The organism is uncultured Rossellomorea sp., assembly GCF_947488365.1.
Classification (GTDB): Bacteria; Bacillota; Bacilli; order Bacillales; family Bacillaceae_B; genus Rossellomorea.
The window spans coordinates 1,094,577-1,152,247 of the sequence record NZ_CANKZT010000001.1 but is presented as its reverse complement, the minus strand read 5'-3'; the positions used below and the strand labels follow the sequence as shown (position 1 = coordinate 1,152,247).

The 57,671-nt window shown below is 41.0% G+C and carries 56 protein-coding genes, 1 riboswitch and 1 other annotated feature (2 of these 58 cut by a window edge); of the genes, 50 read left to right on the top strand and 6 right to left on the bottom strand.

Annotated features, from left to right (window positions below; all coding sequences use genetic code 11):
- From Q1B03_RS06055 to Q1B03_RS06040, 4 genes are all read left to right on the top strand, one after another.
- Nucleotides 1–736, top strand: partial view of a YafY family protein gene (locus tag Q1B03_RS06055; protein ID WP_299739230.1) — the 3' portion only. It extends 173 nt beyond the left edge of the window; the window shows 736 of its 909 coding nt (coding positions 174–909); its start codon lies off the left edge, out of view; its stop codon occupies nucleotides 734–736.
- 79 nt (nucleotides 737–815) lie between these two features.
- The gene (locus tag Q1B03_RS06050; RefSeq protein WP_299739228.1) at nucleotides 816–1,442 is read left to right on the top strand and encodes a hypothetical protein; all 627 of its coding nucleotides are present in this window, start codon (nucleotides 816–818) and stop codon (nucleotides 1,440–1,442) included.
- Nucleotides 1,443–1,467: 25 nt separating this feature from the next.
- Complete coding sequence (locus Q1B03_RS06045) at nucleotides 1,468–1,722, top strand: zinc ribbon domain-containing protein (RefSeq protein WP_299739226.1); 255 nt, start codon at nucleotides 1,468–1,470, stop codon at nucleotides 1,720–1,722.
- Nucleotides 1,723–1,915: 193 nt separating this feature from the next.
- On the top strand, nucleotides 1,916–2,647 hold the full coding sequence (locus Q1B03_RS06040) for a class I SAM-dependent methyltransferase (protein WP_299739224.1): 732 nt from the start codon (nucleotides 1,916–1,918) through the stop codon (nucleotides 2,645–2,647).
- Between the two features lie 220 nt (nucleotides 2,648–2,867).
- On the opposite strand, the gene Q1B03_RS06035 is transcribed toward Q1B03_RS06040, so the two are convergent.
- A complete protein-coding gene (locus Q1B03_RS06035; protein ID WP_299739223.1) occupies nucleotides 2,868–3,809 on the bottom strand; it encodes a DMT family transporter in 942 nt (313 codons plus the stop codon).
- 211 nt (nucleotides 3,810–4,020) lie between these two features.
- On the opposite strand from Q1B03_RS06035, the gene Q1B03_RS06030 reads away from it, so the two are divergent.
- Together Q1B03_RS06030 and ileS are read left to right on the top strand one after the other, a co-directional pair.
- Complete coding sequence (locus tag Q1B03_RS06030) at nucleotides 4,021–4,497, top strand: Lrp/AsnC family transcriptional regulator (RefSeq protein ID WP_299739221.1); 477 nt, start codon at nucleotides 4,021–4,023, stop codon at nucleotides 4,495–4,497.
- 181 nt (nucleotides 4,498–4,678) lie between these two features.
- Nucleotides 4,679–4,934: a binding site (T-box leader), on the top strand.
- 51 nt (nucleotides 4,935–4,985) lie between these two features.
- Nucleotides 4,986–8,078, top strand: coding sequence for an isoleucine--tRNA ligase (ileS, locus tag Q1B03_RS06025; protein WP_299739220.1), 3,093 nt, complete (start codon nucleotides 4,986–4,988; stop codon nucleotides 8,076–8,078).
- 115 nt (nucleotides 8,079–8,193) lie between these two features.
- Here the strand turns inward: ileS and Q1B03_RS06020 are convergent, their stop codons facing one another.
- Nucleotides 8,194–8,544 (bottom strand): GIY-YIG nuclease family protein, encoded by a 351-nt coding sequence (locus tag Q1B03_RS06020; protein WP_299739218.1) that lies wholly within the window; start codon nucleotides 8,542–8,544, stop codon nucleotides 8,194–8,196.
- A gap of 22 nt (nucleotides 8,545–8,566) precedes the next feature.
- Nucleotides 8,567–9,313 (bottom strand): DUF2087 domain-containing protein, encoded by a 747-nt coding sequence (locus tag Q1B03_RS06015; protein ID WP_299739215.1) that lies wholly within the window; start codon nucleotides 9,311–9,313, stop codon nucleotides 8,567–8,569.
- A 286-nt stretch (nucleotides 9,314–9,599) separates the two neighbouring features.
- Here Q1B03_RS06015 and Q1B03_RS06010 point away from each other — a divergent pair, with 286 nt between their 5' ends.
- The 20 genes from Q1B03_RS06010 to Q1B03_RS05915 all read left to right on the top strand — a co-directional run bounded on the left by Q1B03_RS06010 (nucleotide 9,600) and on the right by Q1B03_RS05915 (nucleotide 29,082).
- A complete protein-coding gene (locus tag Q1B03_RS06010) occupies nucleotides 9,600–10,178 on the top strand; it encodes an N-acetyltransferase (protein WP_299739213.1) in 579 nt (192 codons plus the stop codon).
- Between the two features lie 273 nt (nucleotides 10,179–10,451).
- Nucleotides 10,452–10,970: an MgtC/SapB family protein gene (locus tag Q1B03_RS06005; RefSeq protein WP_299739212.1), complete on the top strand. Its 519-nt coding sequence runs from the start codon at nucleotides 10,452–10,454 to the stop codon at nucleotides 10,968–10,970.
- 309 nt (nucleotides 10,971–11,279) lie between these two features.
- Nucleotides 11,280–12,725, top strand: coding sequence for a spore germination protein (locus tag Q1B03_RS06000; protein ID WP_299739210.1), 1,446 nt, complete (start codon nucleotides 11,280–11,282; stop codon nucleotides 12,723–12,725).
- A gap of 388 nt (nucleotides 12,726–13,113) precedes the next feature.
- A complete protein-coding gene (locus Q1B03_RS05995) occupies nucleotides 13,114–14,391 on the top strand; it encodes an ABC transporter substrate-binding protein (RefSeq protein ID WP_299739208.1) in 1,278 nt (425 codons plus the stop codon).
- An 89-nt stretch (nucleotides 14,392–14,480) separates the two neighbouring features.
- The gene (locus tag Q1B03_RS05990) at nucleotides 14,481–15,371 is read left to right on the top strand and encodes a carbohydrate ABC transporter permease (protein WP_299739207.1); all 891 of its coding nucleotides are present in this window, start codon (nucleotides 14,481–14,483) and stop codon (nucleotides 15,369–15,371) included.
- A 15-nt stretch (nucleotides 15,372–15,386) separates the two neighbouring features.
- Entirely contained in the window at nucleotides 15,387–16,196 is an 810-nt protein-coding gene (locus tag Q1B03_RS05985; RefSeq protein ID WP_299739206.1) for a carbohydrate ABC transporter permease, read from the top strand.
- 11 nt (nucleotides 16,197–16,207) lie between these two features.
- Nucleotides 16,208–16,948: an MBL fold metallo-hydrolase gene (locus Q1B03_RS05980; RefSeq protein WP_299739204.1), complete on the top strand. Its 741-nt coding sequence runs from the start codon at nucleotides 16,208–16,210 to the stop codon at nucleotides 16,946–16,948.
- A 117-nt stretch (nucleotides 16,949–17,065) separates the two neighbouring features.
- A complete protein-coding gene (locus Q1B03_RS05975; protein WP_299739202.1) occupies nucleotides 17,066–17,851 on the top strand; it encodes an HAD-IIA family hydrolase in 786 nt (261 codons plus the stop codon).
- A 245-nt stretch (nucleotides 17,852–18,096) separates the two neighbouring features.
- Nucleotides 18,097–19,014 carry a proline dehydrogenase gene (locus Q1B03_RS05970; protein WP_299739200.1) on the top strand — a complete coding sequence of 306 codons (918 nt, stop codon included), beginning with the start codon at nucleotides 18,097–18,099 and terminating at the stop codon, nucleotides 19,012–19,014.
- 39 nt (nucleotides 19,015–19,053) lie between these two features.
- Nucleotides 19,054–20,685, top strand: a complete 1,632-nt coding sequence (gene pruA, locus Q1B03_RS05965; protein WP_044339391.1) for an L-glutamate gamma-semialdehyde dehydrogenase — start codon at nucleotides 19,054–19,056, stop codon at nucleotides 20,683–20,685.
- A 106-nt stretch (nucleotides 20,686–20,791) separates the two neighbouring features.
- On the top strand, nucleotides 20,792–22,063 hold the full coding sequence (locus Q1B03_RS05960; RefSeq protein ID WP_299739193.1) for a CdaR family transcriptional regulator: 1,272 nt from the start codon (nucleotides 20,792–20,794) through the stop codon (nucleotides 22,061–22,063).
- Between the two features lie 43 nt (nucleotides 22,064–22,106).
- A complete protein-coding gene (locus Q1B03_RS05955) occupies nucleotides 22,107–22,409 on the top strand; it encodes a hypothetical protein (RefSeq protein ID WP_299739191.1) in 303 nt (100 codons plus the stop codon).
- A 266-nt stretch (nucleotides 22,410–22,675) separates the two neighbouring features.
- Nucleotides 22,676–23,350 (top strand): UPF0489 family protein, encoded by a 675-nt coding sequence (locus Q1B03_RS05950; RefSeq protein ID WP_299739189.1) that lies wholly within the window; start codon nucleotides 22,676–22,678, stop codon nucleotides 23,348–23,350.
- Nucleotides 23,351–23,447: 97 nt separating this feature from the next.
- Nucleotides 23,448–24,377: a zinc-binding alcohol dehydrogenase gene (locus Q1B03_RS05945; RefSeq protein ID WP_299739187.1), complete on the top strand. Its 930-nt coding sequence runs from the start codon at nucleotides 23,448–23,450 to the stop codon at nucleotides 24,375–24,377.
- Nucleotides 24,378–24,740: 363 nt separating this feature from the next.
- Nucleotides 24,741–25,259: a DUF4367 domain-containing protein gene (locus tag Q1B03_RS05940; RefSeq protein ID WP_299739185.1), complete on the top strand. Its 519-nt coding sequence runs from the start codon at nucleotides 24,741–24,743 to the stop codon at nucleotides 25,257–25,259.
- Between the two features lie 143 nt (nucleotides 25,260–25,402).
- A complete protein-coding gene (locus tag Q1B03_RS05935; protein ID WP_299739183.1) occupies nucleotides 25,403–25,576 on the top strand; it encodes a DUF3221 domain-containing protein in 174 nt (57 codons plus the stop codon).
- 16 nt (nucleotides 25,577–25,592) lie between these two features.
- Nucleotides 25,593–25,742, top strand: coding sequence for a hypothetical protein (locus Q1B03_RS05930; protein WP_299739181.1), 150 nt, complete (start codon nucleotides 25,593–25,595; stop codon nucleotides 25,740–25,742).
- A 1-nt stretch (nucleotide 25,743) separates the two neighbouring features.
- Nucleotides 25,744–26,421, top strand: coding sequence for a hypothetical protein (locus Q1B03_RS05925; protein WP_299739179.1), 678 nt, complete (start codon nucleotides 25,744–25,746; stop codon nucleotides 26,419–26,421).
- 204 nt (nucleotides 26,422–26,625) lie between these two features.
- Nucleotides 26,626–27,909: an MFS transporter gene (locus Q1B03_RS05920; RefSeq protein ID WP_366141278.1), complete on the top strand. Its 1,284-nt coding sequence runs from the start codon at nucleotides 26,626–26,628 to the stop codon at nucleotides 27,907–27,909.
- Nucleotides 27,910–28,059: 150 nt separating this feature from the next.
- On the top strand, nucleotides 28,060–29,082 hold the full coding sequence (locus tag Q1B03_RS05915) for a serine hydrolase (protein WP_299739177.1): 1,023 nt from the start codon (nucleotides 28,060–28,062) through the stop codon (nucleotides 29,080–29,082).
- 235 nt (nucleotides 29,083–29,317) lie between these two features.
- On the opposite strand, the gene Q1B03_RS05910 is transcribed toward Q1B03_RS05915, so the two are convergent.
- A complete protein-coding gene (locus Q1B03_RS05910; protein WP_299739175.1) occupies nucleotides 29,318–32,302 on the bottom strand; it encodes a lamin tail domain-containing protein in 2,985 nt (994 codons plus the stop codon).
- Between the two features lie 382 nt (nucleotides 32,303–32,684).
- Here Q1B03_RS05910 and Q1B03_RS05905 point away from each other — a divergent pair, with 382 nt between their 5' ends.
- Nucleotides 32,685–33,218 carry an MgtC/SapB family protein gene (locus tag Q1B03_RS05905; protein ID WP_299739173.1) on the top strand — a complete coding sequence of 178 codons (534 nt, stop codon included), beginning with the start codon at nucleotides 32,685–32,687 and terminating at the stop codon, nucleotides 33,216–33,218.
- Nucleotides 33,219–33,263: 45 nt separating this feature from the next.
- On the opposite strand, the gene Q1B03_RS05900 is transcribed toward Q1B03_RS05905, so the two are convergent.
- On the bottom strand, nucleotides 33,264–33,833 hold the full coding sequence (locus Q1B03_RS05900; RefSeq protein ID WP_299739171.1) for a glycerol-3-phosphate responsive antiterminator: 570 nt from the start codon (nucleotides 33,831–33,833) through the stop codon (nucleotides 33,264–33,266).
- A 310-nt stretch (nucleotides 33,834–34,143) separates the two neighbouring features.
- Nucleotides 34,144–34,248, top strand: a riboswitch (SAM riboswitch).
- A 112-nt stretch (nucleotides 34,249–34,360) separates the two neighbouring features.
- Here Q1B03_RS05900 and Q1B03_RS05895 point away from each other — a divergent pair.
- The 23 genes from Q1B03_RS05895 to Q1B03_RS05785 all read left to right on the top strand — a co-directional run bounded on the left by Q1B03_RS05895 (nucleotide 34,361) and on the right by Q1B03_RS05785 (nucleotide 57,108).
- On the top strand, nucleotides 34,361–35,386 hold the full coding sequence (locus tag Q1B03_RS05895; RefSeq protein ID WP_299739169.1) for a methionine ABC transporter ATP-binding protein: 1,026 nt from the start codon (nucleotides 34,361–34,363) through the stop codon (nucleotides 35,384–35,386).
- Nucleotides 35,376–36,038 carry a methionine ABC transporter permease gene (locus Q1B03_RS05890; protein WP_299739167.1) on the top strand — a complete coding sequence of 221 codons (663 nt, stop codon included), beginning with the start codon at nucleotides 35,376–35,378 and terminating at the stop codon, nucleotides 36,036–36,038. The genes Q1B03_RS05895 and Q1B03_RS05890 overlap by 11 nt, the downstream gene beginning before the upstream one ends.
- A gap of 11 nt (nucleotides 36,039–36,049) precedes the next feature.
- The gene (locus tag Q1B03_RS05885) at nucleotides 36,050–36,886 is read left to right on the top strand and encodes a MetQ/NlpA family ABC transporter substrate-binding protein (protein ID WP_299739165.1); all 837 of its coding nucleotides are present in this window, start codon (nucleotides 36,050–36,052) and stop codon (nucleotides 36,884–36,886) included.
- Between the two features lie 12 nt (nucleotides 36,887–36,898).
- Nucleotides 36,899–38,095, top strand: a complete 1,197-nt coding sequence (locus tag Q1B03_RS05880; RefSeq protein ID WP_299739163.1) for a M20 family metallopeptidase — start codon at nucleotides 36,899–36,901, stop codon at nucleotides 38,093–38,095.
- 336 nt (nucleotides 38,096–38,431) lie between these two features.
- On the top strand, nucleotides 38,432–38,800 hold the full coding sequence (locus Q1B03_RS05875; protein ID WP_299739161.1) for a hypothetical protein: 369 nt from the start codon (nucleotides 38,432–38,434) through the stop codon (nucleotides 38,798–38,800).
- Nucleotides 38,801–39,226: 426 nt separating this feature from the next.
- Complete coding sequence (locus Q1B03_RS05870; RefSeq protein ID WP_299739159.1) at nucleotides 39,227–40,207, top strand: LacI family DNA-binding transcriptional regulator; 981 nt, start codon at nucleotides 39,227–39,229, stop codon at nucleotides 40,205–40,207.
- A gap of 6 nt (nucleotides 40,208–40,213) precedes the next feature.
- Nucleotides 40,214–41,104 (top strand): ribokinase, encoded by an 891-nt coding sequence (rbsK, locus tag Q1B03_RS05865; RefSeq protein ID WP_299739157.1) that lies wholly within the window; start codon nucleotides 40,214–40,216, stop codon nucleotides 41,102–41,104.
- The gene (gene rbsD / locus Q1B03_RS05860) at nucleotides 41,101–41,487 is read left to right on the top strand and encodes a D-ribose pyranase (protein WP_299739155.1); all 387 of its coding nucleotides are present in this window, start codon (nucleotides 41,101–41,103) and stop codon (nucleotides 41,485–41,487) included. The genes rbsK and rbsD overlap by 4 nt, the downstream gene beginning before the upstream one ends.
- Before the next feature lie 18 nt (nucleotides 41,488–41,505).
- Nucleotides 41,506–42,996: a sugar ABC transporter ATP-binding protein gene (locus tag Q1B03_RS05855; protein WP_299739153.1), complete on the top strand. Its 1,491-nt coding sequence runs from the start codon at nucleotides 41,506–41,508 to the stop codon at nucleotides 42,994–42,996.
- Complete coding sequence (gene rbsC, locus Q1B03_RS05850; protein ID WP_299739151.1) at nucleotides 42,989–43,942, top strand: ribose ABC transporter permease RbsC; 954 nt, start codon at nucleotides 42,989–42,991, stop codon at nucleotides 43,940–43,942. Before Q1B03_RS05855 ends, rbsC begins: the two co-directional genes overlap by 8 nt.
- Before the next feature lie 10 nt (nucleotides 43,943–43,952).
- On the top strand, nucleotides 43,953–44,891 hold the full coding sequence (gene rbsB / locus Q1B03_RS05845) for a ribose ABC transporter substrate-binding protein RbsB (protein WP_299739149.1): 939 nt from the start codon (nucleotides 43,953–43,955) through the stop codon (nucleotides 44,889–44,891).
- A gap of 324 nt (nucleotides 44,892–45,215) precedes the next feature.
- Nucleotides 45,216–45,605, top strand: a complete 390-nt coding sequence (locus Q1B03_RS05840) for a hypothetical protein (RefSeq protein ID WP_299739147.1) — start codon at nucleotides 45,216–45,218, stop codon at nucleotides 45,603–45,605.
- 565 nt (nucleotides 45,606–46,170) lie between these two features.
- On the top strand, nucleotides 46,171–47,025 hold the full coding sequence (locus Q1B03_RS05835) for a malate synthase (RefSeq protein WP_299739145.1): 855 nt from the start codon (nucleotides 46,171–46,173) through the stop codon (nucleotides 47,023–47,025).
- Nucleotides 47,026–47,295: 270 nt separating this feature from the next.
- Entirely contained in the window at nucleotides 47,296–48,435 is a 1,140-nt protein-coding gene (locus tag Q1B03_RS05830) for a restriction endonuclease (protein WP_299739143.1), read from the top strand.
- A 59-nt stretch (nucleotides 48,436–48,494) separates the two neighbouring features.
- A complete protein-coding gene (locus tag Q1B03_RS05825; RefSeq protein ID WP_299739141.1) occupies nucleotides 48,495–49,151 on the top strand; it encodes an SLATT domain-containing protein in 657 nt (218 codons plus the stop codon).
- 251 nt (nucleotides 49,152–49,402) lie between these two features.
- A complete protein-coding gene (locus Q1B03_RS05820) occupies nucleotides 49,403–50,242 on the top strand; it encodes a hypothetical protein (protein ID WP_299739139.1) in 840 nt (279 codons plus the stop codon).
- 382 nt (nucleotides 50,243–50,624) lie between these two features.
- Nucleotides 50,625–51,002, top strand: coding sequence for a hypothetical protein (locus tag Q1B03_RS05815; protein WP_299739137.1), 378 nt, complete (start codon nucleotides 50,625–50,627; stop codon nucleotides 51,000–51,002).
- Nucleotides 50,999–51,667 (top strand): hypothetical protein, encoded by a 669-nt coding sequence (locus tag Q1B03_RS05810; protein ID WP_299739136.1) that lies wholly within the window; start codon nucleotides 50,999–51,001, stop codon nucleotides 51,665–51,667. Before Q1B03_RS05815 ends, Q1B03_RS05810 begins: the two co-directional genes overlap by 4 nt.
- Before the next feature lie 298 nt (nucleotides 51,668–51,965).
- A complete protein-coding gene (locus tag Q1B03_RS05805) occupies nucleotides 51,966–52,577 on the top strand; it encodes a hypothetical protein (protein WP_299739134.1) in 612 nt (203 codons plus the stop codon).
- Nucleotides 52,578–53,161: 584 nt separating this feature from the next.
- A complete protein-coding gene (locus tag Q1B03_RS05800) occupies nucleotides 53,162–53,848 on the top strand; it encodes a hypothetical protein (RefSeq protein WP_299739131.1) in 687 nt (228 codons plus the stop codon).
- 613 nt (nucleotides 53,849–54,461) lie between these two features.
- On the top strand, nucleotides 54,462–55,253 hold the full coding sequence (locus Q1B03_RS05795) for a hypothetical protein (RefSeq protein ID WP_299739130.1): 792 nt from the start codon (nucleotides 54,462–54,464) through the stop codon (nucleotides 55,251–55,253).
- 3 nt (nucleotides 55,254–55,256) lie between these two features.
- Entirely contained in the window at nucleotides 55,257–55,691 is a 435-nt protein-coding gene (gene dut, locus Q1B03_RS05790) for a dUTP diphosphatase (RefSeq protein ID WP_299739128.1), read from the top strand.
- A 58-nt stretch (nucleotides 55,692–55,749) separates the two neighbouring features.
- On the top strand, nucleotides 55,750–57,108 hold the full coding sequence (locus Q1B03_RS05785) for a PIN-like domain-containing protein (RefSeq protein WP_299739126.1): 1,359 nt from the start codon (nucleotides 55,750–55,752) through the stop codon (nucleotides 57,106–57,108).
- A gap of 322 nt (nucleotides 57,109–57,430) precedes the next feature.
- Here the strand turns inward: Q1B03_RS05785 and Q1B03_RS05780 are convergent, their stop codons facing one another.
- Nucleotides 57,431–57,671, bottom strand: partial view of a cytosine permease gene (locus Q1B03_RS05780; RefSeq protein WP_299739124.1) — the 3' portion only. The gene runs 1,088 nt beyond the window's last position; 241 of the gene's 1,329 nt are visible here — the last part of the coding sequence; the start codon falls outside the window, past its right edge; the stop codon is at nucleotides 57,431–57,433.

The window sequence follows — 57,671 nt, the reverse complement described above, 5'->3', positions numbered from 1 at the left end:
CTATGGAATTCTTGAGGAATACAAAATCAGTACAGGATTATTTAATGATATAGAATATGAATTGCTGCTCACTGCATTAAATGGTGTCTATAAAACCTATGATGATAGACAATTAAAACAAATTATTGAAAAGCTGACATCCATAAAGTCAAATGGGAACGTTCATCAAACTTCACCCGTTTGGTTAGATTTCGGTGGCTGGGGACCGACTGAAAAAAGGAAAGAAAAAATAAATATGATCAAACAATCGATTGAATCCAATAAAGTCATTGCTTTTCAATATATTGATATTAATGGAAGCTATACAGAAAGAGAAATTGAACCTGTTACGTTGATTCTAAAGATCAATAAATGGTATGTGTATGCTTTTTGTAAACTAAGAAATGAATATCGGTTGTTTAAATTAGGAAGAATGCAAAACATGAAACGTACATCTAAACCTATTGAGCAAAGAGAACGAAGCGAACATGAAAGCTTTTACCGGCACAATCGTGAAATGGTTACAATCACACTAAAGTTCACTCAACATGCTTTAAATGAGTTGGAGGATTATTTCGATTTAGATTCTGTAGAATTCGGTGATGACGGGTGGGTTTATCTGACTGAATCATTCCCGGAAGATGAATGGGTCTATCGTATGATCTTAAGTCTCGGCTCCGAAATAGAAGTTCTTGAGCCAGTACATATTAGGGAGATTATGAAAGAAAGAGCAAAGAAAATATATGATAAATATTAAGAAATACGACATAATGGTGTCGGCTTATGTGTGATACGGTATCAATATGAATCAATTCTAATAAATACGAGGGATCAACATGTCAGTAGTGAATCAATTAGCTTCCCAGCTTAATAGAAATGACGAAGAGCCAAATATTGAGCTGGCACACACGTTAGCTAATGAAGAAAATCATGCAGGTATAGAAGAGGTTATTGAAGGTCTGTCTAGCAAAGATAAAAAGGTTCAACATGACTGTATCAAAGTAATGTATGAAATCGGACAGGTTAAACCAGAACTGATAAGTAAGTATGCCCTGACCTTTATAGAGTTGCTGAAAAGCCGTAATAATCGTTTAGTATGGGGTGCGATGACAGCATTATCAACAATTACTGAGGAATCTTCAGAAACGATCATGGCTCACCTTCACACAATAAAGAGTGCCATGAAAATGGGTTCGGTCATTACCATTGATAAAGGTGTTCTAACTCTTGCGAAGCTCGCGGCGGTTAGTAAGGAAAATAATGATGCGATTTTTCCATTCTTACTCCAGCACCTTGAGAATTGTAGAACAAAAGAAGTGCCTCAGCACTCTGAAAGCACAATGGTAGCTGTTACAGGTGAAAATAGAGAGGGATTTCTGAATGTGTTACGAAAAAGAGAACCCTATTTAACGGCCCCTCAACTAAAAAGAGTAAAAAAAATCTATAAAACCTTGGAAGCGTAATGAGGTTAAATAGTGAGGTGATAAAATGAAAGAATATAAGAAATGTCAGAGTTGTGCCATGCCCTTAAAGAAAATGGAAGACCGCGGTACTGAGAAGAATTCAGAAAGAAGTTCGATGTACTGTAAGCATTGTTATCAAGAAGGGGAATTCACCCAAAAAGACATCACAGTAGAAGAAATGAAGCAATTTGTAAAGAAAAAGTGTATTGAAATGGGTTTACCGAAGTTTATGGCAGGGATGTATGTAAAAAACCTTCATAAATTGTACAGGTGGCAATAGTCATTATACACTCATGTAAAGAGGATGTTAGAGGGTGCAGCGTCTCTGATGAGTTTAAATATAACCGGCTGTCTTTTTAGTTGGAGTAACTAAACGAGGTGAAAGAGATGGTTAGAAGAATATAGATTGCCTCCTCAATTTGATTTGTATTAAATTTTGGAGGCTAACTAATTAAGCAGGAGTTGGAAATAGTATGAAGCAAAATAAGTATGATGATGTGAATTTTTTTTCTGAATATAAAAATATGGAACGTTCCGTTAAAGGTCTTGAAAGTGCGGGAGAATGGCACGTATTAAAAGAGCTTTTACCCGAACTCCGAAATAAGAGTGTACTTGATTTGGGATGCGGTTTTGGCTGGCATTGTCGCTATGCTCGGGAACAGCAAGCAAAATCTGTTATCGGAGTGGATATATCTGAAAACATGCTTCAGCAAGCCCGCGAAATGACCAATGATCCTTTCATTTCTTACATTAAGATGCCAATCGAAGACATTGATTTTTCTGATTCCCAATTTGATGTTGTGATCAGTTCATTGGCTTTTCACTATATTGAGTCCTTTGCAGCAATCTGTAAAAAGATCTATGATAGTTTACAGCCGGGAGGTTCTTTTATATTTTCAGTTGAACATCCAATGTTCACTTCCCGAAAGGAACAAGATTGGTATTGTGATGACCAAGGGAATCGTTTACATTGGCCGGTTGACCGTTACCAATTAGAAGGCATACGTGAAACAACGTTCCTGACCGAAAATGTTGTAAAATATCACCGGACATTTTCTACTTATGTCAATGACTTACTAAATGCAGGCTTTAATATAAGGAAAATGAAAGAACCAGTTCCCTCTAACGAAATGTTAGAAACTGTGCCTGAAATGAAAGATGAACTCCGCAGACCTATGTTCTTGATCATCTCAGCAGAAAAGTAATGCGTATCATCACTCTTACAAAATGTAGGGGCAATTTTCGCCTTCCCCTAAAGGATCTTCTAGCGGAAGGGTATGCAAGCTTTCTTCCCTTTAAGCAAAGAAGACTCGTCAATTGACGAGTCTTCTTTGCTTATATTTGCTGTCAAACTCTATAAGTATATCATTATAGCTTTGGAGATCGGTTTAAGCACCTCAAAAAGGACCCCCATACCACTTCTTTCTATGAAGTCTTGACAGATTCACTTGATACCATCTTTGAAGGGACTCTGATCCCGGTTTCTTTGATCATAATGTCAGGCTTGGACTTGAGAAGAGAGAACAATACACATCCTGCTATAACAATGACACTGCCGACAGCTTGTAGCCCATTCATCTTTTCCCCGAGAAAAACAAAGGCCAATAAGGCTGTGAACACAGGGTTGAAGTTCAAGAACAATCCTGAAGTACTCGGCCCCAGGTTATTCACCCCGATATTCCATAAGACCATGCATACAACCGTGGAAATCACGCCGGTATATAAGATGGACTGCACGAAAGAGGCATCAACATTTGTCACCAGGAAAGTAGAAAGGTTAAAAGGAAGAAGGATGAGAAGGCCAAATAGTCCTGAGTATAAAATGGACATCATGGGAGTGACGGTCTTCATTGCCCACTTACTGCAAACGGAATAGATTCCCCACATCACAACCGCAGCCAGCATATAGAGATCCCCTTCATTAAATTGCAAGGAATAGACCATCTCCACTTTCCCTTTGGACAGGACGAGCAACACGCCAAAGAGTGAGATGAACATGGATGACAGTTGAAATGCGTTCATCTTTTCCTTCAGAAAAATAAAAGAGATCCCGGCAATGGAGAACATATTTAACGTAGAGATCAGGCCCACATTGGTGGCAGATGTCTTTTCCAAAGCCATGAATTGCAGTGCCTGAAAAAGGGCTACCCCCGTCAGGCCCATGAAAAATAAGGGCAGGATCGATTGAATGGGTGGAACCAGCTTCTTTTCTTTCCACCAGACAATCGGGAACAGACAGACGATGGCGATTGCCCACCTTAATATGGTCAACGTTCCCGGGGATGCATGTTCCACAAGGGTTTTCCCCACGATGAAATTGCCTCCCCAGAGAAGACTTGTCAGTAACAACAGATAATAATATTTCACGTCATTCAGCCCCTTTTCGAAGAGCCATTGTGCACAATGACATTGTCTATAAGAATAATTTTAACATTTTCCTGATAATACAAAAGAACTTATTGTATAATGATTATTAATCGAAATATATGAAAGTGTAATAGGGTTTTAGGTTATAAAAATTCATATATACATAGTTTTATCAGTGGTTTTTGGAACAATTGAAAAGGGTGGATGGAGCATGGAGACGATTGTAAGCAGGGTTTTGGACCAAATGGATCTCAAGCTGTTGGATTTGCTTCAAAAGGATGGGCAACTCAGTAATCTGGAACTGTCGAAGCGGGTCAATTTATCAGCACCCGCCGTACACGCAAGGATCAAACGGTTGGAAATGGAAGGATATATCAAAAAGCAGGTAGCCATTCTCAACCATGAAAAACTGGGATTTGACTTGTTATGCTTCGTATTTATGAGCACGAATGAACATCGTACAGAAAAACTGGAAGCTGTTGAGGGGACATTGGAATCAATGGAAGAAGTCCTTGAATGTCATTGCTTGACCGGGGAATATGATTACCTCTTAAAAGTGGCATGCAAGGATCGCAAGGGATTGGAACTCTTTATCAGAAGGCTGAATGAAATGGGGATCACCAAGATTCAGACAAGCTTGGCGTTGAGGGAGATCAAGGATTCTACGGTGTTGCCGATACAGGGATAATGAGGGTGACCTTCAGATCTTACGGATTAGTGATGACCATCTCACCTTCGCCATTTACAATCATTTGAGTTGTTAGTGTAGAAGAGCGAATAAATGAATGGCGTATTGCCAAATAATAATAGTAAGGATTGACAAATTTAACCTGTATCATTTACATTTGTTGTAACATATATTGGATCACTTACATTCCATGACGAGAACGAGTAGGTATGGAATCTGTTCTACAGAGAGTTGGCGATTTGGTGGAAGTCAACGTTCAGATCATATTGAATATCCTCTCCGAGAAGCAAAGCTGAAGGTACTTTAAGCTTTGACGGGTTTCCGCCGTTACAAGGAACGCGTATGATTGTACGTTGCATGAGCGCTGTCACGTAAACTTGAAATCGAGTTTATGGATAGAATCAGGGTGGTATCGCGGGTTATAACTCGTCCCTAACATTGGTTAGGGGCGGGTTTTTTTATTTACAAAAAAATAGAGGTGTGATGACATGAAAAAGGTGAATGTAAACGAAAAGTCGGTCGAAAGAGAGCAGCGGATCCAGGATTTCTGGAATTCGAATCATATTTTTGAAAAGTCAGTGACAAACCGTGAAGGGCATAAGTCGTTCGTCTTCTATGAAGGACCTCCGACTGCCAATGGGCTTCCACATGCCGGTCACGTCCTGGGGCGTGTGATCAAAGATTTTGTCGCAAGGTATCAGACCATGCGTGGATATCAAGTCAAACGTAAGGCAGGCTGGGACACACACGGTCTCCCGGTGGAATTGGGCGTCGAAAAGAAAATCGGCGTGTCCGGTAAACAAGAAATCGAGGAATACGGTGTTGAGAAATTCATTGAAGAATGTAAAAAGAGTGTTTTCGATTATGAGAGGCAGTGGCGCACCTTTACGGAGGCAATCGGATACTGGGTGGATATGGATGATCCCTATGTAACCCTTCAAAATGATTATATCGAAAGTGTCTGGCACATCCTTTCGAAGATCCATGAGAAAGGTTTGCTCTATCAAGGGCATCGGGTAACCCCATATTGCCCGAGCTGTCAAACGTCCCTCAGTTCCCATGAGGTAGCTCAAGGATATAAGGATGTAAAAGATTTATCCGCGACAGCTAAATTCAAGGTGGAAGGGAAAGAGCATGAATACTTTCTGGGCTGGACGACAACACCTTGGACGCTACCTGCCAATGTGGCGCTCGCCGTCCATGAAGACGTGGATTACGTGAAAGCCAAACGGGGTGAAGAGACGTATATCCTGGCAAAGTACCTTGTGAACGATGTGTTGGGAGACGACTTCGAGTTGGTCAGTGAGCATAAAGGGTGCGAATTTGTAGGGGTTTCGTATCAGCCGCCGTTCAACAATCTCACGCTCGACCGCGGGCATGAAGTGATTTCGGCATCGTTTGTGACCGATGACAGCGGAACCGGGATTGTTCACCTGGCTCCCGCTCACGGTGAAGATGATTACAATGCCATCAAAGAAAGTGGATTGGATTTTGTCAATATCGTGGATGAGAAGGGTTGTTACACCAGAGATTTCAAGCCTCTAGAAGGAGAATTCACAAAGGACAGCGACGTGAAGATCATCAAAATGCTCGCGGATAGCCACCTTCTCTTTTCCAAGGAGAAGTATGAACACAGCTATCCACACTGCTGGCGCTGTGACTCACCACTTCTCTATTACGCAATGGAAGGCTGGTTCATCAAGACAACGGCCGTAAAAGAGACCATCTTAAAGAACAACCAATCCGTCGAGTGGTATCCGGATCATATGAAAGAAGGAAGGTTTGGGAAATTCCTTGAAAATATGGTGGATTGGAACCTGGGGAGGAACCGTTACTGGGGGACTCCGCTGAACGTCTGGGTTTGCGGGGGCTGTGACTATCAGTTCGTCCCTGGAAGCGTTCAGGAGCTGAAAGAACATGCGAAAAGGGGTTGGAGGGACAATCTTGAACTTCATAAACCATATGTCGATGAAGTCATCGTGGAGTGTCCGTCCTGTTCTCATGAAATGAACAGGACGAAAGAAGTCATCGATGTCTGGTTTGACAGTGGTTCGATGCCGTTTGCACAGTATCATTATCCATTTGAAAACAAAGAGTTATTTCATCAGCAATTTCCTGCAGATGTGATTGCCGAAGGGGTGGACCAGACGAGGGGCTGGTTCTACAGCTTGTTGACGGTTTCCTCCCTCTTCACAGGGAAAGCCCCATATAAGCGCGTATTGTCACTCGGACACATACTGGATGAAGACGGACGTAAAATGTCTAAAAGTAAAGGAAATGTCATCAATCCAATGGATCTCGTTGAGAAATTTGGGGCAGATGCTCTCAGATGGGCATTGCTTGCAGATAGTGCCCCGTGGAATAACAAACGCTTTTCAGAAAACGTCGTCGGCCAGGCTAAATCGAAGCTGGTCGACACGCTGAATAACGTTCATTCCTTTTACACCCTGTATGCAGTGATTGATGGTTTCGAACCTCATAAACACGAGGCTGGAACTCCTTCTCTACTCGATCAGTGGATGTTATCACGACTGAATTCGGTTATCAGAAACGTAACGGACCATTTAGATCAATATGACTTTACCGCAGGAGCAAGAGAATTATCCATCCTGGTTGATCAGGTGAGTAATTGGTATATCCGCAGATCACGTGAACGCTTTTGGAGCGAAGGGTTGAATGAAGATAAACTGGCTGCGTTTCATACATTGAATCGAGTATTAGTCAGTGTAAGCCGATTGCTGGCACCATTCACTCCGTTCATTGCAGAGGATATCCATATAAACTTGACCAATGAAAGCGTCCATCTGGCTGATTTTCCTAAAGTAAATCAGGAAGACATCAATCCAGCATTGGAAACGGAAATGGATCGCGTCTTACAAGTAGTCGAACTTGCCCGATCTGCCCGTAATACGACGAATATTAAAACAAAGCAGCCTCTATCCAGGCTTACGATAGTGGGAGCAAAAAATGATACAGAATTACTTAGGAAGTATGAATACATCATTCAAGATGAAATCAATGTAAAGAATGTACAATTGCAGGACCAGGCAGGAGATTCCGTGCAATATGAATTAAAGCTGAACTTCCCGACTGCAGGTCCGAAACTCGGTAAGCTCGTGGGCCTTGTGCAGAAACATTTACAATCGTTAGATCAGGAAGAAGCAAGCAAGGTTGTAGAACAAGGCTATCTTGACTTTGAGTCTCCAACTGGAGAAAAGGTTTCAGTGGAGAAAGATGATCTCATCGTTCATCAAAAGACACATCAAGGGTTGGAAATGGTTTCAAACTCAACTTTCAGTGTTTTCCTGGATACGACCATCACAGAAGATCTGCGTAAAGAAGGGAAGGCCCGTGAGCTTGTTCGAGCCGTTCAGCAATATAGAAAAGAATTGAACCTGTCTGTAGAACAGCGTGTGCACCTTGTGCTGGATGTCAATGATTCAATGAAAGAGGTAGTGGAGAAATTTGAAGATTTACTGCAGGGCAGTCTCTTGATCAAGAGCATGACGTTTGAGAAATTAGAAAGCATGAAGACAGTCGAGATTGATGGTGACAGCATAGGGATATTTGTAGGAGTGTAATTATTCACATAACCGTTTTAGGGCTTATCCGAATTTGGGTAAGCCCTTATTTTGTCTTGAGATGTGAATGCTCAGAGATAAATAAGTCTGAGGTATTGTATGGTGATCGCCTTATCTACTTCTGATTATACCCTCGTTCTCCATACGGCTGCAGTTTCTCCAACCACTTTTCCTCCAACTCCTCCAGAGCTTCTTTTTCAGTCACAAATGGATCATCATTCTTTTTCAGTTTTTCCAACAGCTCGAATGTAAAAGCGTTTTTCCCGTACTGGTTCCATTCGGTTTGTAACCCTTTGCTGGTGGTGAATCCATTGTTTTCAAGCATGAACTTGATTCCGTTCAGGGTCTTCAAGTTTTTTGTGCTTCCGATATAGATTTTATTGTTTTGCTGATTTACGATTTGAAAGACACCTGCTTCAATCGGTGTTTCTTTATATTGTTGTTTTAACTCTCTTTTACGATCCATGTTAAGACCTCCTGTTCGTTCTTTACTTCTTTAACCAGTACTTGCTTCCGTCGGATTTACGGTCTATAAACCCATATTCAATGAGATATCTTCTGATGAGCACATAATCGTCATAAATGTCTTTTAATACATGATTTAATTCCTTTTCATCATACATATCGTTTTTCTTCAACTGTTTCGAAATCTCACGAAGAATGACCAGCCTTTGCTTTTCCTTTGGGGGGAATTTCGTCAATGCCCCGTCAGAGAAGTACTTTTTCACGATCTGCTCCTGTTCGGTCTGTGTAATATTGTACCGTTCGTCCACCATGGTGGCTGTCTTATGAACAGGGACAAACGTCGGGGCATTATCGTCTTTTTCTTTCAGCAATTCCATCATCGCCAGGAAGGTCTTGGCCTGACGCTCCTTTTCTTTTAATGCAAACCGGTGATGGCGGATAGTGGACGCACTTCCGATATCCAATTCTTCCTTGATTTCTTTGTCATTTTTCCCTTGATAAAAGAGGGTCAATAAACGTTTTTGGTGATCGGTAAGACCCGTGAGCTTTTTATCCATTCCAATTAAATAATCGAATACAGATAGGTGCGTACGTTCAATATGAACGCCCATATATTTTTCAGCGAGGTAAAATTTATCTTCGTAAGGATAGACCATGCCTTTTTCAATGATCTCTCCGCACATAAGACAAATAAAGGAATCTTCTTCTTCTATAAAACCTCTTTTCATTTCTTCCAAAGAGGCACTCCAAAACAAGTTGGAAAGCTCCATTCCTTAACACGCCCCTTTCTTTTTATCTTCAACGAAATTATTACACAAACAAATTTTAAACATGTTTGTTATTTTATAAACATAATATAAAATTGTTTGTTATTTGTCAAATGAAATGGTGATGTTCATCCATTTGAGTATTAGGTGATCACAGTCTCCAAATAGATCAATCAGCAGACTTACCCAAAAATCCAATCACAGTGTGGACCTGATGCAAAGGGCGTGGTATCTTCAGATTATCAAGGTATGAAAATCTCTAAATTGAATGGAACGGAGGCCGAAATGGATGAACGACGTGACGAACATTCAATGTGAAAACATAACAGATGATATCATTCAGGAATACCAACAAAAGGGCTATAAGATGGTATTCCAAGAATATGTGATGGAACACTCCTTAACTGATTTCCCCAAAATCGAAGCACCTTTTCCTTTGATTTTCAAAAGTTGGTCACCATCATTGAAAGAACGATTTTATGAAGTTTACGAGGCTTCATTTAAGCACCGACCCGGTTTTCCCGGATGGCCGAGGGAGAAGTGGGTGGAGTGGATATCGTCCGGTTCTGATTTTCTAGCAGAACGGTCCTATATCGCGACTGTCAATGACCAGGCGGTAGGGTTCATTGCGACCGATCAGGAGACTGATACAACCGGGTATATCATTCAAGTGGGTGTAATTCCGGAGTGGCGGGGAAAAGGGGTCGCTGCTGTATTGATTTGCAAATGCTTAGAAGACCTCCGTCATGATGGAATGAAATCCGCCGCCCTTCACGTGAATCAAAACAATCCCGGAGCCATAAAGCTTTATGAACGTATAGGATTCAAGACTGTGCGGAAAAGAGGCACGTTTGGATTGATATCTTAGGGTATCCAGAATGGAAGGATACGCTTATTTTTGCTGTAGTTTAAGGAGAGAATAATGAGAGTAGAATCTAAGTCTTTCAATTGTGTTAGAAATAAGATTGAAATCAAGAAATAAGTGGTGTACGATAAAAAGAATATTTTAAGGATTGCCACTCGGTAGAAAGAAAAAATGAGATACCCATGCAGCGAACTATATGATTTTTCCACAATAGGTGAAGAAATCCTGCATTCGTTTTGTGGAGAGGTCTTTTTTTCATTTAAGGAGGAGGCCGACATGCTACATTACATAAATGGACTAGCGGACTTTTTCTGGCAGCATGATATTTATTTCCGGATCGTAGTGAGTGCGGTATTGGGATTCGTCATCGGATGGGACCGATCAGCGAAGAACAAGCCCGCTGGATTAAAAACATATACGTATGTGTCAGTGGCATGTACGTTGATCACGATCGTATCGATTGAAGGCGCAGAGATGCTCAGTCAGCCGGATAGCGGAAAAATGATGGATCCCTTCCGTCTGGCTGCCCAGATCGTATCAGGGCTCGGGTTTCTAGGTGCAGGCGTGATCCTGAAAGATGGACTGCGGGTGAAGGGACTCACTTCCGCTGCGATGATCTTCTACGTGGGGGGTGTCGGAATCGGAATTGGAGCAGGGTTTTATTCGATTGTCATCTTCGCCACCCTCGTCACTTTCATCATGACGAGGGTTGGAAATTTCTTTGAAGAACGGGAGATCAAAGCCATGAGCCTGCCGAAGATGCGGAAGAAAAACGAGGAAAAAGATGAGAGATGAAGCTTGCAACTCGAGTGATGAGGTTTCTACTTGGTGGGGGCACGAAAATGGGGTAAGACCCTCAGCGAGGTGAAGTAGATTACTATGATCCAAACGAGCTTTGCGTTAAGGGAGATCAAGGTTTCTACTGTGTTACCAATACAGGGGTAAAACTAAAATCGTGCGGAAAAAAACTACTATGTTATTGAACGAATAAGGCAATAGCCAGGTGTCTCTGGCCATTGCCTTATTTAGCTTGTTATTTTAGGTATTCTCCTTAAAGTATAGTATTTCGACAAATCCTCATACTACCTTTAGGGAGGATGAAGGATGCCTAAAATAGAAATGTGCCTAAAAGAAAATATAGAACATATAAGGAATACCTTTCACGACACATCTGACCTTATCGTAAGAAATTTAAAGTCTGGCTGCGAAGGTTCCCTTGAAATGAATATTGTCTATTTGGACGGAATTATCGATACGGATGTTATTCAGGATTATGTGGTCAAGCCGTTATTAGAACCATTTGAGACTGAAGGTTTGAATGAATCACTCATCGATCAAATCATGGAAAGAATAGTTGAATCGGCAGATGTGAAAACGACTACTCAGTATCAAGAATTGACCAATGGCATCGTACAAGGAAGTACTGTCTTATTAATTGACGGGTTTCCAGAAGGCATCATAATACCATCTCCTAAGTGGGCAGAAAGAAGCGTCGAAGCGTCAATTGGAGAACGTTCAGTAAGAGGTCCACAAATTGGATTAACAGAAAAGATAAAAACAAATATCAATTTGATAAGAGGTTCATTAAAAACGCCGGATTTGTGTGTGGAAACAGTAGAAATTGGCACCAATTCACCAACATCTGTTTCCATCTTATATATAGATGGTACTGTCGATAACGGGATATTAAAAGAAGTCAAAAAGAGGATACATAGCCTTACCGTAAAGTACGTCCTGAGTGAAAGAGTAGTAGAGGAAGTACTAGAAGGAAAGCCAAAAACATTTTTTTCCCGGCTAAGACATTCAGAACGAATTGACGGGGCAGTTTCATCCTTATTTGAAGGAAGAGTGGTAGTGATGGTGGACGGGTACCCTTTCGCCATCATTGCTCCTGCTTTATTTATTGATTTTATTCAGGCACCCGATGATTACCACATATCAATGGGCAGATTCACCAGCCGAATCATCCGTTTTATCGCCTTTCTATTAGGAATATACCTGCCAGCGGTTTACATAGCATTAGCAAATTTTCATAAAGATGACATACCCACCAAGATTTCAAAAGCTATCATTTCTGACGATGAGATATTGCCAACCTTTTGGGAAATCGCCATTCTTTTATTCTTGGTCAGAATATTAGTAGACGTTTCGTTTCGTCTTCCGCAAAGTGCAGTCATATTGGTGTCTTTAATCGGGACCATCGTCATTGGCGAAACGGCGGTCACCGCCAAATTAATCCACCCCGTCAGTCTGATCGTCATAGGGATAACCGCTCTTTCCAGTTTCTTGGGAGCAAACAGAGGACTGGTGGGACCTGATGCCACCTTAAGGATAGTATTTTTATTAACGGCTAACTTTTTTGGTTTTAATGGAATCATCATTGGGACAACCATTCTAATGTTGTATATGGTGAGTCTGAAATCGCTCGGTGTTCCTTATCTTTCTCCTATCATTCCTTTTAAGATGCAGGAATTAAAGGATACGTTTTATCGAGAAGATTTACAGAGGCTTACTAATAGCAAGCATACTTATACTAAGGATGGTGATTGATCAATAGCAATAACCCTTTAATGTGCAAATTGCAATGGAAGGATAGGATCAAGACCATCCTGCGGTCAGTAGAATATCAAGGGTTTTTAAGAGGTACTATTAGGATACGTCCATTCTCAATACAGCTGTCGCAGCTGTATTTTTTTGTAGGGAATTCAATCGTCAAAGGGATATTGGATATGATTGTTTTGTAAAAAAATGAAATCCCATTGCCATCTTTTAGTTAATATTGTACTATTGTGAATAATCAGACATATATATTAGACAGGTTATCGTCTAAGGGTAGAGATGCGGAGAATCCCTGTGACCAATGAATTGCATGACACTTATTTGTGATGCAGTTTATTGTTCATGGGTTTTTTTATGAAAAAAAAGGGGAGGAATTGGCATGAAGTTCAAGGTTTTATCATTCGTTTTAGTGTTGATGGTTGTTCTTGCCGGGTGCAGCAGCAGTGATACCGCCGGGGGTGAAACGACGGAAATCGATTTCTGGTTCCCGGTAGCGGTTGGCGGGGATGTTGCGAAGATCGTTGATGGGTTTGTGGCGGATTTTGAAAAAGAGAATCCTGACATCAAGGTGAATGCGAAATATGGCGGCAGTTATGCTGAAACGATGACCCAAGTCATGGCATCTGCTCAAGCTGGAAATTCACCTGAGCTTGCCGTCTTATTCTCCATCGATTTGTTCACATTGCTTGAGAATGATCTGATTGAAGAATTGACTCCGATGTTTGATCAAGGGTATTTGAATGATTTCTATGATGGATTCATGGCGAACTCTTCCATCGATGATAAGGTGTACAGTTTGCCATTCCAGCGCAGTACCATCGTCCTTTATTATAACAAGGACGCCTTCAAAGAAGCAGGGCTGGATCCGGAAGCTCCACCTGAAAACTGGGATCAGCTGGTGGAATACGGGAAGAAGCTGACGAAAAATGGAGGAAAGGACCAGTGGGGACTTGAAATTCCAAGTACCGGTTACCAGTACTGGATGTTCCAGGCTTTAGCGCTTCAGACTGGAGACAACATCATGTCTCAAGATGGTAAGGAAGTACATTTCAATGCACCATACTCAAAAGAAGCGATGGAATTCTGGTTATCCCTTGGAAAGGAACATAAAATCATGCCGGAGGGTGTCATTGAATGGGCGACGGTTCCTTCTGACTTCCTGAGTGGAAAAACGGCGATGATGTATCATACGACAGGTAACCTGACGAATGTGAAGAACAATGCGGACTTTGATTTCGGTGTGTCCTTCCTGCCGGCGAACAATGAGTATGGTTCCCCTACTGGAGGAGGAAACATCTACTTGTTCAAAGATCTTCCAAAAGAGAATAAGGAAGCTGCAATCAAGTTCATGAAGTTTCTTACAGAGCCTGAGCGTGTTGCTCAGTGGTCGATCGATACAGGATATGTAGCCACAACCGAATCAGCTTATGAAACTGATTTATTGAAAAAGTATGTAGAGGAATTCCCTCCTGCACTGGTTGCCCGCGAGCAGCTTGAGTATGCAGAAAGTGAACTCGCAACCTATCAAAATGGTGAAGTGCAGAAAATCTTCAATGACCATATTCAATCGATCCTGACGGGTCAAAGCCCGGTTGAAGAAGGGTTGGAAAACGCACAAGAGAAAGCAGAAAAAGTGTTGGAGCCTTTCCAGGAATAAGAATGCAGCAGAATAATGAAGTGAGTGAAGCTCAAGTGAGGATTGTGCTGACTTGAGCTCCTGCTCCACAAGAAAGGTGGGTCCGATTCATGACAACAAAGCAAAGAAAACTCAGTTCCCGAACGAGAAATAATCTGTTTGCCTACGGGCTGCTGTTTCCTTCTTTCATATTTTTGAGTTTGTTTACGTTTTACCCGACGCTCAAATCAATCCAGTTAAGCTTCTACAGTGGCCCGATGACCAGGCTGCAATTTTCGGGACTTGAACAATATAAAGGAGTTTTGGAGGATGAGATATTCCGGAAGGTCATTCTTAATAACATCCTCTTCATGATCGGTACAGTGCCGACAAGTTTGTTCCTGGCGATGTATCTTGCCATCTGGCTGAATAAAAAAATGGCCGGAAGCTCTTTGCTTCGTACGTCATTTTTCTACCCGACGATCGTTCCGTTGATTGCGGTGGCAAATATTTGGCTTTTCATCTACACCCCGCAGTATGGATTGCTCGATAACTTTCTGCATATGTTCGGACGGGATGACACGAACTGGCTGGGGGATCCAAACACCGTCATGATCGCGATGATTGTCATGATCATCTGGAAAGATGCCGGTTTCTTCATGATCTTTTATCTGGCAGGTTTGCAAAATCTACCGAGGGACGTGTATGAAGCGGCTGAGATGGAAGGGGCGAAACCGTTCCAGATGTTCCGTCATATCACCTTCCCACTGCTGATGCCTACGACGCTGTTCGTCATGATCGTGGCGATTACGAATTCATTTAAAAACGTCGACCACCTGTACATCATGACCAAGGGTGGACCGGATAATGCCAGCAATCTATTACTCTACCATATCTATGAAGCGGCATTCACGAACTGGGATTTAGGTAAAGCAGCGGTGCTGACCGTGATTTTGATCGTCATCATGCTCGGAATCACAGCATTCAACTATTTGTACCTTGATCGGAAAATCCATTATTAAGTAGGGGAAGATTCGATGAAAAAATTGAACTATGGAATCATTATTTTTTTAGGAATACTTTCATTCATCCCCCTCCTTTGGGTCATCATCACCTCTTTCTCTCCCGGGAATCAAGTGATCAATGGAGGCTTTCCGTTCTGGGTCTCGAATCCAACGGTTGAAAACTATGTCAACGCGTGGAAGACTGCACCATTTTTGCAGTATTACTTCAATACATTCGTCATCGTTTTTGGGGTGTTGATTGTCCAGTTAGTCACCGTTACGCTTGCGGCATATGCGTTTGCACGCGTGAATTTCAGAGGGAAGAATGTACTGTTCATCCTGTTCCTGCTGCAACTGATGATTCAGCCCGAAATCCTTTTATTCCCGAACTATCAGGTCATCAGCCAGCTTGGGCTTGTCAATACAAAACTCGCCGTCATGATGCCATATTGGGCTTCAGCATTCGGGGTATTCCTCATGCGCCAGACGTTCAAGCAGGTCCCGTTCGATCTTGATGAAGCGGCAAGAATGGACGGATGTAAATGGTATCAAACACTGTGGCATGTCTACATCCCATCGGCGAAACCGACCTATATCGCATTTGCCCTGGTATCCGTCAGTCATCATTGGAGCAACTTCATGTGGCCGTTGATCATCACGGATTCCGTGGAGTCCCGCCCATTGACCGTCGGCCTGGCCCTCTTTGCTCAATCATATGAAACGGGAGCACAATGGGGAATGGTCGCAGCCGGTACGGTAATGGTCATCATGCCTTTAGTGCTCGCCTTCTTCCTTTTTCAAAAACAATTCGTATCAAGCTTTATGCACTCAGGAATTAAATAGGAGGGGATCTGATGGACATTCATTTCTTAGGAACGGGGAGTGCCTATCCTGGCTCCGAACGCGACAATACATCAATCTGTTTCTCGAATAATGACTATCATGTGCTGGTAGATGTCAGCGGCAATCCTTGCCGGAAGCTGAAGCAGCTGGAGGTGGATTTAGGGGAGCTCGATGCAGTAGTGTTCACCCATTTTCATATTGATCATATCTACGGATTGCCGTCCTTGCTATGGGGGATGTGGCTGGAAGATAGGAAAAAGCCATTAAGGATCCTTTGTGATGATCGGAATGAGAAAAAACTGCAGGAATGGCTGTCAACGATGGAAGCAGATCAGTGGCCGATTGCTTTTACCATTAAGGTTGAAACCTTTGACGGTGATCGTGAAAATGATCTTCTGTCGGGTGGTGGGATGACGTTTTCCTGCTTTAAGGCCCTTCATTCTGTTCCTACTGTGGGGCTTGAAGTGCGATGTGCCGGCCGGGTCGTCGTATATTCGAGCGATACGGAAATCAACGCACGAATAGGTCAGTATGACCATATAGATATGTTAATCCATGAAGCGACTTCTGCCCGGAATATGGCAGGGAACCACAGCAGTCTCGTTGAAGTTGCAGAGAATTATGATATGGATAAGATCGGGAAAGTCGTTCTCGTCCACTTATCCGACCAAGAACCTTATGAAGAAGAGGTGGCAAAGCTTGACACTCCAAAGGTCATCATCGGTGAAGATCTGATGACACAACGGGTATAAATGAATAGATACAAGGATAAAGATCAGGAGATTCCTTGGGTATGGCGAAAATCCAATTGTTCAATTGGAGAAATCGTCATGCTCAAGGAATTTTTTTAATTTGAAGGAGGGGGACAGATGAAAAATCTGAAAGGATATATTTTTGACTTGGATGGCACCGTATATCTTGGCACGCAATTAATAGAAGGAGCAGACACCATCATCAATTCTCTTCTCGATGAAGGGAAGAAGGTACTGTTCCTCACAAATAAGACGATTGAATCCCGACAGCGTTATGTGGAGAAGTTGAACGGCTTCAATGTCAAGGCTACCCTTGAGAACATTTTGAATCCGACGCTTACGTTGATTGACTATTTACGTGAACATCATCCAGATGCCACATTGTATGTGATTGGTGAGCAGCCGATTAAGGATGAGCTGACACTTGCCGGATTCAGGGAAGGAATGGCGCCATCAGAGGTGGATGTCGTCGTGCTCTCATGGGACCGGGATTTTCATTACGACCATTTGAATTTTGCTTATCAGGCGATCAAGCTTGGTGCGAAGATGATCGCGACCAATCCGGACAGAACCTGTCCAGTAGAGGTTGGTGATGTTCCGGATTGTGCCGGGATGATTGGTGCAGTGGAAGCCGTTGTGGGGAGAAAGATTGATGTCCAGATTGGAAAGCCTTCTAAGCTGACCATTCAGGCAGCTCTAAAATTATTGGAACTAAAGCCGGAAGAGTGCGTGATGATCGGCGACCGTCTTGAGACGGATATCCGGATGGGCATCGAAGCCGGGATGAAAACGGTCCTCGTTCTCAGCGGGGTCACGACCGAGGGGGATTTGAGGGGAACGGTTTGGACGCCGGATTATGTGCTGCCTTCAGTCAAGGGGCTGTTATCGGATAAAATCATATAAGGGAAAGAGAAGCTGTTATGCCGGGCACCCAAGCAAAACATCGAGCTTGAACGTCAAACTCGTTGTTTTTTTATGTAATCAACACCCTTTTTGTGTTTCCACCATAAATCAACCCACAAATATTTGTGGCTCGAGCACGTTGTTTTGGAGCCGTTATTCCCGGTATAATTTTCTTAAGATTTACATTTCTTCGTTTAATCACCTCGCACTTGAGGTAACAGTCACTATAAGGAGGTGTTGTAATCATGGAAGCAATCAGTAAGCGTTTTTTCTTGTTTCTTTCTCACAATAAGGCGATGGATAAGATGGCCAAACGGTGGGGGTCAAGATTTGGGGCTAATAAGCTTGTAGGGGGAGAAACCTTTGCACAAGCGATTCCATTGATTACGCAATTGAACGAGGAGGGATTCCAGGTAACGGTCGATCATCTTGGTGAGTTCGTCGATTCCACATCGGTGGTCCGGGAGAATGTCCAAGGATGTATCCAGAGTATCAGTGCGATTGCCTATCATGGGCTCGAAACTGAGATCTCTGTGAAATTGACTTCCCTGGGATTGGATATCAGTCAAGATCTTGTCATGGAAAACATGGAGTTGATTCTGTCGAAGGCAAAAGAAAGCGGAATCACGGTCACCCTCGATATGGAGGATTCCTCGAGGTGCCATGCCATCCTTGACGTTTACAAGAAGCTCCGTCAAAAGTACGACAATGTGGGGACGGTGATCCAATCCTATCTATATGTCTCAGAGCAGGATGTGGATGATCTCAATCAGTTCTCCCCTTATTTGAGGCTTGTGAAGGGTGCATATAATGAATCGGGTAAAGTGGCGTTCCAGGAGAAGAAGAAGGTGGATGAGAATCTGAAGCATCTCATCAAGAAGCAGCTCTTGAACGGCCATTATACTGCGATCGCAAGCCATGATGAAGCGATCATCGATTACACCATCGGATTAGTAAAAGAACACAATATCCCGAATGACAGATTCGAGTTCCAAATGCTTTACGGCATGCGGAATCAACTGCAGTCCGACTTACTGAAAAAAGGATATACCGTCCGCATTTACCTGCCATATGGCGAGGACTGGTTCGGGTATTTCATGCGACGCCTGGCGGAAAGGCCGGCAAACATCGCATTTGCATTAAAGGGAATCTTCAGCAAGTAACATCCAGACAGAATGAAATCAGAAAGGAATGTGAAGAGAATGAGTAACGGAATTTACAACATCCCAAAACCAACAAATGAGCCTGGCAATACATATGCCCCAGGTACGAAAGAAAGAGAAACGTTAAAAGCTGAATTAGAACGCCAAGCTGGTATCGAGGTTGAAATCCCGGTCATCATCAATGGCGAGAAAATAAAGACCGATACAGTGAAACAAGTGGTTATGCCGCACGATCACAAACATGTATTGGCTACTTATTCACAAGCAGGTGAAAAAGAGCTTCGCGATGCAGTGGAAGCGGCAATGGCTGCGAAAGATTCTTGGTCCAATATGCCATGGCAGCACAGAGCATCGATCTTCTTGAAAGCTGCGGATTTGATCTCTGGTCCATACCGCGACGTCATCAATGCGGCCACAATGTTAGGACAATCCAAAACAGCGTACCAAACGGAAATTGATGCTGCACAAGAATTAGCGGATTTCTTACGCTTTGGCGTTGATTATGCAAACCAAATCTATCAAATGCAGCCAGATAGCATGAAAAACATCTGGAATCGTTTAGAATACCGTGCGTTAGATGGTTTCGTATTAGCTATCTCTCCGTTTAACTTCACAGCAATCGGTGGAAACCTGCCGTCAGCTCCTGCCATCATGGGGAACGTAGTTGTGTGGAAACCGGCAACAACGGCTGTACTATCAAACTACTACTTCATGCGAATCCTGGAAGAAGCTGGACTGCCTAAGGGCGTTATCAACTTCGTCCCATCACGTGGTTCACAAGTATCAGATGTGGTGTTAACAGACCCACGCATGTCCGGATTCCACTTCACTGGATCAACAAGCGTGTTCCAGACGATTTGGAAGACAGTCGGGGAAAACATCACAAACTACAAATCGTATCCTCGTTTAGTTGGGGAAACAGGCGGTAAAGACTTTGTCTTCGCTCACGAAACAGCTCAAGCAGACAAAGTTGTCGCTGCACTTGTTCGTGGTGCATTCGAATACCAAGGTCAAAAATGTTCAGCAGCTTCTCGTGCTTACATCCCTGCAAGCATGTGGGAAGAAGTGAAAAATGGTGTCGTGGAAGAAACGGCGAAGCTTAAAGTAGGGGATGTAAGAGACTTCAGGAACTTCATGGGTGCGGTCATTGACAAAGCTGCCTTTGATTCTATCACAAGCTACATCGACTATGCGGCTGATTCTGAAGAAGCTGAAATCATTGCCGGTGGTACGTATGATGATTCAGTTGGATACTTCGTTCAACCGACTGTCATCGTAACAACGAATCCAAACTTCAAAACGATGACCGAAGAAATTTTCGGACCAGTATTAACGATTTATGTATACGAAAATGAACAATTAGAAGAAACACTGACTTCAGTGGATACAGCTTCCATGTATGCATTAACGGGCGCAATCTTTGCGCAAGATCGTGAAGCGATCATGCACTTGGAACGACGTCTTTCCGGTGCAGCTGGTAACTTCTACATCAACGATAAACCAACTGGTGCCGTGATCAACCAACAACCATTCGGTGGTTCACGCGGTTCTGGTACAAACGATAAAGCAGGCTCTATTTTCAACATGATTCGTTGGACCAGCCCTCGTATCATCAAAGAAAACTTTGCTCCAACAACAGATATTGTCTATCCGTTTATGGATGAAGAATAAATCGAACACGATAAGCTCTCCCGATCAGGGGGAGCTTTTCTTTTTTTATTCGGGGATTTAACGCTATAATAGGAATCATAAACACTCGTGGAAAGGTAAGATTCCTATGGAAGCCATTGATGTAATCCTCCAAACCGAAGATATTCATAAAGCGACGGAATTGATCAGCTCAAAACTGGGCAATCCCGTCATCATTGAAAATAAAAATTTCGAACTGATTTCATACAGTTCCTCTTCTAATAAGTTCGATCAAACACAGCTAAAGACGATCCTTACAAAAAAATGTCCGGTCTTCATCATCGATCGACTGAAAAAAGAGGGAATCGTACACCAGCTCGAAAAACATTCCGATCCAATCCGGGTGCAGGCGATGGAAGAGTTAGGATTCCACCAGCGTGTCGTCATCGCGGCAAAGTACCTGGGGAACACGATGGGATACATCTGGGTCCAGGAATCCAGCCGTCTCCTCGAAAATGAAGAGCTCGCTTTCCTTGAAGAAATCTCCCCTCATCTGGGAAACTTGATCAATGATATGTACGCAAAGGTCAATATCAAAAAGGACAGAAAAGAAGAAGTACTGTGGCATCTCCTGCAGCACGAGTACGGAAGCGAAAGCCAACTCCGTCATGATGCATCCCTTGTCAAGCTGACACTGCCGGAACGGTTCACCGTAGCGGTTTATTCGATTGCATCGTCGCAATATAAGCCTATGCTCGACCAACTTGAAAAGCTGGTCCAGGAATCCAGCTTCCATACAAATATTTACACCTTACGAACGGAATACCAAGTGATCCTCGTTCTCTACGGCAAAGCAGACACACCGTCTTCTTCCCTGGAATTAGCCAGAGATCTAGTTGAAAAGGTGAAAGAGCAAACAGGCGAGGAAGAATTCTACAACTTCCTGATTGGAATCGGTAAGGAATACACGACGTTATATCAAATGAGAAAGAGCTTCTTGGAAGCGTCTGAAGTCATTGAAACGGCTAACTTCATCAGTCCGCGACCTGAATCGATGCCCCGGGAATTCGCTCAATTGGGCATTTACCGGTACTTGCCAACGCTTTATGAGAAAAACACATCAAAAGATTATTACAGTGATGATTTGTTGGTATTGATCAAGAATGATGTGAAAAAACAGACAGACCTTCTTAAGACACTTGAGGTGTACTTGGCGAATGATGGGAAGGGGAAACAGACAGCCAATGAGCTGTTCATCCACCCGAACACGTTGAATTATCGGATTAAAAAGATACAGGAACTGACTACGATTGATTTTAATGATTTTAATATGAAGGTTTATTTGTATACGGAGTTGTTGTTGTTGAATAATGTGGAAGCTTATTATCAGCGGTACAAGGATGCATTGAAAGGGATTTGACCATCCTAGCCAGGGGAAAATTTATTCCAATGGGGTTTTTACAGTGAAGAATAATGTAAATGTAGGATATACCATATTTAAACCAACAGGTGTGAAGCACAATTTTACAAAGGTCGATCTTACAAAGAAACAAGTAACAGGAACCGTTTCATACAATAAAGTTATCTATATGACGGTTCTTGTAGATTTGACTATGGATACAGTCAGTGTTGAGGGAAGCGTTGATGAGTTAAAAGGACTGGCTATGGATCACGAATCTTATATTGAAATGTTTAAGAGCCAGGCAGCGTTTTTTGTGTCAAATAACATTTCCGATCCAAAGAAATATTATGATGAAATGTTTTAATCCATGTTCAAGGTACAGAGTGTTATTAATTCAAGCGGTTGCTATATAGCAATCGCTTTTTTCTTTTTTTTATTTGTAGAGAGGGGACTGTTCCGTCTCTCCTTTTTCTTTTCTACAATTCCCCCTGAAAGCCAAAAAGTAGAATAAGTACCCTCCCCGGTTTGCAGGTTGTTATGCCGTTAAAGGGCCATTTAATGGAAGAATGGGATTGATTATAATCTGAACATTTGAAATAATTTGTATTGACTACTATGTGGAGGAATTTGATGAAAAAAGTAAAGGACATGGACTCAAGCTGGAAAATTAAATACCCAGAACAGAATATTTATGTTATGAGAGACCATAATTGGGCATTTGCTGCATGGGAGATAGCAAGGCTTAATAATGAAATAAAACCTGGTGCAACGTTACTACATGTTGATTTTCATGATGACTATTGTGAACCACTTGAAAAGGTAACAAAAATTGAAACAAGAGATCAAGCATTACAAATTGCTAAAGACTTAGAAATTTTTGAGTTTATTAAAGCTGCCGAAGGAACAGGCACCATAAAAGATGTATTCATGATTGGTGACTATAATCAACCACCTAGAGAAGTCTTCCATTCCTACACCTATAACCAATTTGAAAACCAGTATCGGATGGATTTTTTTAAAAATGAAAAAGAGAGCCATATATTAGACTTAGACTTGGATTTTTTTAATTTGCATGCTTACCAAGGTATTGAGCGGAACTATGATAACAATCCATTCCGATATAGCGAAGAGTATATTAAATATCATTTGAAGAGATTCAAACAGTATTATGTTGAAGGTGACTGGGACCTAATCACAGTATCTATTTCACCTGAATATTGTGGTGGTGACCAGACATCTCAAGAAATTTTCGATTTTTTTCTTGAGGTTTTTGAATTAGAATATGAGAAATTTATTAACTGGTAAATTATATGTATTAACTGATTCTATGAATAGTACTTTAAACGCAGGTAACAGGAGAACCACTCCATTATTAAGAATAACTACATAAGGACTGAAATCGATGATACAACAATCACTAATATTATCTGGGAAGCAAAAATTAGAATGGATAAGAAATGAAATAAGAGATTTAGAAGCCGATGAAATATTAATTCAAACCATTGCTGGAGCAATAAGTATTGGAGCTGAATTGCCTCAATATAATGAATCGGATGTTACCGATCCAAATCCTCTTTACCCAAAAGAAACTGGCTATGAAAGCTATGGTCAAGTAATAAAAGTAGGGGATGATGTTAAGAACATTAAAATAGGTAATCATGTACTCGCATTCTATGGTCATAAAAATGTAGGAATAGTAAAAGCCAGTAATGTAGTAAAAGTACCGGATTCTCTTGAATATAGGAATGCCCTGCTTAATACGTTATCTTGTGATGCTGGAAAAGGAGTTTTAAAGCTCAAGCCTGCATCAAAAGATAAAGTGCTTGTCACTGGTGCAGGTACAATCGGATTATTGACCATTCATTTTTTGAAAAACTATATGGATGTGGATCATATTGATGTCTTGGAACCCTATGAATCAAGAAGAGTGCTAGCGAAGACTTTCGGTGCAACCAATACCTATTCTAATAAAGAAGAAGTTCCTGCTGTCTTTTATGATTACGGACTGGAGTGCTCAGCGAGTATAGATGCGTTTCATACCCAGCTTAAGTCATTAAAGCACCATCAAGAAATCTGTATATTATCGGATGGGAATATAGATCTTTTTTACTTAAATGAAGACTTTTATGAAAAAGAATTAAAAATTGTTGGTTCAAGTGACGGATGGGACTATCAGCAACACTCCAATTGGTTCTTTACGGAGGGTGTTAAAACTCCGCATTTATCAAAGATATTTGAGCGTGAAATTCAATCAGACGAACTTATAGATTGTTTTATGGAGCTCAGTAACAACAATAATAGACCATTAAAGGTTCTAGTCAAATATCTTTAAGCATTCAGCAGATGGTTATGCCATTAAAGGGCAGGATAATTGAATACAGATATGAAGGAATGATTATGTGGAAATCATTATCGGATATTTACTAGGAGCTTTTGTCTTAGTCTTATTCTTTATCTCATTGTTTATAATGGTATACAAGCGAATGAAAAACTCCAATAATGAAACAAATGAGAGGATAAATAACTTAGAAAAACGTTTAGAGGATGTAGAAAATAAATAAGTTATTCTACATCTAACTAAAAATAATTTCACTGTTAAGCGATTGCTATTATGCCATTCGCTTTTTTTTATTGAATATAGTGTATTGGGGATAATATAGTATAAACATTATATAAGAGAAACGGGGTATTTTGATTGAAACTTATTTCAGGTTTAATGCTAATTTTACTTCTTGGTACTGTTTCCTCCTCAATAGCCATCGCTAAAGAAATGAAGTATAACCACAACAGCCTCACGATAGCTGAAGTGAAAAAAGAGGTGAATTTTAAAGTGCTCGTTCCAAAGAAGGTTCCCGAAGAGTGGACTTTGGAAATAAAAACCCGCGATAATAAGGAGGGAAATTTAAGCAGCATTAGATTGCATTATATGAATGAAAATGATGAAAATTTAATACTAGGAATAGAAGAAAGAAAGGTCTCCAAAAGGGTAATCAGTCAATTGGAAGAAGAGTTTTCAGAGGGAGAAAAAATAAAAATAAAAATAAATGATGTTCCTGCTTATTATCAAGAATGGGCTAACGGTGGTAAAGAATTAAATGGAAAGGTAATAACTGGTGGTCTTTTAACTTGGATAGAAGATGAGACATACGTGCAAATGGATAGTTCTTTTTTATCAAAAGATGAAATGGTTGAGATTGCAAGAACATTCAGGTGAAAGACACTTGTATCTTCAGCTAACGGGGGCAATAACTGAAGATCTGATGATCAAATTCAGCCATTGCCCGCCTTTAATTATCCGGCAGGTTAACGGAATATCATAATTAGTGAATTACCATTCTGGGAACAGGAGTGATGCGAATGTACCCTGATCAAGAATTCATTAGAAGCTATGGAGGAATCTATAAATTAGGTGACCTTCCAATTTCTTTTTCTAGATATAAAGATGGTCAAAAAATTACCGTTTGGTACGATGAAATTTTGGAATCACATCCTGCTAAAATAAAGGTTCTGAAAGCCGAGAAGATAAATTAGTGAAAGTGGTTAAAAAATGTTTCTTGTTCAACTTATGGGGGCAAGAGCTGAAGATCAGCAAGTTGATCCGGTTATCTCCCTTCTTCAATTATTGGGGCAGTTTAGTTTAATAAGCACAGATGATAAGATAATAGAAAGAAATACAGGGGAATTTGGGGTGATTTAAAGTGGGGAATTGGAGGAATAATACCATTTGGTTTGAACAAATACCAGATCAACTTCAAGCATGCCTAAATCTAAAAGTAGATAAGTTTAATAAAACACAGCTTGAAGACATTCAATACCTTACTCTCTGGCACCATAAAAAGAATAAGTTAGGAAACTTTGTTGGTTTTCCAGAAGCTCTCCTTTATCTAGAACTAAACTGGTCCAATATAGAAAATTTTCTCGGTATAGAAAAAATGAGTAATTTAAAGCGTTTAGAATTACATTATTGTACTAAATTACAAAATGATCTAGGTTTGGCAGGGCTAGCAGATACACTTGAACATTTACATATTAATCAATCAAAGAAAATTTTATTAAATGAAGAATTATTCTCTTTGAAAAATCTTCGGGTACTGTGTCTTAATTCTTGTGGTACTCTTGAAAGTTTGAATTTCTTATATCATTTTCCTAACTTAATTGACTTTAGATTTGTTGATACTAATGTGTTAGATGGAGATTTAACACCTATTTTAAACCATCCGACTATTCGGAGTGTGGGCTATCTAAATAAGAGACATTACAATATCAAAGTCGATAAGATGGATGACCTATTAATAGATAAGAATAATGGGGAAGAATTTAAAACTGTTATTAAGTACGGACAGTATGAGACTTTTAGATATTTTAACAAGACCTGATTTTTCGAGCAAAGCTTTTCCCCATCTATTCCGTTAACGGGGGCTATAGCTGAAGATCGATTGGGTAGCTGAACTTTAGTTTTTTTCTTTGTTCAGTTTTAGGGCAGGTTAATTGAATAGGGGACCCTCTAAATTGAGGGTTTTTTTTTAGTTAAGAATCATTTGTGACAAATATTAATATTTACAGGTGATTTCTAATGCTTTATAGAAAAAATATATTTAAAGATCACTAAATGGGGTGTTCATATTAATCAACCAAGCTTCTCACAAAAAAAGAATTCATATTTATTACTATTTGGATTAGGGATATCAACCTTAGGAGATTTTATTTATCTTGTTGCTATCAATGTTTTAGTATTAAAACTAACGGGCTCTGCTGCCGCAGTAGCTGGGTTATGGATTATAGGACCTATCGCTTCGATGTTAACGAAATTTTGGTCTGGGAGTATTATTGACCGTTTGAATATTCGACGAATAATGATTGGAACAGACATCATTCGTGCATTCTTAGTAGTAGCCATGCCTTTCTTCGGCTCTATTTGGCTTATATATGTATGTTTATTCTTTTTATCTGTTTCAAAAGCTTTCTTTGAACCAGCAGCACTTACTTATATTACGAATGTTGTTCCAGAGAAAGGACGAAAACAGTTTAACTCTTTCAGGAGTTTAATTACTTCTAGTGCCTTTTTAATCGGTCCTGCTATTTCTGGGGCACTCCTACTCATTACCACTGTAAATATATCAATATGGATTAATGCCTTTTCTTTTATTGTTTCAGCTATAATGGTGTATTTATTACCAAATGTGAATACTGAAGTGGATGTAACAGTACGCAAGATTAGTTTGGAAATATTGAAAAGTGATTGGAAAGAAGTATTTAAATTTAGTCAAAGTAATCTTTTCATAGTAAAAGTGTACTTCTTAGCTCAATTTTTTATGATAGTTGCACTTGGAATGGATGCTCAAGAGGTCGTATTTACTCAAAAAGTATTAAATTTATCTGAGACAGAATATGGACTTCTTATAAGTTTAACAGGGGTGGGTTCTATCTTAGGAGCAACCATTGTTTCGATGATAGCTAAAAAGTTGTCAATAAGAGCCCTAATATCTTCTGGTTATTTTATGGTTTCAGTGGGCTACCTGGTCTATGCTTTTTCATTTTCATTTTGGTCAGTAGCCATAGGCTTTATGGTATTAGGTTTTTTCAACTCATTCTCTGGCACCGGGTTTATGACTTTTTACCAGAATAATGTTCCAATAAAAATGATGGGAAGAATTTCTAGCATATATGGTATTTTTCAAAGTTTTCTTCAGGTTATCTTCATATTATTGATTGGTTTTACAGGTGATATTATTCCAGTTAGGTACAGTATTATTGCTGCCTCTACATTAATGCTTGTCATAAGCATTTGGCAAATAAGGTTGGTTCTTCTGCCAAGTAAATTCGAGTATTTTGCAGAAGAACCCGTACTCAAAAGTACTTCTTAATATATTCATTATTAGCAATAAAATTTTTAATTCAACGGGTGCAATAACTAAAGATCTGCTAATTGATCCGGCTATTGACCCGCTTCAATTATTGGGCAGGTTAATTGAAGAATAAGAGAACTTGTATCTAAAGAAAGGGAGGGTTAAGGGATGGATAAGACTTTAAAGAAAGACGCTTTTAAAGAACTCACTACATATACTGAAAAAGTACAAAGAAATATAAAAGCATCAGGTTCTGCTGTGGTTATTATAAAAGATAATAAAATAGTGCTCGAATGGTACTCGGGGGAGCATCATTTTGAGCAAGGGGCAAAAAAGATAAATTATGATTCGAGATTCAATGTTTATTCTGTTAGAGTTACTTATGTTGGACTCGCAATTGCAATAGCTATAAATGAAGGTTTATTAAGCTTGGATGATAATTTAAGTGAATATTTAGATGAATATAATAAAGAAACTCTTGGAGAGACAACGATTAGACATCTATTAACAAGGTGTACTGGTCTGAAATTTGAAAATAGTAAAGTTTATCGTGCCTTTGATTTAGGAACTGATATTGAGGGGAAGAAACCAGAAATATTGGCAAAAATCTTATACAAAGCTACTGGCAAAACAGTAAACGACATCCTCTCAAAGAAAGTGTTTAAGCCTTTACATTGGACAAACACTGGGTGGGTAATTGAAGGAAGTAACAATTTAGTTTGTGATATAGATTCGTCTAAGAGTTATCCTACATTGAGAATAGGTTCAAATTTAGGTGATGAAAGAAATCTATATGTAAGTGCCAGAGAATTAGCATATTGGGGAAATTTACATTTAAACAAAGGAGTATTTGAAGGTAAATCAATACTTCCACAGGAGATATTTGAACTAACTACTTCTGTTCAAAGCCCTAATTCATTTCCCCGTCCACTTCCAAAGTTCGGTTTTTTATGGTGGGTTAAGGATGGAGATGTGTCTGTTACTTACAATGAATTAGGTTCAGAATTACCAGATGGTTCTTATCAAATACTTGGAGCATCAGGCTGTTCCTGTACTGTTATTCCCGAATATAATACTGTGGCTGTTAGAATGTCCAATAGTTTAAATGCATCCGAGAACTTAGGTTTCGATTATATTAAAGATATACAAATGTTTGGGAACCTGGTAATTTCAAGTCTGAAAAATTCATAGTGTAGTGTTTCTGAGTTCTAATCAGTAGCCATTCATTGGCAGATTCCATATTCCACTAACGGGGTGCTAACGGAATAAGAAGATATTAAAATAAACCCCCAGACCCTTAGTTCCGGAGGTTTAACTGCTAAATACATTGTTATTTAACTGCTATTTCTGCTGTGAAATTGGATGACAATTTGTTTTTATTTCCTAAACGGACCCCCTGAAATTGATCGCCACTTCCTTTTACGTGCTATTCAATCCCCTTATCATCCTTCATCAACTTCTTCATATCGATCATAAGCATCCGGTCCATCGGATAGGTGGTCGTATAACGATATTTATCAGCACCTGATTCAAATACGACGTAGAGCTCTTTTTGTACTTCCACGATCCCCTCAGGCATCGGAATGGCTTCTATGCTCTGACGCGGTTTTGCCGTGTGGCCATCAAGGAACCAGAGAGGTACTTGCTTTCCATCAATGGTTACATGGGCATGAGGGTCTTCTTTTAACGGGTATTCATAGCGGTACAGTACGCTGTCGTTGGCTCTTCCGTAGGAGGTACTGAGAGTGACGCCATTCCTTGCCGCCTTCTGCATGATCGCTCCCTGGACTTTTCCTGTCGTAGAGAGAACGTAATCCGGCACGGCATAGTGGTCAGGCGAGCCATTCCACTGCTCTTCACTAAGCATGTCGTTGTTCCGTTCCAAATCAAATCCGATCATCCAGGCGTAATGCATTTCCCCATCCCGGTTCTCGATATGATGAGAGGGATCGGTCGGGTAGGCGTTTGCCTCATAGAATTCCCCGACCCAGAGGATGCCTTCATCATATACGGTATAAGCGGCTTCGACCGGTAATGGAATCTGTCTTGTGAACTGGATTTCTCCGTTATTTTCTGCCTGTACCAGGTCGCTTAAATTGAAACTGAATAAGTGATTCTCGGATGCCACCCAGCCGTGATCACGACTGACGGTGACTCCGCCTGCATGACCGGTATACGGTGTGCCGTCCGTATTGTAAAGAACAACGGATTTCACCAATTCTCCAGTTGTACGATCTGTTACGGTAATGGTACCCGGCCGAATCCCATCATCGACGTAGCTGACGGTAAGCAGCCAATCTTTTTTTGCATAATAGGTCAATCCTTGAGGCACGAGCCCTTGAGAAAGTCCAGCGATCACCGGTCCGTCGGAACTGATATCCCATAAACCTTGGTAGGCGGGATCTTTTTCATGTTCCCACCGTTCCAGCTGGGTGATGATCTGGTGTTCCGGCGTTACGAGTACAGGCGCTGATTTCTCCGATACGTTTCCTGATGTATCCTCGGCGCTTACTTGTAACGAGTACGTTTGATTCCCGACCAATGTATAGAGTGTAAATTCAGTCTCGGATGGATCTACGGAGTATTCAAGTTCGCCATCTTTGTAAATGTGATAACGGTATAGATCGGATTCAGTTGAAGCGTCCCAGGTTAAAACGGCTTCCCCGTTGCCCGCAGTTGCCTCAAGGTTGGTCGGTGAATGCGGTGGTTCTTCATCTGACACGGGACGATCCGGTGCTTGATTTTCAACAACCCATCCTGGTGTCGGATATTGGCCAGTTGCCAATTTTTCCATGGTCCGGGTATTATCTTTTGGATAGGTATAAGTGACGGTTTGTTTTAGAGAAACGTCCTCTCCAGAGTATTCAGCTCTGACGACTTCGAGTCCATCAGGGTCATAAACGGTCAGGGTATTACCGCCGTTGACCAGGCCGGCGATATCACCGAGGACGATCGTATCCTCTTCCTGAAGATACTTGCTACTGTACGAATAGAAATAGTTATAGTTGAATGCTTCAAGGGAGATAGGGCTGATGGCTGTATTTCTAGTCCAAATCACCACTGTATCCCAAGGCTCCAGTATGTGAGTTTCCCCGAATTCTTCATCCCAGTTATAGGAGGCGAATCGATACCCCTTCAGATCGATCGGGTCCGGACTGTTGTTATAAAGCTCAAAATATTCGAAGGCATCATAGCCTGCATAGTTATCGGTGTTCGGAATCAATTCGGTGATCAGCAGGTCGGGTGTCGGTACGTTTTCTGTCGGTCCTGTGACGAGGGGTGCTGTAGCTTCCGATTCGTTTCCGACTTGATCGAGTGCCGTAACTTCGAAAGAGTACTCCCTGTTCAATTCCAGAGGGGAGATAATCAAACTCTTCTTGTCAGGGGCGACTGTACCGTAAAGTGTTCCATTAATGTAGACGCGGTAACCTGCAAGATCACGTTCTGTATTGGCGTTCCACAATAACTTGACATGATCACTGCCTGGAGTTGCTTTCAGTCCGGTTGGGGTAGCAGGGGCTTCACTGTCCACGACTTCCTGTGGGACAACCCGGACTTCCTTTGTTGCCGGGGATTCGTTTCCTTCCGAGTCCACAGCCGTCACACGAAAGGTGTATGCCTGCCCGTTTTCCAATCCATCCATGATCGAAGTGGTCGTATCTGTAGAAGTGGTCGTTCCATCAGGATGGTAGATCGTATAGGAGACTGCACCTTCTGAAGCTTCCCACTCAAGGGTGACCGATTGGTTGGCGGGAGTTGCAGTCAGGTTGGTTGGTGTCGCAGGACCTGCCACTTGTTCAGGCAGCAGGAGGGCAGGAGTCGGTTGTTCGTCGTTTCTGAGCTTCTCCATTGCCGCTGAGCTGGTTGCCTGGTAAATAATACTCCGGTTTGTGATGCCATCAACTACCCCATCATTGATGAGGGCAGTATTGAGAATATTATCCTCCGCATCCGCAATCCCTACCTGGCGAAGGCTGCTGTCATGCAGTCCCTGACCGGAAGTCGTCAGTTTGATTTCGTATACGTCATCGGGAGTGAGATACATGTCGTAGTTGGAGTTAAAGTCCCACAGCGGTACATCAGGATAAGCGAATTTCTTTAACCAGAGGACCAGGGATTCTTTCGGCTGGATGGTTTTGTCGTCGATGGGCCATCGGTTGGCCGGGCTTGAGAAGTTACTTGTAAAGTATTGGAGTTGATAATCTTGTAGATTAATTGCTTCTGAGGTGGTGTTATAGATTTCGACGTACTCATAGGGCTGACCGGTGTCTGCGGATTTGGTGACGATTTCCGTGATGACAAGAGGCGGGTTGGTCTCTTTTGCATTTGCGCTGTGACCATGAAGCAATAAAAGTCCTGCTATTCCTAAAGCAAGAAGGACGGCTATACGGGTGATAGATCTGTTTTTCAACTTCATTTCCTCCTTTTAAAATGGTATTTATGTATAAATGAAAAGAACCCCATGGCAATGGAGTGCACGATCATCGTACACACGAATTGACACAGGGTTCTCCTCATCTCTACCCGCTATATAATCTCACTAACTCAATCATACAATGAGCGCATAAGGGTGGCAATGGCCATTCGGGAAAATTTAGAATTTTTAGATATATCATTGAAATGAAGGATAGATTGGTGTATGATAAAAGGAATAGTAAGAAGAATGAAGCTTGGTAGGAAGAGGAGAAGAGATCACCTATGAAGCGAACTGTATGGTTTTTTCACTATGGAGTGGAGAAATCAGGCATTCGCTTTGTGGCGCGATCTCTTTTTCATTTAAGGAGGATGGCGAGATGACGCAGTACATGAATGAAGCAACGGAATTTTTCTGGCAGCATGATATCTATTTTCGGATACTGGTGAGTGCTGTATTAGGGTTCATCATCGGCTGGGACAGGACATCGAAAAATAAACCGGCGGGGTTAAAAACGTATACGTATGTATCAGTGGCCTGTACATTGATCACGATCGTCTCCATCGAAGGGGCGGAGATGCTCAGTCAACCGGACAGCGGAAAAGTGATGGACCCGTTTCGTCTGGCGGCGCAGATCGTATCCGGGCTCGGATTCCTAGGTGCAGGCGTGATACTGAAAGATGGATTACGAGTGAAAGGACTGACTTCAGCGGCGATGATTTTTTACGTGGGGGGAATCGGGATTGGTATCGGAGCCGGGTTTTATTCCATTGTCATCTTCGCAACACTCGTAACCTTCATCATTACGAAGATAGGAAACTTCTTTGAAGAGCGGGAGATCACATCGGTTCCTCTACCATGGGCCCGGAAAAAAAGTAAGACAGAAGAGGAAGAAGAAAAAGTAGGAACATAAATAGAGTTGGAGCTCAACTTTCCAGTGGTTGAGCTCTTTTTTTGGTTAAACATCCAGATTCCAGAGCTTCGGATCCCCTGAAGAAATGGCGAGGGCACCCGCTCTTAGTCCGTTCAGAATATCTTCCTTATTACTGATCAGGCCACCAGCGATGATGGGCAGCGTAGTCATGGTCGTCAGTTTATCAATGATGGACGGCATGAGACCAGGAAGGACTTCAATCGCATCCGGCTTGCAGTTCTGTGCGATATCAATTCCTTTGGCAAGGGCATTACGGTCGATAAGAAAAAGGCGCTGGATCGTCATCAAACCTTCTTCCTTTGCATATTTGATCAGGTTGCTCCTTGTTGTGATGATTCCAGCGGGCTTCCAGATTTCTGCTATGTATTTAATGGCACTTTTCGTATTGGACAATCCATCGATGAAATCAATATGTATGAACGTGGTTTTACCTGCTTCCTTCAGCTTTTTCAAATACCCATCCATGGTAATCAGATTGCCGGTTAGGATGAACACGATGTTGGCGTTTGACTGCATAGCCTTTTCCAAGTCTTTTTCTTCCTTAATGGAAGCGATGACTTGGGATTGGACGATGTCGATAATGTTTGGTTTCATGTTTTTGGCCCCTTTTAATAGTCTGAATATTTTTTCTTTTAGTATAGCATAATTGTTTTGGGGGTTGAGAGGTGTAACCTTGGCTTTCTTGTAAACTACTATTGTGCACGATGAAGTAAAGTATTAGGGAAGAATCTAAGCGATTTACTTGAAAAGCGTAAAATACTCAACAACTAATTGAAGACTGGTTCAAGTGCCCAATTTCCGTAATGTAATTTACTTAAAAACAGGATTGACAAACCAATTCAAATCCTTTACCATTACCCTAATGCTTAAACGCATCATAACATTAATTTAATAAAGCGATATCTTCTTATCCAGAGAGGTGGAGGGACTGGCCCTGCGATACCTCGGCAACGGGTTCTTACGAATACCGTGCCAATTCCATCAAGTCAATTGACTTGAAAGATGAGAAGAGCGGGACATATACATACTTTTGTGCCTCTCTTCTTATGAAGGGGGGCACTTTTTTATTTGAGCCATGATCGTCAACAAGAAGTATACATAGCGAAAGGAGCAAGTCTTATATGATTAGAGTTCAGAATGTTACGAAAGTATTCGAGACGAAGGATGGCCCATTCACCGCTTTGAAGAATATTTCCTTCGAAGTGAAGAAGGGAGAGATTTATGGTGTGATCGGATTCAGCGGAGCGGGAAAAAGCACGCTTGTCCGCTGTCTCAATTTTTTAGAGAAACCATCATCGGGTGATATTTTCATAGAGGGGCGCAGCCTGAAAGATCAGTCGGCCATCGATCTGAGGCAGGAGCGGCACCGCATCGGGATGATCTTTCAGCACTTCAATCTGTTTCAATCCCGGACGGTGGCAGGGAATATCGCCTATCCTCTGAAACTTGCAAAATGGCCAAAAGAAAAAATCAGCGAGAGAGTAAAGGAATTGCTCGCGTTTGTCGGACTTGAAGATAAAGCGAAGCATTACCCGGATCAACTGTCAGGAGGGCAGAAGCAAAGGGTGGGGATAGCAAGAGCCCTGGCGACGTCGCCTTCGATTCTACTCTGCGATGAAGCCACATCCGCACTTGATCCTCAGACGACGGAATCGATTTTGAATTTATTAAAGAGAATCAACGCGGAGTATGGCATTACGATTGTGATGATCACTCACGAAATGGGGGTCATCCGGGAAATCTGTGATAAGGTCGCGGTCATGGAAAATGGAGAAATCGTTGAAGAGGGAAGCGTCTTCGATATCTTCTCCAACCCGCAGACCCCGACGACGAGAAATTTTGTGAAGAGTGTCATGAATGATCAGCTGCCGGCATCGGTTCTCGACAAATTGAATGACAGTAAAGAAGGGCGCATCTGCCGCCTCATTTTCAAGGGGGATTCGACGGGCACGCCGGTCCTTTCCGAAACGGCAAAGAAATTCGATGCCCACATTAATGTATTGTTCGGCCAGATCACGGAACTCCAGGGCAAGCCGTTCGGGAATCTCATCGTACAGATCATCGGCAGTAAGAACGAAACAGAAGAGATCCTGGATTATTGGAAGAACATATTATTCGTAAGCGAGGTGGAGAAACGTGCAAGTTAATTGGGAATTATTTTGGCCAAGAATTATAGAAGCGACATGGGATACCGTGGCGATGGTGTCATTCTCCCTTCTATTTGCAACGTTGATTGGGCTTCCCCTCGGCATCATCGTCGTTGTCACGCGGAAGGGGCACTTACTTGAAAATAAAGTCGTCTTTTCCGTATTGAGCAGCATCATCAACGTATTTCGTTCGATCCCGTTCATCATCTTGATGGTGGCCATCATCCCCTTTACAAGATTGGTAGTGGGCACATCGATCGGAACGGCGGCAGCCGTGGTACCGCTTGTCGTATTTGCAGCACCGTATATTGCAAGACTGGTAGAGAGCTCGCTCCTTGAAGTGGAACCGGGTGTCATTGAAGCGGCGGAGTCCATGGGGGCAGGGCCGTGGCAGATCATCTTCGGGATCCTCATTCCGGAAGCACTGAGTACACTGGTCCTGAATATTACGATCGCGACCATCGGACTCGTCGGAGCATCGGCCATGGCCGGGGCAGTCGGAGGCGGTGGACTCGGGGACCTCGCCATTGCTTACGGATATCAGCGATTTGAAACATCCGTCATGATCGTGACCGTCATCATTTTAATCGTGATGGTGCAGGGACTGCAGACAGCAGGGAATACATTATCAAAAATCATCAGGAGACGTTAGGAGAGAGGAATATGAAAAAATCAATCAGCCTGGCAAGTATCGCCATTCTATTAATCACCCTTATATTGAGCGGCTGCTCGGGAGACAGTGCATCCGGCTCAGGTGAAAAAGAAGTCGTTAAAGTCGGAGTGAATGGATCTGGGGTGCCGATTTGGGAGTATATGAAGGAGAAAGCAGCGAAGGAAGGGATTGAAATCGAGATTGTGGAGTTTGCCGATTACGTGAGACCGAACCAGGCGCTGGCCGATGGGGATATCGACCTGAACGCCTTCCAGACGATTTCGTATTTTGATTCATTCGTTGAAGAACATAATCTGGACCTTGTACCGATCGGCTCGACGATCATCGCGCCGATGGGAATCTATTCGGAAAAATATAAATCGGTAGAAGACTTACCGAAAGGCAGTAAAGTAGCCGTTCCTCAAGAGGCAACGAACCTTGGCCGCGCCCTTCTCCTATTGGAGGAAGCAGGTTTGATACAACTGAAAGAAGGATTTGATCAGTCACAGGGTCTCGAAGCCATTAAAGAAAACCCGAAAAACCTTGAATTCACACCGGTCGTCGCTGCCCAGACACCGAGGGTACTCCCGGATGTTGCGGCATCGATCATCAATAATGGCGTGGCTGTTGAAGCAGGGTTCGTACCGGTTGATGACAGCATCTATATCGAAGGGGCGGAGTCTAAGCCGTTCATCAATATCATCGCAGCGCAGGAAAAAGATAAAGACAATAAGACCTATAAAAAGATTGTTGATCTCTACCAGGAAGATGACGTAGCGGAACATATCAAGAAAACATATAAAGATTCCCTGATCCCGACATTCGTGCCGGTCAGTGAATTGCATTAGGAGGGAAAAGAGATGAGTCAACCAGCAGCGATTGCCCATCGTAAGAACAACATCCTCTCGGCAGTGGATCAACTGGCTGTGAAACTCGTGTCGACCAGCCATCAGATCCACGACAATCCTGAAATCGGTAACGAAGAGTTCTTTGCTTCAGAGACCTTGACCACCCTCCTTGCAGCCAACGGATTCTCCATTGAACGGGGAGTGGCGGGCCATGAGACTTCCTTTGTGGCACGCAAACATTCAGGAAAAGAAGGGCCGGTCATCGGCTACCTGGCTGAATATGACGCCCTGCCTGGACTCGGTCACGCCTGTGGTCACAATATCATCGGGACGGCAAGCTGCGGGGCGGCCATCGCCCTGTCGTCCGTACTCGATGAAACAGGAGGGGAAGTGGTGGTGTTCGGGACTCCTGCCGAGGAAGGCGGCCCGAACGGAAGTGCGAAGGGCAGTTTTGTAAAGGCAGGCTTGTTCGAAGGAGTGGACGCCTGCATGATGGTTCATCCGTTCAACAGGACAACGCAGACAGGGAAAACCCTTGCGGTGGACCCCCTTGATTTCGAATTCAAAGGAAGGTCTGCCCATGCGGCAGCTTCCCCTGAAGACGGCATCAATGCCCTCGACGGTGTGATCCAGCTGTTCAACGGCATTAACGCCCTTCGCCAGCACGTGACCGATGATGTCCGGATCCACGGCATCATCACCCACGGCGGGGACGCGCCCAACATCGTCCCTGACTATGCAAAAGCCCGCTTCTATATACGCGCTGCAACCAGGGAAGCGTGCAATGAAGTCACGAAGAAAGTGAAAGCGATCGCTGAGGGATCGGCACTTGCCACAGGGACGGAACTGAATGTCATCAAAATCCAAAATGAAGTCGATCACTTTCAGCTCAACCGCCGTTTCGATCAAGTATTCCAGCGCTCCATCGAGTCACTGGGGGAATACTTCGACGATACAGAACGAAAGGGACTCGGTTCCTCCGATGCCGGTAACGTCAGCCGGGTGGTCCCGACCATCCACCCCTACATCAAAATCGGCCCCGAATCCCTCGTCGTCCACACGAACGAATTCAGGGAAGCGGCTAAATCCATCGAGGGTGACCGTGCCCTTGTGATCGGGGCAAAGGCACTTGCGCTCACGGGATATGAACTGCTGACGGATAAGCAGCTTTTAGAGGGAATATGGAAAGAGTTCGGTACAAGTAAATAAAGATGAAAAGACAGCCAAATCAGGGCTGTCTTTTTTGTGTGAAAGATATGCGGTGTTTCATGGAGAATGTTCCAATGTTTAACAAAAACACTAGAAGGATATTGAATAAATGAGAGATTGTATCGTAGAAACCCAAGAAAGGAGAATAACATTGGAGCATATTGGGGTCAGACCCTCGGCACGATGAAGCATTAATGAACCGGGGGTCTGACCCTATTCTTCCTAATCCCGTTTACAATTTGCTAACAGCGTAAGAAACGAACTATATTTTACACGAAAGGATCGTTACTATTGACTCTAAACAAAAAGTCGTTTCTCGTAATAGGTTTCATTCTTGTGGGATTTACCATACTGATTTTTGTTTATAATATAGTAAATCAATCACCAAAAAAAGTAGTAACCAATATCATGGAGGATGTCCAGGAAAACAAGGAAGTCGAAGAAATCTCAAATGAGAATCAAAAAAAACTTCAATACTTTTTTGAGTATTCCAAAGAGCGAAATTTAGAGAATCCAAATTTAATTGTAAGTGATTTTCCTAGTAGACCCAATATTGTTACAGTAACGATCGAAATCATTCAAAACGATAAAAAAAAGGGTATAAAAGCAATTTATGAAGGTCGTGCTGACTTTTATTTAAAGAAACAAGGTCTTAAATGGGAGGTAGAGAAAATACAAGTTACTCCCTACAAAAAAGAAAGGTAACTTTAGAACTGGATCTTTAAATCAGAACGGAACAGTCATTTCGCCGACCATCTTTACGTATCTTAGTCCATATTCAGTATAGAGGACTTCTAAGGATAATAGTTCACTCACATGTTTACTAATTCTAAGACAAAGAAAAAGACTCGTCACTTGAAGAGTCTTTTTTTTACTGGCTACCATTTATGGGTTCAAATGGTATATCATGATAGACTGATATATAGCTATTGCTCTTTATAGATTCCAAAACTTTGGATCGCCTGCTGATATAACAGGTACACTAGCTCTTAGTTCATGAATTCAAAATTTCATCCTTTGAACTGGTCAATAAGTTTTAGGATTAAACTATTGCAACCGGTTACAAATATGTGTTATTTTATGTGTAACCGGTTACACATAAACCAACCAAACGAACAGGAAGTGACGCACGTGGCAACAATTAAGGATGTGGCGAGTGAAGCGGGGGTGTCGGTGGCGACGGTCTCCAGGGTGCTGAATGATAACGGCTATGTAGGAGTCGAGACGAGGAAGAAAGTGATGGGGGCGATCGAGAAGCTGAATTATAGCCCGAACGAGGTGGCGCGCTCCCTCTATAAACGGGAGTCGAGGCTGATCGGACTGCTGCTTCCGGATATCACGAACCCGTACTTCCCGCAGCTGGCGAGAGGGGTCGAGGATGAAGTGAGTGAGGCAGGGTTCAGGCTCCTCCTTGGTAACAGTGACGAGAACATCCAGAAGGAACTGGATTATATCCAGACCTTCGTTCAGAACAATGTCGTCGGGATGATTTCCGCTACCAATCATGTGGAGCATGATCAGCTGTATAGTGAATTGAATCTCCCACTCGTCCTCCTTGACCGGACCACGGACAACTATCCGGCTGTCTATGCGGACGGCCGCAAAGGAGGGCGCCTGGCGGCAAAGACCCTGGTTGAAAAAGGGGCGAAGCGGATCACCGTCATGAAGGGACCGGCACACGTCAAGCCGGCACAGGACCGATTCCGTGGAGCCGTCGAGTACCTAAGCGGGACGGACGTCGACTTCACCGTGATGAGTACGACCTCGTTCTCCTTTGAAGACGCAAAGGGCTGGGCGGAGGAATTGTTCGCCGACTACCCTGATACGGACGGGGTCATCGCGAGCAATGATATCGTCGGGATCGCGATTCTCCATGAGGCCTTGAGGCTCGGGAAGAAGATCCCGGAAGACGTACAGATCATCGGCTATGATGACATCCCCCAGAGCAGCCTTTCCTATCCGGCGCTCTCGACGATCAGGCAGCCGGCTTACGAAATGGGCAGGCAGGCCGCGGCACTTCTGATTAAACTGATAAAAAAAGAACAAGACATCGATACAACGGTTCAGCTTCCGGTTGAACTCATACAGAGAAACACAACACGAAAGGGATGAAGGAAGATGAAAAAAGCGAAGATTGCCGTGATTGGCAGCTCATCCATGGATCTGGTGGTCACATCAGCGAAACGCCCCGGTGCAGGGGAAACGGTACTGGGCGACAGCTTTGACACGGTGCCCGGTGGGAAAGGAGCCAACCAGGCCGTTGCAGCAGCAAGGCTTGGGGCTGACGTGTACATGATCGGATGCGTAGGCGACGATCCTTACGGCCAAGAGATTTTGGAAAACTTCAAGAGCAACGGTGTTCATACCGAATATGTGGAACCGGTTACAGGTGAGAAATCCGGAACCGCTCATATCATCCTCGCTGAAGGGGACAACAGCATTGTCGTCGTCAAAGGGGCCAATGATCTTGTGACTCCTGAGTACGTCGAGAAAACAGCAGATTTCCTCAAAACATGCGATCTCATCATGATCCAGCAGGAAATCCCAGAGGAAACCGTTGAGTACGTGGCAGACCTGTGCAACAAGATTGAAGTCCCACTGCTACTGAACCCGGCTCCGGCACGGAAGATTTCACAAAAAGTCATCGATGGAGCCAGATATCTGACACCGAATGAACATGAAGCAGATGTACTCTTTAACGGAATGAATCCGTCAGAAGCACTGAAACAATATCCTGACAAAGTCATCATCACCGAAGGAGCAGCCGGAGTCCGCTACCATGATGGAACAAAGGAAATCATGGTTCCTTCCTTTAAAGTCGAAGTCGTTGATACGACTGGAGCAGGCGATACCTTCAACGCCGCATTCGGAACGGCAGTTGCTGAAGGACAAACAATGGAAGAAAGCCTCCGATTCGCAAACCGCGCCGCATCCCTTTCCGTGACTGGATTCGGGGCACAGGGCGGAATGCCGACAAGAGACGAAGTGGAAAGGAAGCTGGCAGAATGAAACGACATGGCATCTTGAACAGTCACATTGCAAAAATACTAGCCGATTTCGGTCACACTGATACGATCGTCGTGGCCGATGCCGGTCTCCCGATTCCGTCAGACGTCGTGAAAATCGACCTGGCATTGAAACCGGGAGAGCCGTCCTTCCTTGACGTAGTCGAGCTGTTGAAGGAAGAAATGGTCGTCGAATCTGTCACACTTGCAGAAGAAGTAGAAACAAATAAAGGGGTCCACGAGCAAATGACCTCATGGTTTCATGGGATCCAGTATGTATCCCATGAAGACTTCAAGAACGAAACCCATAAGGCGAAGGCCGTCATCCGCACGGGGGAAGTCACTCCGTACGCGAATTGCATCCTTCACGCGGGAGTCATTTTTTAAAACAAAGGGGGTAGTAGCATGCAGATCAGCATGAAGAATATCCATAAAGCATTTGGAACGAATCAGGTTCTAGAAGGCGTGGACATCGAGATCGGGGAAGGTGAAGTCCATGCCCTGATGGGAGAAAACGGTGCCGGAAAGTCGACCCTGATGAACATCCTGACGGGTCTTCATAAGAAGGATCAGGGAACAATCACCATCGACGGGAAGGACATGACTTTCGATAATCCGAAGCAGGCCGAGGAATTCGGCGTTGCCTTCATCCATCAGGAACTGAACGTCTGGCCGGAGATGACCGTCCTTGAGAATCTGTTCATCAATAAGGAACCGGTTACACAATTCGGTCTCATCAATACGAGAAAAATGAAAGCGGTTGCGAATGAGCAGTTTGAAAAGCTGAACATTTCCATCCCTCTCACAAAAGAAGCGGGACAGTGCTCGGTCGGTCAGCAGCAGATGATCGAAATTGCCAAAGCCCTTATGACGGATGCGAAAGTCATCATCATGGACGAGCCGACGGCGGCCTTGACGGACCGGGAAATCGAGACACTCTTCACCGTCATCCGTTCGTTAAAAAAAGCCGGCGTGTCGATTGTATACATCTCCCACCGGATGGAAGAGATCTTCACGATTTGTGACACGATCACAGTCATGCGGGACGGACGCACGGTGGATACGACACCGATCCCTGAAACCAACTTCGATGAGGTCGTGAAGAAAATGGTCGGACGTGAACTGACGGACCGCTTTCCAAAACGCCAGCCAAAGCCAGGCGAAACGATGCTTGAAGTCAGGAACCTGACGAAGAAGGGACTGTTTGAAAAAGTGAGCTTCGAAGTACGTTCAGGCGAAATCGTTGGGGTATCAGGATTGATGGGGGCAGGCCGAACAGAAATCATGCGCACCATCTTCGGACTCGACGGCCGTTATGAAGGTGAAATCCTGGTGAACGGGAAAACGGTCACCATTAAAACACCAGATCAAGCGGTGAAGCTCGGTCTTGGATTCATCACCGAGGATCGGAAGGATGAAGGACTCGTCCTCGACTTTTCCCTGAAGGATAATATCGCTCTTCCAAGCCTCTACAGCTTCACAAAGAAAGGCTTGATCAACGATAAAAGCGAGCAGGACTTTGTGGAAATGCTCATCAAACGGCTGACGATCAAAACTGAATCAGCCCGGACCCACGCAAAGAATCTGTCCGGCGGAAATCAGCAGAAAGTGGTCATCGCCAAATGGATCGGGATCGGTCCGAAAGTGCTCATCCTCGACGAACCAACAAGGGGAGTCGATGTCGGCGCGAAACGGGAAATCTATCAACTGATGAACGAGCTCACCGACCGGGGCGTCGCAATCGTGATGGTATCATCCGAGCTGCCGGAAGTACTCGGCATGAGCGACCGCATCCTCGTCGTCCATGAAGGGACCATCGCAGGAGAGCTATCAAAAGAAGACGCCACACAGGAAAAAATCATGACATTGGCGACAGGAGGTCACGCACATGAATAACGCACTCAAAACGAATCACGTCGGCAATCTGATGCAGAAGCTCGGTCCGCTACTCGGACTGTTTGTGCTGATTGCGACCGTATCCATCATCAACCCTAGTTTTCTAGAACCCTTGAACTTATTGAATCTATTACGACAGGTCGCGATCAACGCCCTGATTGCCTACGGGATGACCTTCGTCATTTTGACCGGAGGAATTGACTTATCCGTCGGCTCGATCCTCGCCTTATCCAGTGCCCTTATGGCAGGGATGATGGTATCGGGAATCGACCCGATCCTTGCGATCTTGATCGGCTGTATTCTCGGAGCCTCAATGGGAATGGTCAACGGATTATTGATCACAAAAGGAAAAATGGCACCATTCATCGCCACACTCGCAACGATGACGATGTTCCGCGGTTTGACGCTTGTGTACACAGACGGAAACCCAATCACAGGTCTTGGTGACAGCTATGCCTTCCAACTATTCGGAAGAGGATACTTCCTTGGAATCCCAGTACCTGCGGTCACGATGATCCTGACGTTCGCCATCCTATGGGTGATCCTGCACAAAACCCCGTTCGGCCGAAAAACGTATGCCATCGGTGGAAATGAAAAAGCAGCCCTCATCTCAGGGATCAAAGTACCACGCATCAAAGTGATGATCTACTCCCTGGCCGGCTTACTGGCAGCACTCGCAGGAGCGATCCTCACGTCACGCCTGAATTCAGCCCAGCCGACAGCAGGTACGTCCTATGAACTCGATGCCATCGCCGCCGTCGTCCTAGGCGGGACAAGCCTTTCAGGCGGACGCGGACTGATCGTCGGAACACTATTCGGTGCACTCATCATCGGAACGTTAAACAACGGTCTGAACCTGCTCGGCGTCTCATCCTTCTTCCAAATGGTCGTAAAGGGTGTCGTCATCATCATCGCCGTTCTCATCGACCGAAAGAAAGCAGCGTAGGAGGGATACTATGAAAAAAGCATGGTTACTACTAATCAGTCTATCACTCCTATTCCTAGGCGCCTGCTCCCTGCAGCCGCCGGAATGGGCGAAGCCAAATAAAAGCTCGAACCCTGAAGACATCAAAATCGGACTATCCGTTTCAACCCTAAATAACCCATTCTTCGTCTCCATGAAAAACGGGGTAGAAGATGAAGCAAAGAAACAAGGCATGGAAGTCGTCGTCGTCGATGCCCAGAACGACGCAGCCAAGCAAATCAATGACGTAGAAGACCTCATCCAGCAGGGAGTCAACGTCTTACTCATCAACCCGACGGATTCAGCGGCCATCTCTACTGCCGTACAATCCGCCAACAGCCTGGGTATTCCGGTCGTCACCCTTGACCGCTCAGCGGAAAAAGGAGACGTCGCCACACTCGTCAGCTCCGATAACGAAAAGGGCGGCGAAATGGCCGGAGAATACCTCGTCAAACAGCTTGGTGAAGGTGCCAAGGTTGCAGAACTCGAAGGAGTCCCTGGAGCATCTGCCACACGTGAGCGTGGAGCCGGATTTCACAACATCGCGGATGAAAAGCTAGATGTCGTGGCCAAACAGACGGCAAACTTCGATCGTACCGAGGGACTGAATACGATGGAGAACTTGATTCAAGGGAATCCAGACATCAAAGCCGTGTTTGCTCATAATGATGAAATGGCATTGGGAGCACTGCAGGCGATCCAGAGTTCCGGTCGTGACGTTCTCGTCGTTGGATTTGATGGAAATGAAGATGCTATGACTAGTATCCGTAATGGTAATCTTTCTGCGACGGTTGCTCAGCAGCCTGAGAAGATTGGTTCGTTGGCCGTGCAGGCTGGGGCTGATGTGTTGCGAGGGAAGAAAGTGAAAGAGAAGATTCCGGTTCCGTTAAAATTGGTGACGGAGGAGAATATAGAAGACTCTTCAGAATAAATTGTGGTGGTAAACCTCATTCGTGCATTTGTACGAATGAGGTTTTTTTCTTTGTTGATAAAAGGAGTGGAGAAACGAATTTAGCTTTTCTTGTTTGCGTTTGCTCCAAATGAGTTGGGGATCGCCCTGTTTTTCAGATGATTAAGCCAAAAGCATCTTTAAGATAACAAACCTGCTCTTCATTTTCTCCTCTACTTCTAGCGTTTAGCCTTCCTCTACTTAATAACAACATATTTTAAAAAGAAAATTTATCTAAGGGGTATCCTCTCCCAGCCAATCTTACTATATAAGGGTTGAATACAGATTGAATCAGGAGTGAATCAAATGAGTAGATGGAGAAATTTAAATAAATGGATATTTGATTTGAGTACATTTTATTACCTGTATCTGTGGATTCTGTTGAATGCCATGTATGAGGGCGGAGTTCAGTTAGGGTGTGTGGTGCTCGGTGAAGGGCATTATATTCGGTCCATTGGGAAGATTCGAGAGGACCTGTTTTTAAAAGTGAGAATGAGTACTTTTTGTAAGAGGTTGGAGTCGGAGAAGCATGAGTATGAAGATGTGTTTAAGTTTAAACCGATGAATGGTTTCGCTTGTGCGGATTATTTCTATTGGATGAGGATTTCTGTTAAAAGAGATGTAAGGATTCTGGGATCGACCAGCTTGATAATAAAGCTGATTCCGGATTGTCTTCGTGCGGCGAAAAGCATATGAATCGGGTGCGGAGAGAACCTGCAAACAGACTTAAGATCTTAGAGAAAGAATAGATACTAGAGAACACCACCAACATAGAGACGCTAAGGGTGTAGATAGGGTGGATGCGCTGATTGGACATTTGGTTATCAGGATGGATGTAATCATGATGTTTGAGTAGTTGATACGGAGGAGCTCTGGTTCGAACACTTGGAAGAGAGTATTTTCTACTAGGTGAAGAGGAGAGTTCAGGTCTATATATTTATCATTAGTTTGAAAGTGCGATTTTCCAGATTAATGCAAAAAATCAAGTTGGATCCATCCCCATTTAACCGGAGAAAAACCAAAAAAGCACTCTTGTACCAATCATCAAGATTTGAACAAAATTTCATTTTACCTCTCAATAAAATGGTTTGTCAACACGAAAGTTGTATTCTTATCAATAAAATGGTATGATTATTATCTGGTGATTTTTTACATTGAACGTTTAGTTATCCATCTTATTTATTCCGAAGGGAATTCAAACAGTTTTTGTGAGCTTTTTATGCAATAGTACCCGAGTGTTTATACAAGGAGGACTAATATATTGAATTTAATCAATAAGAAAGTTACACATGAGCGGTTTGGTATGGGAAGCATCGTGAATCATAATGATACGGTAGTTGAAATCCATTTCGCCTCGGAAAATAAAAAATTTGTTTACCCGGATGCATTTGGACAGCACTTGAAACTGCATGATAAAAGTGCTGCCAATTCACTTGAAAAAATTTTACACGAGCAGGAAATGGAACTCAAAGAGGAAGAAATGCAGAAAGAAGAGGAAAAGGCACGGCAAAGAAGAAACCAGGAGCTTCGAGTGGGGCATGAAAAAAGTATGAAAAATCATAAACTTCATCCCGAATCGCAGATGGTTTACAGGTGCGATACAGAAGAACAGAACAGCTCCTTTTCAGATTGGACGGTTTCCTCTGGTGAAATAAAAAGTGGTACGAATAAGGGTAAGCCAAACAAGCCCAGTCGCTTACACCAAAACAGTGCGGTCCTGCTGACAGCAGTCGATCCAGGCATGCCTGAAAAAGACAGACGGATCTTAGGTGTATATATGGTGAAGGATCATTTCATCGGTAAATTTTGTGAAGATGGAAATATTCCTGCCCATTCCCATTACAGACTCCAACTGACAGACGAGGAATCGAAGCAGATGCCTTTCTGGAAGTACTATGTCAATGAAAAATCCCCTCAACAAACGACATGGAACTCAGGCAAGTACCGATATTTCGATAATTCATGGATGGCTCAGATTCTGCGCGACATCGTTTTATTGAAAAGTGACACGGAGGAACAAGAGCTGGCACAACAATTTCTGGACCACTTCTCTAAGATGAATCAAATAGTAGAGAAGGAGTTAAAAGAACCAAATGGAGCATTATTGCGTGCTTAGATAAGAAAAGCGGGGGAACTGGCACATAAGGTGAGAGAGTGTTAGGTTCACTGCGAATAGTGTTAAACAGGGACAAGGCGGCCGCCTTGTCCCTTTTAGTGGTTTTTGGACACCTTATTTGGTGATATTGGGGTCAGACCCCGTTTTTACTCTCGCTAACTGGAAGCGGAGCAACTTGATCAAGATATAACTTCTTGAAATTTACTAATTTACTAATAACAACTATTTTTATGGTAAAATATAACTAAAATGTTCTGAGGGTGTTATATCATGAAAAACCCATTTTATATGACTCAAATTGCTTTATCAAAAAAAGTAGGGTGGTCAGAAGCCAATGGTGGATGGTGGATAAAATATTTTTCAGAGTTTATTCCAGTGAAGAAAGATGGCAGAAAGAAGTTTTTTAGTGATGAGTCATTTGATGTTTTATCTAAAATAAAATTCTTAAGCGAAAATGGTCTTACAAAGAACGAAATTTTGGAGATATTTAAAAAGAGTGGCATTCCAAAAACAGAACAAGAAACCACTGATTTAATAACAAACAATATATCTGTTAAGTATCATGACAAGGAAATTGCTAATTCTCTTCCTGCTCATAAGGAACTTTTAATTCCCTTATTAAATGTTCTTAGGGATAAAAAACCTTATACCACGACTATGATAAACGACGGAGTTATTGATCAACTTGGATTATCAGAGGAGCAATTAAACATCACCTATTCCGATGGTAAAGAGTTTATTTTTGCCAATAGAATGAGGTCAGCAAGATACTCACTCAAGAAAGAAGATTATATCGAAGAGGTAAGTAAATATACATATCAAATCACAGAAGAAGGTTTAGAACTTCTCCATGATAATTCTAAAGAAAAAGAAGATGAAATTGAGGAACTTGAAAAAGTTGTTGATCCTTTTGAAACCATTCAAGAGAAAGTTGAAGAAATTGAGTCCGATTTAATAAAAGATTTAATCGATCACCTTAAACAAGCCCATTGGCGAAGGTTAGAAACGATTGTCGTAGAGTTATTAACTTCAATGGGATATGGTGATGGGGAAGTTACTAAAAGGACCAATGATGGTGGTTTAGACGGCATTATCAAAGAAGACAAATTAGGCCTGGATAATATTTATGTTCAAGGAAAACGGTGGGAAAATACAGTAGGAAGTCCAGAAGTGATTGGATTCTCAGGGGCATTAGACGCTAAAGGTGCCAAAAAAGGAATTTTTATTACAACATCTAACTTTTCAAAGGCAGCAGAAGAATATGTTGAAAGATTGGTAGATGTTAAGAAAATTGTTCTCATTGATGGTAGGAAATTAGCTAAGTTGATGATCGAAAATAATATTGGGGTTGGTAACAAGAAAAAGTTTGTTGTGAAAGAAGTGGATTTTTCTTATTTTGAAGGAGAATGAATATTCTATAAAAAGTTATAAACAAAATATTAAAAAATCTTTAAAAAGAGGTCGTTGCGTTGAGGGAAGTTACTGATGTTTATAGCCTAATGAAAGAGTTAGAAAGAAGGAGTAAGATAATTAGAAGTTCAAGAATCGAAGCGTCAAAAAGATATAAGGAAGATGATAATTTTTACAGGTTCATCACGATATTTTACTCTATTATTGTTACTGTCGTCTCAATCAGATTTGCTTTTGGTTTGGATACTTTGAATCCAAGCGGTAATCAAAAGCTCTCGATTCTACTTTTAGTTATGTCAGTTTTTGTTACTCTATTTACGATGTATGTATCCATAAAAAATGCTGGAGAAAAAGTAGGTAGATTTCAATCTAACTATATGGAATTAACAAGATTACTTGCAGATATTCAACTTGCTAACACTTCGTATACGAGAGAGGGTGAGTCAGAGTTAGTAATAGTAAATGATGATTATAAGAAATTTTCAAATAGGTATGCTTCACTACTTACGCAATCTGACAACCATGATGATATTGATTATTGGAGAGCGGTAAAAAGAGAAGAAGAAGAAAACACTGAAAAAGTAAAAACTGCTGATGAGAAAATAAAGATCTTTAACAGATGGAAGTATCTAAAAAGAGTAATAGCATTTTTATCAGTACCTTTACTTTTAGTTCTCATATTTTTAATTGAGTTCTGTTTAAATAATTTTTGGTGAATGGAGGCTATTACTAAAAGCCTTATATAGATCCCTCGCGGTGAACTGTACTATAAGTAACGGCGAAATTTAGGAATTAATTTGGTGTAAGCGAATGTGGTTATTATTTGGAAGGGGTTATAATAAGTGCTAGGAAGAATCTACTACTCTTAAAAAGAGAATAATTTTGCAAAGTAGTATACCCTTATTTCTATTCTAGAAAAAAACTGCTGGTAAAATAATGCTAAAAAATTTTTTGTGAGGTGATTGAAATGGAAACAGTTCCCACCTTGAATTTGTCTCTTGACGAAATGCGGTTATTAGTTTTAGAAGCTTTTAAAACTGAAAATCAAACTCAATATTTGAGTGTTTGCCGTCTAGTTGCAAACATTGCTGTAAATAAAGGTTTTATAACAAACCTCTCAAAAGGAAGTTACAATTATGGAGGATCTTTTCAATTATCCTCTGTGGATCAAGATAAGGTAAGAGAAATAATATGGTATTTGGTTTTTGAAAGGGTTATTACAATCGGTATCAATGCTGATAATGCATCCTGGCCTTGGTTGAAGCTCACTGACTACGGTATAGAGGTTGTTAATTCTGAGGCTCCAATTCCTCATGATCCAAGTGGCTATTTAGAAAGAATAAAGTTATACATTCCTGAAATTGATCAAATAATCTTAACATATCTTGAAGAAAGCCTAAAGACATACAACATCGGTGCACTTCTTTCATCGACCATTACCCTAGGATGTGCTTCGGAAAGAGCCCTACTAATATTAATTGATGCATTTAGCAATTTCTTTCAAGAATCGGACAGAAAAGAAAAATTTATTAAAGAGACACAAGGAAAAGTAATCAAGCGGCAATTTGATCACTTTTATAAAAATCTAAATGGAGTTAAGGGAAAGTTACCGGGAGATATAACTGATGGTTTAGATACAATGCTATTAGGAATATTTGAAATGATACGAAATTATAGAAATGATGCTGGCCATCCAAGTGGTACGAAGGTGTCAAGAGACCAAGTATATGCAAATTTGCAAGTATTTATAGCTTATTGCAAAAAGATTTATCAACTAAAACACTACTTCACTCATAACAAAATATAAGTGCATAAATATAAAAGTGGAAATCAATTCTGCGGGTATAGTTTTGGTCCTATATGCTTTTATAGAGAAATTAGAGATAGTAGTCAAAGAGAAAATAAAAGTTATAAAGGCTTATAAGCCTGCTGAAAATGTGTATTAGATCCAAATGCGCTGTTACCCCGTTTTTTCGGTGAAAAAGGAGTTAGAAAACCAAGTTCATAAGGCTATGGAGCAGGCTGCGACAAGTGTGGATTATACAACCTAATTGCTCTTAATAAAGCTTCAAATCTTAAATAGTAATTTTAATGGGAAAGAAGAGATTATTTTGGAAAGTATAGTTTTTGATATAATCGATAAATTAAGAACTAAATCAAATAAGAACAGATACAAGGATTTGTCTAGAATGCTTATTGATAAACAGGGAAGGTACTTAAGAAGAAAGGTGACAAATCAGTGGGATACCAATAGGATCGATGATGAGGCTCGTAAATTACTAACTAGTGTTTTAGAGTCATTTTATATGAATATTATGAACAAAATTAATTTAGCAAAAGAACAAAAGCTTATGTTAAATAAAATTAAGAATACATTCAATACGTTAGGATACGATCTTTCAGAAACTTACATTCATTTTAATAATAGCGATATTTCTCTGGAGGAAATTCAAAATATTTTAAGCTCTTTTTCTGGTGCAGAGGAATCATTAAAAGGACTAATAGTTGAAGCGAGAAAGCAAGGATGGCTTGACAAAAGTAACATATTGGATGGTATCGATTTATGACATTAGAAAATGAAATAGATAATTTGTTTTCCAGTTTAGCTGACTGGCCCAAAAAATGGGAGCCTAAAAAGAACGACGAGAAACTTTATGAAATTTATCTTTTAGCCTTAATTGTAGATGTATTTATTGATGAAAGATGGATACCCATAATCTTAGATGGAAATGAAAATAATCCACCTTTAAACTTTAAATTTCGAGGGTCACCAGGTTTCCTTTATGGAAATAAAGAGTATGGAATTATACAAATGTATCAAACAACAACAGGGAAATGTTATGAGGTGAATCTTGGTATTCAAATACAAGGTAAATCTAAAATAATACATGAAGTTGACGTAGGGGTATATAGTTATGAAGAAGCTGATGATGCTAGATGTTCTGAATACAATATTTTAGCAGAAAATGTTCCATTAGCGATTGAATGTAAATATTATATTGGTACAAAACTGGATAAATCACTAGGTAGACAATGGTTAGGTGTGTCAAAGGATATAGGGAGGAATAAAATACGTTTAAAAGGTGGTTTTGTTACAAATTCACATAATATTCATATAAAACAATTACTAAAGCATCACAATATAGACTATTATGAAACGTTGTTACCATCTAATACTTTGTTAGTTCACGATTTTAGAAAGAAAATTAAAAAAGTAGTTCGAAGTTTATGAGTTTTTTAATTTAAAGTAAGTTTAGTAATAGTTATCTACTATATGGTAAGTGTGTTTCTTTAATCTCAACCCTGGCTACTTGTTAAAACTAAATACCAACTTTTTTAGTTAGTTACAATTGGTTTAAAAGAAGTATTTTTTACTAAATTATTTAGAAAAAACCTAAAAATAGTTCTTTAACTAATATCATTAAATATATTCTGTAGAATATATTTAATCAAGTTAATTCCAATCTAACCAACGTTATGTTCCTTTATTTATAAAGGGGTAAAATATTGTATTTAAGGGGGATAGATAAGTGCCCAAAGAGTTTTATATTATCTTAGGAACTATTATTGCTGGAATAGTATCGTTAGTGGTTACTTTTGTGACACCTGTATTGTCAAATAGAAAAGACAAAAAGGAATTTAAAAGGAAACATAATTACGAACAATTAAAAGAATTATATTTACATATTTATGGGATAGCCATTCAATCAGAATATATAAGATATTTTAAAAGAAAATATCATGGTATAGATTTTAATCTAAGGGAGTTTCCTTTTCTAGAGATACATATGACTAAAACAGTTATAAAAGGTGGAAAAGCGACTGAAGAAGAAATAACTAATGCTATAACTGAATTTAATAAACAAGGAATAATAGACAAAATATTAGTTAAGAGTGAATTCGCTTCACAAAGGTTACTAAAACTAGCGGTATCTTACAGGTATGTTCATTCAAACTATCAAAAAGAGAGCTCCTTCAAAAAAGATTTTCAGGAAGAAGAGCTAAGACTTATCACTTTGATCATAAAGACAGTTATCAAAGAATGCAACGAACTCTTAGACGAATGTAATATGCAGTATGATGGTAAAGAAATTTCATATGGTATTATGAATCTAGATTTATTCAATGAGTACGAAGAGTGAAATTTATTTGAGATTAAAGATTTAGAATTATTAAATTCAACACTTTATGAACGGAGTTGAACTTCTTTTGTAAACTGCAGTTCCATTAAATATAGGAGTAATGGGGACAGACCCTCGACACGCGAGATCATCGAGGAACAGCTAACCACAGAACAAATGAAATTGAATCTGCATATGAAGTTTGGTAATCCTGAAGCACATGCAAAAATCGTTTTGGAAACATCCTGTACTGGGGGTCAGATCCCTAATTTTTGAAATGGTCGCCCCTTTCGTGAGTTTTTCGGGAGGGGTTTTTCTTCTGCTAGAATGAAAGAAAGGACTTAGGCAAAGTGTAGGGCAATGTATTTTTCTCATAAGGTAATCATTCAAATATATTACTTTTTAATCCAATTATATGTATATTTATGGTGATATATAAAATTATGTTCTGTTAAATGTAGAATCAGAGTGTATTGTGAAAACATTTGTAAGAATATATATGAAAAAAGTTTATGAAATAAGGGAAAAGATCAGAAATAGACAATTAGTCATCGATTCCAAAACTAATCTGATAAGATAATCAATAGCGAAAGTGGGTAATATTCTTGTTTATTCCTTCCAGCGAATTAAAAAAGTTATACTCTGCTTCGGGTAGCTTTTTTAATTTAAGAATTAATAGTCATGTAATTAAATGCAGGAATTTTTTAGATATATATCAGAAAGGGAGTAAAATATCCTCTATTAATCCTGAAGCCTTTGTTATAATGATGAATCCTGGAAACTCTAAACCTATATTAGGAAAGAAGCAAGGGGAATCGAATGAAATTCCGGAATTTGATATAAATAGTCCTGATTTACTATTTCAAATAAGTAATAATTCACCACGTAAAGCCAAGCCTGATTCTACTCAGTATCAGGTAATGAGACTAATGGAGCATTATGGTTGGAGATATGTGAGGGTATTAAATCTTTCGGATATACGTAATACAAAAAGTCGGGAATTTGCAAGGGAATATAAAAAATTAGACAACACAATACACAGTATTTTTCTTGGTAAAAGAGAAGACGAACGGAAATTTTTGTGCAGTGGAATTGAACAAAAGCCAGTAATTGTTGCCTGGGGAGTACTTCCAGGTTTAAAGGAACTAGCCGTTTCAGCTAAAGAAAAACTTCCGAGTCATATAAGGGGTATACAGGGTAAAAAGCCATATCTTTATTATCACCCTTTACCACGTGGGAAAAAAACTGCGAAAAGCTGGTTAATGGATTTTATTAATGGTGGGCAATATTAAATTTTTCAATACTGATATCATTAAACTCTTCTAATAAATAATTTGTTTTAGATCTTTTGTCAGGGTGAAGCGTTAATGTACATAGGGTTAGACCCCGATATTTTCGCTTAATTTTATTACGTACAGAAACTACAATAAAAGGGTCAGACCCTCGGTCCAGTGAAGCATTAATGTATCGGGGGTCAGACCCTAATTTTTTAGATGGGTTTTTAGCTTCTCAGGACGAATTGGAATCACATCCCTGGGTTCTGTTGGGCTGGGGAATTACACGAGAAAAATAGTGGGAGAATCTTCAATTAATAAAAGATAGATGGAGAGAATTAATAGTAGACTCAAAGACCAAGAGACTTTGATAAGATACCATTATAGAGGACCGTTCCATATTTGTGAATCCTGGTGTAATTAAAATTAATAGACAAGAAATTCATTCTTTGTCCACTCTTCATCAAATCAAATAGTTACAGTACATCCTTAATTTAAGCTTGATTTTACAAACGGTTTAAGGAATGGTCAATTTTTCAACAATAATATTTATAACAAAAAATAACAAAAAACAGGTATTTCTACATAAAGATAGAATAGGTACTATATAATTATTGTGGAGGTGAACAACTTGACAGTTTTGAGCAATGTAGACATAGAATTTGAATTGAGTAAAGCAAAAAACATTTACATTTATCCCTTGGATACTCAAAAGATTAAAGGTAGTACATATAACTTTAAAGCAAGCCATCTTGCATGGTCTTTAAAGACAAAAAAGAGTATTGTTAAAGATGGAGTTATAACTATTCCTCCTAATGACTCAGCAGTTATTGTGACAGAAGAAGTAATAAGAGTTTCTAATAAAATTGGTGGTACATACCATTCTAAAGTTAAATTAGTCAAAAAAGGATTAGGACATATTGGAACAACCCTTGACCCTACTTGGCAAGGACATTCAGTAATTACAGTGCATAATCATAGTATTGATGAAAATGGCATTGATATTAAGGTAGGAGATACATTTGCCACCTTAATGTTGTATTATTTAAATAAGCCTTCTAACCATATTCAAGAAAATCCCCCTAATCAAATTCATCAGTTAAGAGAGTTTTTAACTGATGAAGAGACCAATTTTTTTGAAAAACCTTGGAATACAAGTTTAGAAGGATTGAGAAAAGAATTTTTAAATCAAGAGTCATATAAGGAATTAAAAAAGAAATATTCTAAACCAAAGAAAAGAGCTGGTATTTTTCTTTCTATACTTGGGTTCATTGCTCTTTGGTTCTTATTTGCAAGAGTTTTTGCCCATTATATGGAATTTAGTTATTGGAAGGGTTTTTGGATACTTACTTTAACTGTAGGTCTCTCAGGGGCAGTGTTAGCATTTTTCTCATACATACTTAAACAATTTAAAGGAGATTAATTTATGCTTACTATTAAAGTTAAAAAATTAAATATGGATGCAAAGTTACCTCACAAGGCTCATAAAACTGATGCAGGTTTTGACCTCTTTTCAATTGAGTCGCAAGAGATAAAATCAGGTGAGACAAAATTAATTAAAACAGGTATCTCTATTCAACTTCCTGCAAATACAGAGGCACAAATTAGACCAAGAAGTGGACTTGCTATAAAGCATAGTATTACTGTACTAAACTCTCCTGGAACTATTGATGAGGAGTATAGAGGGGAAATTGGTGTAATTCTTATTAATCATGGTAAAGAAACTTTTTCTGTTGAAAAGCATATGAAAATTGCACAGATGGTTGTTATGCCAGTTTTATCTGTAGATGTTATTGAGCAAGAAGGGGAGCTTTCAAATACAGATAGAGGCAAAGGTGGATTTGGTTCTACAGGATATTAAGGGAATAGGGGCTAAGCCCCTTTTTTTATTGATTAAAGTAATTTCAGGAGGGGAACTTGTGTTAGATCAATTTAAAGGACTAATAGGCTATACAGATGAAGAGTTTCAAGATCTTTGGAGTTCTGCCATTATTGTAGTGGATACAAATGTTCTACTTAATTTTTATAAATACACATCTAAGGAGTCAACTAAAAGTTTATTAGACATTTTAAAATTACTTAAGGAATCAGGGCGACTATGGATACCTCATCATGTTGCTTTAGAATATTTCTTTAATTATGAGTCTAATAAGTTTAAACAGCATGAGGGATACAACTTGTTAGGAGCGGAATTAGAGAAATTAAAAGATAGTGCGGCTAAAACATTAAGATCAGTAAAGAGTGAGCATCCATACATTAAGACTGATAACTTTCAATTTTTTATTAATGGATTAGAGGAATATAATGCTCAACTACAGGAGCAACTAAAAATAGAAATTGATGAACTACCTGAATCTGAAATTATAGAAGAAGAAATAAAGTCACTATTAGATGGAGTTGTGGGTGAATCTTATAGTCAAGATAGAATCAAATTAATAGAAATAGAAGGAGGGGCTAGGTATAAAAATAATGTGCCTCCTGGATTTATGGACGAAGCAGACAAGAAAAAGAATAACATTAGGACTTATGGAGATATAAGGTATAGTCAAATATATGGGGATTTAATATTGTGGAATCAAATAATAGACAGAGCAAAGGATGAAACAAACCCTTCATCTGTCATTTTTGTTACAGAAGAGAAAAAGGAGGACTGGTGGGAAAAAGAAAGAAATAAAGTAAAAAGACCTCATCCTCTTTTAATTCAAGAATTTATTAATAAAACAGGGAAAAAGTTTTATATGTATAGAATTGAATCATTTGTTAGATATGCCAAAGAATATTTAGGAGCAGATATATCTGAGGAACAAATGCAAAATGTAACTAAAGATGTTGAGTATATTAGGAAATCAGAAGAAGATAATAATTCTGAATTGGAAATGGAATATTTTCAGGGGATCTATAGAGAATTAGATCAGGAATTGTTAGATAAATTAAATCTAAATAAGCTGATGGAATTTTTAACTCAGGAAGAAAAAAACACATTTAAAAAAAGGTTAGATATAGCATTCTCAGTTGTTAGTGATCCACAACTAGCTGATGCAAAATATAGACACGCGATAGATTGGGCTTTGAAAGCATCTATTAATAGGTTAGAAAAAAGAATGAGCACATTATTAAGCAACTTAGCACTTAAAGATAATTCTGTAGCCCAAAAGTATCTTTCAAAGCTTAACTTCCCTGAAAATGTTGCAGATAAGGGTATGTTAATCCTTGAGTATATACAAGAAATAGAGGCTATATTGGACAGAATTCATTTTGATGAAATAATGCCCTTTTAGGGATGAGTGTAAAAATAAGGGAGCTGAATATGCTCTCTATTTTTTTGTTCTTATTTCAAATTCAAAAAAATTAAATTGATTTCTTAAGCAAGTATTCCTCCTTAGCTGTCCTACCCAATCAAGAATAATCATTGAACACATACCTAGAAGAATGGTTTGATAACAGGGTTTTTGATCAAACTATTCCTAAAGATGGTTGGTTGAAAAATTAGTTTTCACCTAAAAATTGTACCGTTCGAAACTTGCCTAAATATGTTCGTATTAGAATAATTTTCTACTCTCGCAAAAAGTGAACCTCATGATAAGGGTTCACTTTATCACTTTAACCAAGTTTTTGAATAGAATCCTGCCTTTCAAATCTCCCTAAGCTTTTACTCAGGGTATAAAGGAGTGTGGTGAAAATAAAACTACTAAACCCCGGGGAAAACGAATCCGGAATCACCAAATAAATTACCATCCCAATCAATAAAACATATAACGCCTCACGATTAAAATTCGACTCCCCACTCGCAAGCCTAACAAGCGCAATCTCAGAAATCCTCCCTTTCCGAATAACTAAATAA

Coding starts and splice junctions, on each gene's coding strand:
- Q1B03_RS06050 (WP_299739228.1), top strand. CDS start 816: ATGTCAGTAGTGAATCAATTAGCTTCCCAGCTTAATAGAAATGACGAA.
- Q1B03_RS06045 (WP_299739226.1), top strand. CDS start 1,468: ATGAAAGAATATAAGAAATGTCAGAGTTGTGCCATGCCCTTAAAGAAA.
- Q1B03_RS06040 (WP_299739224.1), top strand. CDS start 1,916: ATGAAGCAAAATAAGTATGATGATGTGAATTTTTTTTCTGAATATAAA.
- Q1B03_RS06030 (WP_299739221.1), top strand. CDS start 4,021: ATGGAGACGATTGTAAGCAGGGTTTTGGACCAAATGGATCTCAAGCTG.
- ileS (WP_299739220.1), top strand. CDS start 4,986: ATGAAAAAGGTGAATGTAAACGAAAAGTCGGTCGAAAGAGAGCAGCGG.
- Q1B03_RS06020 (WP_299739218.1), bottom strand. CDS start 8,544: ATGGATCGTAAAAGAGAGTTAAAACAACAATATAAAGAAACACCGATT.
- Q1B03_RS06015 (WP_299739215.1), bottom strand. CDS start 9,313: ATGGAGCTTTCCAACTTGTTTTGGAGTGCCTCTTTGGAAGAAATGAAA.
- Q1B03_RS06010 (WP_299739213.1), top strand. CDS start 9,600: ATGAACGACGTGACGAACATTCAATGTGAAAACATAACAGATGATATC.
- Q1B03_RS06005 (WP_299739212.1), top strand. CDS start 10,452: ATGCTACATTACATAAATGGACTAGCGGACTTTTTCTGGCAGCATGAT.
- Q1B03_RS06000 (WP_299739210.1), top strand. CDS start 11,280: ATGCCTAAAATAGAAATGTGCCTAAAAGAAAATATAGAACATATAAGG.
- Q1B03_RS05995 (WP_299739208.1), top strand. CDS start 13,114: ATGAAGTTCAAGGTTTTATCATTCGTTTTAGTGTTGATGGTTGTTCTT.
- Q1B03_RS05990 (WP_299739207.1), top strand. CDS start 14,481: ATGACAACAAAGCAAAGAAAACTCAGTTCCCGAACGAGAAATAATCTG.
- Q1B03_RS05985 (WP_299739206.1), top strand. CDS start 15,387: ATGAAAAAATTGAACTATGGAATCATTATTTTTTTAGGAATACTTTCA.
- Q1B03_RS05980 (WP_299739204.1), top strand. CDS start 16,208: ATGGACATTCATTTCTTAGGAACGGGGAGTGCCTATCCTGGCTCCGAA.
- Q1B03_RS05975 (WP_299739202.1), top strand. CDS start 17,066: ATGAAAAATCTGAAAGGATATATTTTTGACTTGGATGGCACCGTATAT.
- Q1B03_RS05970 (WP_299739200.1), top strand. CDS start 18,097: ATGGAAGCAATCAGTAAGCGTTTTTTCTTGTTTCTTTCTCACAATAAG.
- pruA (WP_044339391.1), top strand. CDS start 19,054: ATGAGTAACGGAATTTACAACATCCCAAAACCAACAAATGAGCCTGGC.
- Q1B03_RS05960 (WP_299739193.1), top strand. CDS start 20,792: ATGGAAGCCATTGATGTAATCCTCCAAACCGAAGATATTCATAAAGCG.
- Q1B03_RS05950 (WP_299739189.1), top strand. CDS start 22,676: ATGAAAAAAGTAAAGGACATGGACTCAAGCTGGAAAATTAAATACCCA.
- Q1B03_RS05945 (WP_299739187.1), top strand. CDS start 23,448: ATGATACAACAATCACTAATATTATCTGGGAAGCAAAAATTAGAATGG.
- Q1B03_RS05935 (WP_299739183.1), top strand. CDS start 25,403: ATGTACCCTGATCAAGAATTCATTAGAAGCTATGGAGGAATCTATAAA.
- Q1B03_RS05930 (WP_299739181.1), top strand. CDS start 25,593: ATGTTTCTTGTTCAACTTATGGGGGCAAGAGCTGAAGATCAGCAAGTT.
- Q1B03_RS05915 (WP_299739177.1), top strand. CDS start 28,060: ATGGATAAGACTTTAAAGAAAGACGCTTTTAAAGAACTCACTACATAT.
- Q1B03_RS05905 (WP_299739173.1), top strand. CDS start 32,685: ATGACGCAGTACATGAATGAAGCAACGGAATTTTTCTGGCAGCATGAT.
- Q1B03_RS05900 (WP_299739171.1), bottom strand. CDS start 33,833: ATGAAACCAAACATTATCGACATCGTCCAATCCCAAGTCATCGCTTCC.
- Q1B03_RS05895 (WP_299739169.1), top strand. CDS start 34,361: ATGATTAGAGTTCAGAATGTTACGAAAGTATTCGAGACGAAGGATGGC.
- Q1B03_RS05885 (WP_299739165.1), top strand. CDS start 36,050: ATGAAAAAATCAATCAGCCTGGCAAGTATCGCCATTCTATTAATCACC.
- Q1B03_RS05880 (WP_299739163.1), top strand. CDS start 36,899: ATGAGTCAACCAGCAGCGATTGCCCATCGTAAGAACAACATCCTCTCG.
- rbsK (WP_299739157.1), top strand. CDS start 40,214: ATGAAAAAAGCGAAGATTGCCGTGATTGGCAGCTCATCCATGGATCTG.
- rbsD (WP_299739155.1), top strand. CDS start 41,101: ATGAAACGACATGGCATCTTGAACAGTCACATTGCAAAAATACTAGCC.
- Q1B03_RS05855 (WP_299739153.1), top strand. CDS start 41,506: ATGCAGATCAGCATGAAGAATATCCATAAAGCATTTGGAACGAATCAG.
- rbsC (WP_299739151.1), top strand. CDS start 42,989: ATGAATAACGCACTCAAAACGAATCACGTCGGCAATCTGATGCAGAAG.
- rbsB (WP_299739149.1), top strand. CDS start 43,953: ATGAAAAAAGCATGGTTACTACTAATCAGTCTATCACTCCTATTCCTA.
- Q1B03_RS05840 (WP_299739147.1), top strand. CDS start 45,216: ATGAGTAGATGGAGAAATTTAAATAAATGGATATTTGATTTGAGTACA.
- Q1B03_RS05830 (WP_299739143.1), top strand. CDS start 47,296: ATGAAAAACCCATTTTATATGACTCAAATTGCTTTATCAAAAAAAGTA.
- Q1B03_RS05820 (WP_299739139.1), top strand. CDS start 49,403: ATGGAAACAGTTCCCACCTTGAATTTGTCTCTTGACGAAATGCGGTTA.
- Q1B03_RS05815 (WP_299739137.1), top strand. CDS start 50,625: ATGCTTATTGATAAACAGGGAAGGTACTTAAGAAGAAAGGTGACAAAT.
- Q1B03_RS05810 (WP_299739136.1), top strand. CDS start 50,999: ATGACATTAGAAAATGAAATAGATAATTTGTTTTCCAGTTTAGCTGAC.
- dut (WP_299739128.1), top strand. CDS start 55,257: ATGCTTACTATTAAAGTTAAAAAATTAAATATGGATGCAAAGTTACCT.